54 protein-coding genes (2 of these 54 only partly in view) are annotated in these 57120 nt (G+C 59.0%); 11 read left to right on the top strand and 43 right to left on the bottom strand.

The genetic code is table 11. The features are described 5' to 3' along the window. The 21 genes from I6L49_RS00825 to fliE form a co-directional block, all read right to left on the bottom strand. On the bottom strand, positions 1–510 hold the 5' portion of the coding sequence (locus I6L49_RS00825) for a protein phosphatase CheZ (protein WP_005353668.1). It extends 231 nt beyond the left edge of the window; the window shows 510 of its 741 coding nt (coding positions 1–510); the start codon lies at positions 508–510; its stop codon lies beyond the left edge, outside the window. A 12-nt stretch (positions 511–522) separates the two neighbouring features. Continuing rightward, positions 523–906 (bottom strand): chemotaxis response regulator CheY, encoded by a 384-nt coding sequence (cheY, locus tag I6L49_RS00820; RefSeq protein WP_013723552.1) that lies wholly within the window; start codon positions 904–906, stop codon positions 523–525. Positions 907–1017: 111 nt separating this feature from the next. Continuing rightward, complete coding sequence (locus I6L49_RS00815) at positions 1018–1737, bottom strand: RNA polymerase sigma factor FliA (protein WP_019444723.1); 720 nt, start codon at positions 1735–1737, stop codon at positions 1018–1020. Then, on the bottom strand, positions 1730–2605 hold the full coding sequence (locus I6L49_RS00810) for a MinD/ParA family protein (RefSeq protein ID WP_013723550.1): 876 nt from the start codon (positions 2603–2605) through the stop codon (positions 1730–1732). The genes I6L49_RS00815 and I6L49_RS00810 overlap by 8 nt, the downstream gene beginning before the upstream one ends. Before the next feature lies 1 nt (position 2606). Then, complete coding sequence (flhF, locus tag I6L49_RS00805) at positions 2607–4031, bottom strand: flagellar biosynthesis protein FlhF (protein WP_216950369.1); 1425 nt, start codon at positions 4029–4031, stop codon at positions 2607–2609. A 16-nt stretch (positions 4032–4047) separates the two neighbouring features. Further along, positions 4048–6150 (bottom strand): flagellar biosynthesis protein FlhA, encoded by a 2103-nt coding sequence (gene flhA, locus I6L49_RS00800; protein ID WP_005353675.1) that lies wholly within the window; start codon positions 6148–6150, stop codon positions 4048–4050. Between the two features lie 107 nt (positions 6151–6257). Continuing rightward, positions 6258–7388, bottom strand: a complete 1131-nt coding sequence (gene flhB, locus I6L49_RS00795) for a flagellar biosynthesis protein FlhB (protein ID WP_100653280.1) — start codon at positions 7386–7388, stop codon at positions 6258–6260. After that, positions 7381–8178 carry a flagellar biosynthetic protein FliR gene (gene fliR / locus I6L49_RS00790; RefSeq protein WP_124928839.1) on the bottom strand — a complete coding sequence of 266 codons (798 nt, stop codon included), beginning with the start codon at positions 8176–8178 and terminating at the stop codon, positions 7381–7383. Before fliR ends, flhB begins: the two co-directional genes overlap by 8 nt. Beyond that, a complete protein-coding gene (gene fliQ / locus I6L49_RS00785) occupies positions 8175–8444 on the bottom strand; it encodes a flagellar biosynthesis protein FliQ (RefSeq protein WP_005334727.1) in 270 nt (89 codons plus the stop codon). Before fliQ ends, fliR begins: the two co-directional genes overlap by 4 nt. 25 nt (positions 8445–8469) lie before the next feature. After that, positions 8470–9243, bottom strand: coding sequence for a flagellar type III secretion system pore protein FliP (gene fliP, locus I6L49_RS00780; RefSeq protein ID WP_005334729.1), 774 nt, complete (start codon positions 9241–9243; stop codon positions 8470–8472). Then, entirely contained in the window at positions 9230–9610 is a 381-nt protein-coding gene (gene fliO / locus I6L49_RS00775; RefSeq protein ID WP_005362049.1) for a flagellar biosynthetic protein FliO, read from the bottom strand. Before fliO ends, fliP begins: the two co-directional genes overlap by 14 nt. After that, complete coding sequence (gene fliN, locus I6L49_RS00770) at positions 9607–9999, bottom strand: flagellar motor switch protein FliN (RefSeq protein ID WP_005298791.1); 393 nt, start codon at positions 9997–9999, stop codon at positions 9607–9609. The genes fliO and fliN overlap by 4 nt, the downstream gene beginning before the upstream one ends. A 49-nt stretch (positions 10000–10048) precedes the next feature. Continuing rightward, entirely contained in the window at positions 10049–11119 is a 1071-nt protein-coding gene (fliM, locus tag I6L49_RS00765; protein WP_005334736.1) for a flagellar motor switch protein FliM, read from the bottom strand. Positions 11120–11126: 7 nt separating this feature from the next. After that, positions 11127–11642 (bottom strand): flagellar basal body-associated protein FliL, encoded by a 516-nt coding sequence (gene fliL / locus I6L49_RS00760; RefSeq protein ID WP_069529534.1) that lies wholly within the window; start codon positions 11640–11642, stop codon positions 11127–11129. A gap of 57 nt (positions 11643–11699) precedes the next feature. After that, on the bottom strand, positions 11700–13634 hold the full coding sequence (locus tag I6L49_RS00755) for a flagellar hook-length control protein FliK (RefSeq protein WP_216950368.1): 1935 nt from the start codon (positions 13632–13634) through the stop codon (positions 11700–11702). Between the two features lie 67 nt (positions 13635–13701). Continuing rightward, entirely contained in the window at positions 13702–14142 is a 441-nt protein-coding gene (fliJ, locus tag I6L49_RS00750; RefSeq protein WP_033114462.1) for a flagellar export protein FliJ, read from the bottom strand. 27 nt (positions 14143–14169) lie between these two features. Further along, positions 14170–15501, bottom strand: coding sequence for a flagellar protein export ATPase FliI (gene fliI, locus I6L49_RS00745; RefSeq protein WP_216950367.1), 1332 nt, complete (start codon positions 15499–15501; stop codon positions 14170–14172). A gap of 52 nt (positions 15502–15553) precedes the next feature. Continuing rightward, positions 15554–16378 carry a flagellar assembly protein FliH gene (gene fliH, locus I6L49_RS00740; RefSeq protein ID WP_216950366.1) on the bottom strand — a complete coding sequence of 275 codons (825 nt, stop codon included), beginning with the start codon at positions 16376–16378 and terminating at the stop codon, positions 15554–15556. Positions 16379–16446: 68 nt separating this feature from the next. Then, positions 16447–17508 carry a flagellar motor switch protein FliG gene (fliG, locus tag I6L49_RS00735; protein ID WP_005334749.1) on the bottom strand — a complete coding sequence of 354 codons (1062 nt, stop codon included), beginning with the start codon at positions 17506–17508 and terminating at the stop codon, positions 16447–16449. Continuing rightward, positions 17501–19210 (bottom strand): flagellar basal-body MS-ring/collar protein FliF, encoded by a 1710-nt coding sequence (fliF, locus tag I6L49_RS00730; protein WP_042054467.1) that lies wholly within the window; start codon positions 19208–19210, stop codon positions 17501–17503. Before fliF ends, fliG begins: the two co-directional genes overlap by 8 nt. A 62-nt stretch (positions 19211–19272) precedes the next feature. Continuing rightward, positions 19273–19590: a flagellar hook-basal body complex protein FliE gene (gene fliE / locus I6L49_RS00725; RefSeq protein ID WP_005353687.1), complete on the bottom strand. Its 318-nt coding sequence runs from the start codon at positions 19588–19590 to the stop codon at positions 19273–19275. A gap of 153 nt (positions 19591–19743) precedes the next feature. Here fliE and I6L49_RS00720 point away from each other — a divergent pair, with 153 nt between their 5' ends. Together I6L49_RS00720 and I6L49_RS00715 are read left to right on the top strand one after the other, a co-directional pair. Then, on the top strand, positions 19744–20655 hold the full coding sequence (locus I6L49_RS00720; protein WP_216950365.1) for a GyrI-like domain-containing protein: 912 nt from the start codon (positions 19744–19746) through the stop codon (positions 20653–20655). Between the two features lie 66 nt (positions 20656–20721). After that, positions 20722–22473 (top strand): amidohydrolase, encoded by a 1752-nt coding sequence (locus I6L49_RS00715; RefSeq protein WP_216950364.1) that lies wholly within the window; start codon positions 20722–20724, stop codon positions 22471–22473. A 91-nt stretch (positions 22474–22564) separates the two neighbouring features. Here I6L49_RS00715 and I6L49_RS00710 read toward each other — a convergent pair whose 3' ends face one another. The 3 genes from I6L49_RS00710 to I6L49_RS00700 all read right to left on the bottom strand — a co-directional run bounded on the left by I6L49_RS00710 (position 22565) and on the right by I6L49_RS00700 (position 26021). Next, complete coding sequence (locus I6L49_RS00710; protein WP_216950363.1) at positions 22565–23350, bottom strand: hypothetical protein; 786 nt, start codon at positions 23348–23350, stop codon at positions 22565–22567. Between the two features lie 213 nt (positions 23351–23563). Next, positions 23564–25003 carry a pyruvate kinase gene (pyk, locus tag I6L49_RS00705; protein ID WP_021229874.1) on the bottom strand — a complete coding sequence of 480 codons (1440 nt, stop codon included), beginning with the start codon at positions 25001–25003 and terminating at the stop codon, positions 23564–23566. Between the two features lie 163 nt (positions 25004–25166). Then, positions 25167–26021 (bottom strand): MurR/RpiR family transcriptional regulator, encoded by an 855-nt coding sequence (locus I6L49_RS00700; RefSeq protein ID WP_005334759.1) that lies wholly within the window; start codon positions 26019–26021, stop codon positions 25167–25169. Positions 26022–26371: 350 nt separating this feature from the next. Between I6L49_RS00700 and glk the strand changes: the two genes are divergently transcribed. Continuing rightward, the gene (glk, locus tag I6L49_RS00695) at positions 26372–27340 is read left to right on the top strand and encodes a glucokinase (protein ID WP_005334764.1); all 969 of its coding nucleotides are present in this window, start codon (positions 26372–26374) and stop codon (positions 27338–27340) included. A gap of 205 nt (positions 27341–27545) precedes the next feature. Here the strand turns inward: glk and I6L49_RS00690 are convergent, their stop codons facing one another. After that, positions 27546–28046 carry an SRPBCC domain-containing protein gene (locus tag I6L49_RS00690; RefSeq protein WP_005334766.1) on the bottom strand — a complete coding sequence of 167 codons (501 nt, stop codon included), beginning with the start codon at positions 28044–28046 and terminating at the stop codon, positions 27546–27548. A gap of 160 nt (positions 28047–28206) precedes the next feature. On the opposite strand from I6L49_RS00690, the gene I6L49_RS00685 reads away from it, so the two are divergent. After that, positions 28207–28626, top strand: a complete 420-nt coding sequence (locus tag I6L49_RS00685; protein WP_040065353.1) for a GNAT family N-acetyltransferase — start codon at positions 28207–28209, stop codon at positions 28624–28626. On the opposite strand, the gene I6L49_RS00680 is transcribed toward I6L49_RS00685, so the two are convergent. The 5 genes from I6L49_RS00680 to I6L49_RS00660 all read right to left on the bottom strand — a co-directional run bounded on the left by I6L49_RS00680 (position 28616) and on the right by I6L49_RS00660 (position 34419). Then, the gene (locus I6L49_RS00680) at positions 28616–29134 is read right to left on the bottom strand and encodes a hypothetical protein (protein ID WP_201903920.1); all 519 of its coding nucleotides are present in this window, start codon (positions 29132–29134) and stop codon (positions 28616–28618) included. The genes I6L49_RS00685 and I6L49_RS00680 overlap by 11 nt on opposite strands. Positions 29135–29144: 10 nt before the next feature. Next, on the bottom strand, positions 29145–29936 hold the full coding sequence (locus I6L49_RS00675; protein WP_216950362.1) for a winged helix-turn-helix domain-containing protein: 792 nt from the start codon (positions 29934–29936) through the stop codon (positions 29145–29147). Between the two features lie 370 nt (positions 29937–30306). Next, positions 30307–31833: a methyl-accepting chemotaxis protein gene (locus tag I6L49_RS00670; RefSeq protein WP_216950361.1), complete on the bottom strand. Its 1527-nt coding sequence runs from the start codon at positions 31831–31833 to the stop codon at positions 30307–30309. Positions 31834–31897: 64 nt separating this feature from the next. Continuing rightward, positions 31898–32629 carry an ABC transporter substrate-binding protein gene (locus tag I6L49_RS00665; protein WP_005334783.1) on the bottom strand — a complete coding sequence of 244 codons (732 nt, stop codon included), beginning with the start codon at positions 32627–32629 and terminating at the stop codon, positions 31898–31900. A gap of 551 nt (positions 32630–33180) precedes the next feature. Further along, positions 33181–34419: a uracil-xanthine permease family protein gene (locus I6L49_RS00660; RefSeq protein ID WP_005334784.1), complete on the bottom strand. Its 1239-nt coding sequence runs from the start codon at positions 34417–34419 to the stop codon at positions 33181–33183. Between the two features lie 306 nt (positions 34420–34725). Here I6L49_RS00660 and I6L49_RS00655 point away from each other — a divergent pair, with 306 nt between their 5' ends. Both I6L49_RS00655 and I6L49_RS00650 read left to right on the top strand, forming a co-directional pair. Next, complete coding sequence (locus tag I6L49_RS00655) at positions 34726–36090, top strand: Hint domain-containing protein (RefSeq protein ID WP_216950360.1); 1365 nt, start codon at positions 34726–34728, stop codon at positions 36088–36090. Continuing rightward, positions 36087–36428, top strand: coding sequence for an RT0821/Lpp0805 family surface protein (locus I6L49_RS00650; RefSeq protein ID WP_041235099.1), 342 nt, complete (start codon positions 36087–36089; stop codon positions 36426–36428). Before I6L49_RS00655 ends, I6L49_RS00650 begins: the two co-directional genes overlap by 4 nt. 87 nt (positions 36429–36515) lie before the next feature. Here I6L49_RS00650 and I6L49_RS00645 read toward each other — a convergent pair whose 3' ends face one another. After that, complete coding sequence (locus I6L49_RS00645; protein WP_216950359.1) at positions 36516–38231, bottom strand: NAD-dependent malic enzyme; 1716 nt, start codon at positions 38229–38231, stop codon at positions 36516–36518. Between the two features lie 274 nt (positions 38232–38505). Between I6L49_RS00645 and I6L49_RS00640 the strand changes: the two genes are divergently transcribed. Beyond that, the gene (locus I6L49_RS00640) at positions 38506–39270 is read left to right on the top strand and encodes an ABC transporter substrate-binding protein (protein ID WP_216950358.1); all 765 of its coding nucleotides are present in this window, start codon (positions 38506–38508) and stop codon (positions 39268–39270) included. Positions 39271–39357: 87 nt separating this feature from the next. Here the strand turns inward: I6L49_RS00640 and I6L49_RS00635 are convergent, their stop codons facing one another. From I6L49_RS00635 to I6L49_RS00590, 10 genes are all read right to left on the bottom strand, one after another. Continuing rightward, positions 39358–39768, bottom strand: a complete 411-nt coding sequence (locus tag I6L49_RS00635) for a DNA breaking-rejoining protein (RefSeq protein WP_234920528.1) — start codon at positions 39766–39768, stop codon at positions 39358–39360. Positions 39769–39927: 159 nt separating this feature from the next. Next, a complete protein-coding gene (locus I6L49_RS00630; protein ID WP_139741069.1) occupies positions 39928–40899 on the bottom strand; it encodes a formate dehydrogenase subunit gamma in 972 nt (323 codons plus the stop codon). Further along, a complete protein-coding gene (gene fdh3B, locus I6L49_RS00625) occupies positions 40896–41555 on the bottom strand; it encodes a formate dehydrogenase FDH3 subunit beta (RefSeq protein ID WP_005353752.1) in 660 nt (219 codons plus the stop codon). Before fdh3B ends, I6L49_RS00630 begins: the two co-directional genes overlap by 4 nt. A gap of 4 nt (positions 41556–41559) precedes the next feature. Beyond that, on the bottom strand, positions 41560–44436 hold the full coding sequence (locus tag I6L49_RS00620; protein ID WP_216950357.1) for a formate dehydrogenase subunit alpha: 2877 nt from the start codon (positions 44434–44436) through the stop codon (positions 41560–41562). 23 nt (positions 44437–44459) lie between these two features. Then, a complete protein-coding gene (locus I6L49_RS00615; RefSeq protein WP_005303194.1) occupies positions 44460–44663 on the bottom strand; it encodes a transcriptional initiation protein Tat in 204 nt (67 codons plus the stop codon). Between the two features lie 132 nt (positions 44664–44795). Continuing rightward, the gene (locus tag I6L49_RS00610) at positions 44796–45413 is read right to left on the bottom strand and encodes a molecular chaperone (protein ID WP_216950356.1); all 618 of its coding nucleotides are present in this window, start codon (positions 45411–45413) and stop codon (positions 44796–44798) included. A 9-nt stretch (positions 45414–45422) separates the two neighbouring features. After that, positions 45423–47168 carry a 4Fe-4S binding protein gene (locus I6L49_RS00605; protein WP_254127515.1) on the bottom strand — a complete coding sequence of 582 codons (1746 nt, stop codon included), beginning with the start codon at positions 47166–47168 and terminating at the stop codon, positions 45423–45425. A 103-nt stretch (positions 47169–47271) separates the two neighbouring features. Continuing rightward, positions 47272–47865 (bottom strand): DUF3306 domain-containing protein, encoded by a 594-nt coding sequence (locus tag I6L49_RS00600; RefSeq protein ID WP_216950355.1) that lies wholly within the window; start codon positions 47863–47865, stop codon positions 47272–47274. Continuing rightward, positions 47858–48424, bottom strand: coding sequence for a DUF3305 domain-containing protein (locus tag I6L49_RS00595; RefSeq protein WP_216950354.1), 567 nt, complete (start codon positions 48422–48424; stop codon positions 47858–47860). The genes I6L49_RS00600 and I6L49_RS00595 overlap by 8 nt, the downstream gene beginning before the upstream one ends. 359 nt (positions 48425–48783) lie before the next feature. Then, complete coding sequence (locus tag I6L49_RS00590; RefSeq protein ID WP_124928821.1) at positions 48784–50037, bottom strand: DUF3644 domain-containing protein; 1254 nt, start codon at positions 50035–50037, stop codon at positions 48784–48786. Between the two features lie 260 nt (positions 50038–50297). Here I6L49_RS00590 and I6L49_RS00585 point away from each other — a divergent pair, with 260 nt between their 5' ends. Both I6L49_RS00585 and I6L49_RS00580 read left to right on the top strand, forming a co-directional pair. Beyond that, the gene (locus tag I6L49_RS00585; protein ID WP_216950353.1) at positions 50298–51155 is read left to right on the top strand and encodes a formate dehydrogenase accessory sulfurtransferase FdhD; all 858 of its coding nucleotides are present in this window, start codon (positions 50298–50300) and stop codon (positions 51153–51155) included. A 15-nt stretch (positions 51156–51170) separates the two neighbouring features. Beyond that, complete coding sequence (locus I6L49_RS00580) at positions 51171–52037, top strand: helix-turn-helix transcriptional regulator (protein WP_013723539.1); 867 nt, start codon at positions 51171–51173, stop codon at positions 52035–52037. Between the two features lie 80 nt (positions 52038–52117). Here the strand turns inward: I6L49_RS00580 and I6L49_RS00575 are convergent, their stop codons facing one another. Together I6L49_RS00575 and I6L49_RS00570 are read right to left on the bottom strand one after the other, a co-directional pair. Further along, positions 52118–54220, bottom strand: a complete 2103-nt coding sequence (locus I6L49_RS00575; protein ID WP_216950352.1) for a HAMP domain-containing sensor histidine kinase — start codon at positions 54218–54220, stop codon at positions 52118–52120. 25 nt (positions 54221–54245) lie between these two features. After that, complete coding sequence (locus tag I6L49_RS00570; protein WP_058055711.1) at positions 54246–55601, bottom strand: sigma-54 dependent transcriptional regulator; 1356 nt, start codon at positions 55599–55601, stop codon at positions 54246–54248. A 254-nt stretch (positions 55602–55855) separates the two neighbouring features. Here I6L49_RS00570 and I6L49_RS00565 point away from each other — a divergent pair, with 254 nt between their 5' ends. Further along, positions 55856–56698 carry a substrate-binding domain-containing protein gene (locus tag I6L49_RS00565; protein ID WP_216950351.1) on the top strand — a complete coding sequence of 281 codons (843 nt, stop codon included), beginning with the start codon at positions 55856–55858 and terminating at the stop codon, positions 56696–56698. 129 nt (positions 56699–56827) lie between these two features. Beyond that, positions 56828–57120 carry the 5' portion of an ABC transporter permease gene (locus I6L49_RS00560; RefSeq protein WP_019446238.1) on the top strand. 409 nt of this gene lie beyond the right edge of the window, so only the first 293 of its 702 coding nucleotides appear in the window; its start codon is at positions 56828–56830; its stop codon lies beyond the right edge, outside the window.

Below are 57120 nucleotides of genomic sequence, written 5' to 3'. Positions count from 1 at the left end.
CTGAAAATCTTGTGCCATCAGGATTTCTGTCAGCAGTTGCCGTAATTTATCGGCATCAGACTCTGAAGCCTTAATAAAATCATCAAGTTGGTGACATAAGGATTTGAACTGCCCCACGCTCATGTCACGAGACATCAGGGCATTCCAGTTCGGCATCACCAGCTGGATATTGTCATTCAGGCGATCCGCTATCGGCAAACTGGCTTCCACCGCATCCATTGTGCGATTGGCCGCTTTGTCGGTCATATCGATAACGTAGCTCAAGCGTTCCCGAGCATCGGGAATATCATGAGTAGCCAAATCGGGAATACGGGGATCGAGGCGAAATTCTTGAAGTGAATCATGCAGTTGTCGGGTCAGCTGACCTACTTTTTCAAACAGATCGGCTGCGTTGGGGGCACATACTTCGGCAAGCAGTTCATCGGCCAGCTCAAATTCGCCTTGCTCCAGATGAGCAACAAGCATCCTTGCCTGGTCGAGCGAAATCATTGCTCTCGTTTTGGCCATCATCCCTGCAGCTCCTTAGCCAATTCGTTCGAAAATTTTGTCGAGTTTTTCTTTGAGCGTTGCTGCGGTGAAGGGCTTGACGATGTAACCGTTGACGCCAGCTTGGGCGGCTTCAATGATCTGCTCACGTTTGGCTTCAGCGGTTACCATCAGAACCGGCAGATGCTTGAGCTTCTCATCGACACGGATGGCTTTAAGCAGGTCAATACCTTGCATGCCAGGCATGTTCCAGTCGGTAACTACAAACTGAAAATCACCATTTTTCAGCATCGGCAGCGCTGTATTGCCGTCATCCGCCTCATGGGTATTGTTGAATCCCAAGTCGCGCAGCAAGTTCTTGATAATCCGGCGCATCGTTGAAAAATCGTCAACAATGAGGATTTTCATGTTCTTGTCCAAAATTCCCTCCTAAATAGCCACCAGAGTGGCTCACTTACATGATGCTAAAAACGGGTTGTGTCGTGCGGATTATGCCTTAGAGTTTCATCTCAGTGTAGCCAGTACAAACACTTATAGATGCCAATCTCTCAAACGAGCACGCAATCTGTGCATTGCCTGACTGTGGATCTGGCTCACACGCGACTCGCTGACATTCAAAACCTCGCCAATTTCACGCAAATTCAGCTCTTCATCGTAGTAAAGAGAGAGAACCAAAGCTTCTCTCTCTGGTAGACGACCAATTTGCTCGGATAATTGAATCTGAAATCGCTCGGCAGCCAATTCATCGAATCCCGAGCCTGAAGGGGCATCATCGGGGTTGCCGATCACATCCTCGCTGACCCCCAAATCTTCGATGCCGATAATTTTGCCGCAGGAGACGTCTTGCAGCATCGCATGGTAATCAGCGATGGAGACCCCCATCTCGGCAGCAACTTCGGTATCTCGCGCGTCACGCCCGTGAGTCTGCTCGACATTCTCGATCGCCTCTGCAATAGCGCGACTGTTGCGATGCACAGAGCGGGGTACCCAGTCACCACGCCGGATCTCATCCAGCATGGCGCCTCGGATGCGGATCCCGGCATACGTCTCGAAGCTGGCCCCCTTGCTACCGTCAAAGTTGCGGGAGGCTTCAAGCAGCCCAATCATACCTGCCTGGATCAGGTCATCCAGCAAGACACTGCTGGGCAGGCGAGCCAACAAATGCTGGGCAATTCGCTTGACCAGGGGAGCATGACGCTCCACCAGCACGTAGGAATCCTGATGACGCAAGTACGCTTGGGCTTTATTCACGGGAACCTTCCTGTGTTGTGGCCGGTTTCTGCAACAAATTTTCCAGGAAAAACTCCAGATGGCCGCCCGGCTGGTTGGGAACCGGCCAGCTCGCCGCCTTGTTGGCAAGGGCCCGGAAGGCCAGTGCGGCCGGCGACTTGGGAAACGCCTCGACAATCAGCTTCTGCTTGCGCACAGCGGCACGCAGATTGGTGTCATAGGGTACACAGGCGACCAGCTCCAGCGAGGTGTCGAGGAAACGATCCGTGACCCGGGTCAGTTTGGCAAAGAGCTCCTGCCCTTCGCGCAGACTGCGCACCATATTGGCTACCACCTTGAAACGAAACACGCCGTGATCCTTGGAGAGGATCTTGATGAGGGCGTAGGCATCGGTGATGGAGGTCGGCTCATCGCAGACCACCACCATGATGTCTTGAGCTGCTCGGGTGAAGCTCAGCACCATGTCGGAGATCCCCGCAGCCGTATCCACCAGCAGGATGTCGACCTGGGTCTTCATCTCGCTGAAGGCGCGGATAAGCTCGGCATGCTGCACCGGAGAAAGCTCGACCATGGACTGGGTGCCCGAGGTCGCAGGCACGATCATCATGCCGTAAGGGCCTTCGACGATGATATCGTCGATGGTGCATTCACCCGCCAGGACATGAGAGAGGTTGCGATGAACCCGCAGCCCAAGCATGACGTCGACGTTGGCCAGACCCAGGTCGGCATCCAGCACCATCACCCGCTTGCCTTGGGCGGCCATGGCTCCGGCCACGTTCAGGGTCACGTTGGTCTTGCCCACGCCACCTTTACCACCGGAAACGGCGATTACTTTTACTCGATTGTTTTGACGCATTTTGCGCAGACCACTCGCCTGATCCATATACATGTTACTCATAAAACTCCGAATCTTCGGCCTCGCCAAAGCCTGCGCCCCAGAAATAGGGCTCCTCTGTTTCTCGCTCCAGCGAGCCCATGGCAGCTCCGACGAGCTGCGCCGCATTGGCAACCTGAATATCCTCCGGAACCCTTTGTCCGTCAGTGATATAGCTGATGGGCAAGGCATTCTGGATACACACATTAATCACTTCGCCCAGATTCAGACTTTCATCCAATTTGGTAAGTATGCAGCCGCTTAATGGAATACGCCGGAAATGGTCAACCGCCTCCTGCATCACCCGACGCTGGGAAGTTGCCGACATCACCAGATAACTGCGGATCCGCACCTTGGCATTCTTGACCAGGGTATCGAGCTGCTCGGTCAACCGGATATCCCGTTGGCCAACCCCGGCCGTATCGATAAGTACCAGCCGACGATGGCGGAACTGATAAAGGGCATTGGCCAACTCTTCGGCATCACGCACCTGCCGTACCGGGCAACCCATGATGCGACCATAGGTCTGCAGCTGTTCATGGGCACCAATCCGGTAGTTGTCGGTGGTGATCAGCGCCACCTGCTCGGCGCCATACTTCATGGCGAAACGGGCCGCCAGCTTGGCGATGGTGGTGGTTTTGCCCACCCCGGTCGGGCCAAGCAGCGCCACCGCGCCACCCTGACGCATGATCTCGTCCTCACTGATCTTGAGCTGGGCCGTCAGCACCTCGGCCAACTGGGCCATCGCCTGATGGATGGACATATCTTCGGGGATCAGTCCCGCCAGTTGATCGGCAAACGCATCATCAAAGCCGAGTTTCTTGAGCTCCTTGATCAGCAGGGCCCGCATCGGTTCGCGGCGCTCCACCTCTTGCCACATCAGCCCGGAAATCTGGTGCTCCAGCAATTTGCGGATGCTGGCCATCTCCTTGCGCATCCCTTCCATCTCCTGATCCCGCTGGGCAGGTTGAGGGGGGCGCTGGCCGGACGCAACCCGGGCTTTGGGCTTGGCAGGTTCCGGAGCGGCGCCCCACTGCCCCTGCTCGGCCAATGTTCTGGGCGCTGGATTGGCAGCGGCCAGCCCGGCCGATTGGGTATTGCCCATTGGCGCCCCATTGCCCGGCTTGAGCTTCTGCTGGCGCGCCAGCAAGGCGGCCAGGGTATCGGCATAATGTTCGTTCTGCTCCTTCGCCGGCGACGGCTCGGGGCGGATCATCTGCCGTGCAGCAGACGAAATATTGACGCTCTCATCGTTCAGCTGACGGCGAACCGGCGCATCTTTGGGCCCCGGGACCTGGGATTGATAATCGACTGCGGCGACTATCTCTACCCCTCCGGTGACCTTCTTGTTGGACATGATGACGGCATCCGGCCCGAGAGTCTCCTTGACCTCGGCCAGAGCCGTTCGCATATCCTTGGCAAAAAACCGCTTAATCTTCACCCGTCGTCTCCGCTAACTAGTTCTGCCCTACCGCACTGACGATGCGGATCTGCTTGTCGTCGGGCACTTCCTGATAAGACAGAACGCGCAATCCAGGAATGGCATTCTTGACAAATTTCGCCAGGGTATTGCGCAAGATCCCCGATGTCAGAAGCACGGCCGGTTGGCCTTCCAATTCTTGTCGTTGAGTGGCTTCCACCAGCGAGCGCTGCATCCGCTCTGCCAGACCCGGTTCAATACCGGCACCATCACCGCCACCAGCCTGCAGGGATTGATGCAATATACGTTCCAATTCCGGCGCCAAGGTAATCACCGGCAACTCGGGATCCGGGCCTGCAATCTCCTGCACAATCAGGCGACGCAGGGCAATCCGGCAAGCGGCCGTGAGCACTTCCGGATCCGGACTGCGCGGTGCGTATTCAACCAGGGTCTGCAGGATAGTGCGCATATCGCGGATTGGCACGCCTTCATTGAGCAAATTCTGCAATACCTTCACAAGGTTACCCATGCTGATCACTTCCGGCACCAGCCCTTCGACCAGCTTGCTCTGATGTTTGCCAATCATGTCGAGCAGCTGTTGTACCTCGTCATGACCCAGCAGCAGAGCCGCATGGTTGGTCAAGATCTGGCTCAGATGGGTAGCCACCACGGTCGCGGTATCCACCACCGTATACCCCAGTGTCTGTGCCTGAGAGACCATCTCCTTGGCAACCCAGACTGCTTCCAGTCCGAAGGCGGGATCCCGGGTGGCTATCCCCTGGATCTGGCCGAACACCTGCCCCGGATTGATGGCCATCTCCTTATCATGGTAGACATTGGCCTCGCCAGTACTGACCCCCATCAAGGTGATGCGGTATTGATTTGGCGCCAGATCCAGGTTGTCGCGAATGTGGACGGCCGGGACCAGAAAGCCCAGCTCTTGCGAGAGTTTCTTGCGCACCCCTTTGATCCGGTTGAGCAGTTCGCCACCCTGATTGCGATCTACCAGCGGGATCAGCTGATAACCCACTTCAAGCCCGATGATGTCCACCGGCATCACATCGTCCCAGCTCAACTCTTTCTGCTCATGGGGTTGTTCGGCAGTGGCAGGCAGCAGCTCGCCCTTGGCCGCTTTGGCGGCCGCCAGTTTCTCGCGGCGCAGCAACCACCAGGCGCCAGCAGCGGCAAGAGCCCCCAGACTCAGGAAGGCGAAATGCGGCATCCCCGGCACCAGTCCCATCATCAGCAGAATCCCGGCAGAGATGATCAGCGCCTTGGGATTGTCAAACAGCTGACCCAGCACCGCGGTTCCCATGTCCTGATCGGTATTCTGACGGGTCACTATGATGGCGGCGGCGATGGAGAGCAGCAGGGAGGGGATCTGCGCCACCAGACCGTCACCGATGGCCAACAGGGTATAGATCTCGGCCGATTCGCTGAAGGTCAGCTGGTGCTGCATCATCCCGATGATGAAGCCGCCGATGATGTTGATAAAGAGGATCATGATGCCCGCAATGGCATCCCCTTTGACAAACTTGGAGGCACCATCCATGGAGCCGTAGAAGTCAGCTTCCTGGGTCACATCCTGACGACGCTTCTTCGCCTCTTCCTGATTGATGAGACCGGCGTTCAAATCGGCATCGATGGCCATCTGTTTGCCCGGCATCGCATCAAGGGTAAAACGGGCACTCACTTCCGCGATCCGCCCGGCACCCTTGGTGATCACCACAAAGTTGATGATCATCAGGATGGTAAAAACGATGATGCCGACCGCATAGTTGCCGCCGATCACCACGTTACCGAACGCCTCGATCACATGGCCGGCCGCCGCACTGCCATTATGACCTTCCAGTAACACCACCCGGGTCGAGGCAACGTTCAACGCCAACCGTAGCAAGGTAGCGAGCAGCAGTACGGTCGGGAAGGCAGCAAATTCGAGGGGGCGGCGGGTATAGACGGATACCAGCAGCACCACGATGGAGAGGGCAATGTTAAAGGAGAAGAGCACGTCCAGCATCAGCGGCGGGATGGGTAACACCACCATGCCGAGCGCGGCCAATACCAGCAGAGGGGTACCAAGGCCTTTGCCCAAAACTCCCCGGTACTCTTTGAACTGGCCCAATACTGCCTTGAATTCCATCGCGCTTCTCAATTTCAACCTGCTGGTGCCAGATTAAAGCAAACATCAGGCCAACAATACAAGACATTGAAATGCAATGGATTTATTTTGACTACGTCAGAACTTTGTCATTTGCGATATTCGGTCGGAATGGGGAGATCTTTAGCCAGTGGCTGGGGACGGCGCCCCTGACCACGACGGAATTTCTTGAGCTGGAAGACATAGGCGAGCACCTGGGCAACCGCAGCAAACAGCCCTTCCGGGATCTCGTGGCCCAGCTCGGTTGAGTGGTAAATAGCCCGGGTCAAAGCCGGTGACGGCATGATGGGGATCTCGTACTCTCTGGCGATCTCCCTGATCTTCATTGCAATTTCATCGGTGCCCTTGGCTACGACCTTGGGCGCGGCACCGGGTTTTCCCGCATCATACTTGAGCGCTACCGAGTAGTGGGTCGGGTTGGTGATCACCACATCGGCCTTGGGCACATCCCCCATCATCCGGCGCATAGCCATCTGCATCTGCAGCTGACGGATCTTGCCTTTTACCTCGGGCTTGCCTTCGCTGTCCTTGAACTCGTCCTTGACCTCCTGCTTGGTCATCTTGAGCTGACGCATATGGTTCCACTGCTGGAACGGCACGTCGATGGCGACGATGGGAAGCAGGGCGCAGCAGAGGATGATCAACATCCAGAGAAACAACTCCAGCGCATCAATAATGCCGCCGGGAAATCCCTCCATGGAGAGGTTGAGCAGGTGATTGAACTGGCTGGATAACATCCACCAGGCAAACAGGGTGATGAACACCACCTTGGCGATGGATTTGACCAGCTCAATCAGTGACTGCACCCCGAACATTCGCTTGATGCCGCTGAGTGGACTCAGCTTGCTCATCTTGGGCATCATGGCTTCGGTGGAGAAGTTCATCCCTCCCATCAGGGTGTTGCCAATAAAAGCGGCAATCGCCACCAGCGCAAACAAGAGTCCCAGCGGAAGCACCAGTTCCCCCAGCAGCGCCGGCACCATAGCGATCATGGCATTGGGATCGAACGCCTGCTCCCTGTCCAGGGTAAAGCCCATGGTGACAACCTTGATCATGGCAGTCGCCAGCGAGCCCTTGAGCATCAGCAGGCCAAAAACTGCCGAGAGCAAAACGCTGGCGGTCCCCAGCTCTTTTGAACGTGCAATCTGCCCTTTTTCACGGGCCTGTTGCAGTCGTTTGCCCGTGGGTTGTTCGGTACGTTCCTGGTCGGTATCAGCCATGAGCGCCCCCGAAGCACTGGGTGTTGATCAGCTCGCAGCTGACCTCCTGCACCCGCTCCCACATGATGTCGAAGTGACCGAGGAACCCGCCGATAGTGAGCCAGAGGATCAGCAGACCCGACATCATGCTGACCGCAAAACCGATACTGAAAATGTTGAGTTGCGGCGCCGCCCGGGTCATGACACCAAAGGCGAAGTTGATTAAGAGCAAGGCGACGATGGCTGAGAGCGACATCACCAAAGCAGCCTGATACATCACACCCAGAAACGCACTCAGGGTTTTCATGGATGAAACCGAGAGGCCGTGCTCGGAGACAGGCAGTGTCTCGAAACTAAGAATGACCAGCCGCAGCATCACCAGATGACCATCCAGTGCCAGAAACACCAGGGTCGCCAGCATCAGATAAAACTGCCCCACCACGGGGGCAGACTGGCCATTCATCGGGTCCACCAGGGTGGCAAAACCCAGACTGGTCTGCATAGCGATGACCTGACCGGCCATCACGAAGCTCTCCATCAGAAACTGGGTCATCAGGCCGAGGGCAATACCGATCAGCAACTGCTGGCCCAATACCAGAAAACTGCCGGCAGAGAAGAGCTCGATAGAGGGCATTTTCGGAAGCAGCGGGGCAATCAGAAAGGTGATGGCAAGCGCCAGCCCCATCCGTACCCGCGCAGGAGCGAGGCGGCTGCCGAATACCGCCATCACCATCAGCAGGCTGCTCACCCGCGCCAGCGGCCAGAGGATGGAAGACAACCACTCCATGATCAGAGCGGTTGTGTAGGTCATCCCACCACCTCAGGGATTTGATTGACCATCAGTATGAAGAAGTCCATCAGACTCTGCATTCCCCAGTGAGCACCAATTCCCAGGGCTAGCAGGGTCACGATAAGACGGGGCAGAAAGCTCAGGGTCTGTTCGTTGATGGAGGTGGCCGCCTGAAAAATGGCTACCACCAGCCCGATAGCGAGGCTGGGCAGGATCACGGCGCTGACCATGATATTGACCAGCCAGAGCGCCTCGCGAAAGACGTCGACAAAGGTTTCAGGACTCATATTCGGGCTCCTTGCGCTCGACCGGCTAACCGGCACCCAGTCCGAAACTGTTGGCCAATGACCCCAAAATGAGGTTCCAGCCATCCACCATCACGAACAGCATCAGCTTGAAGGGCAACGAGACGATCATCGGCGAGAGCATCATCATCCCCATCGCCATCAGAATACTGGCGACCACCAGATCGATGACCAGGAACGGCAGGAACAGCATAAAACCAATCTGGAAGGCGGTTTTCAGCTCGCTGGTGACAAACGCAGGGATCAGCACCCGTAGCGGCACATCGGCAGGTTTCTCCACCTGCACGTTGGCGATCTCCATAAAGGTGTTGAGATCCTTGATCCGGGTCTGGGCCAGCATGAACTGGTGGATGGGCAACTCGGCCCGCTCCAGTGCCTCCTTTGCCTGAATGGTCTCGGCCAGATAGGGCTGCAACGCCTCATCATTGATGCGATCCAGCACCGGCGACATGATGAAGAACGACATGAACAGGGCGATGCCGATCAACACCTGGTTGGAGGGACTCTGTTGCAGACCTATCGCCTGACGCAAGATACCCAACACCACAATGATGCGGGTAAACGAAGTCATCATGATCACCATGGCCGGCAAGAAGGAGAGCGCGGTCATCAGCGCCAGCACTTGCAGGGTCAGGCTGTACTCCTGAGAGCCATCCCCCATGGTCTTGACGGTCACCGCCGACATAGCGTCCTGTGCCAGCGCAGGCCAGGAGCAAAACAGTGGTATCAGCAGGCTGACCAGCAGCCCCGTTTTCAGCCATAAGCCGTTAGCTTTTTTCATGCTTGCCCATCAATTTGCCAAGCTGCTGGGAAAACGCCTGCGGCTGGTTTTCGTCCAGCGGCTCCTCCAGCCGGTAGAGAAAGTTGACCTGCTGCGGTGTTACGCCGACCAGCAGTTGCTGTTCGCCCACCTTGACCACCAGCAGCTTCTCTTTGTAACCCACCGGCAACGAGGCGATGACCCGCATCTGGCCGCCCCCCATGGCGGTCGCCAGCTTGCTCTTCTTGAGCAGAAAGCCCAGCACCAGAATGAGACCAATCACCATCAGACTGGAGAGCAACCAGGAGCTCAGACTAGGCACGTTAGCAGATGCCGCTGTCTCGGCAAAGGCCGGAACAGGCAGCAATAACAACAGGAGGCGCATCATTTAAGCTTCTTGATCCGTTCAATCTGGCTGATGACATCGGTCAGGCGGATACCGAACTTGTCGTTCACCACCACCACCTCGCCGTGAGCGATCAGGGTACCGTTGACCAATACATCCAGCGGCTCGCCTGCAACACGATCCAGCTCCACCACCGAGCCCTGGTTCAGCTGCAACAGGTTGCGGATGCTGATCTGGCTGCGGCCCACCTCCATGGCGATAGTGACCGGAATATCGAGAATGGTGTCGAGCTTGCGACGCTCCTCGGCACTGATGGGGGCATCATCTTTCAACTCTTCCAGCGGGGCTGGCTTGGCTTCCGCCGTCACCTGCTCCTCCAGAGCCGCAGCCCAGGCATCAGCCATCAGATCCTCTTCCTCAGTTCCGCTCATCTTGTTTCCTTATGCTACTTCGTGACCGTTTACCGTAATAAACCGTCAATTATCGCTGTTGATCTTCGATACTGCGCTCGAGCTCTTCCAGCTCGGCCTCGCCATCAATTCGTACCCCGCCCCGGGTCACCAGATGCATCTCCGTCTTGACCCCTTCAGGACGTTTGAGCTTGTCGGTGATCTTGAGCGCCACATTATCCTTGGTGCGGCCCATCTTGGCGTGGAAAGTGGGCAAGTCCTCGACAAAAACCAGCAGATTTTCCGGCATATCGACCGGAATGATATCGCCGGGTCGCAGCTCCATCAGTTCACGCAGGGTGAGTTCGGTCTCCAGCAGCTTGGCCCGCAGCTCCACCTTGACGTCCATGATCTCGTCACGCAGCGCCTTGCTCCAGCGTACGTCGGTATCCCCCTTGTCACTCTGCACACCGGCATCCAGCAGCTCGCGGATCGGCTCCAGCATGGAGTAGGGCATCGCCACGTGGAAGTCGCCGCCGCCACCATCGAGCTCGATGTGGAACGAGCTGACCACGATCACCTCGGTCGGGCTGACGATGTTGGCCATTGCCGGGTTCACTTCGGAGTCAAGATACTCGAATCCCACGTCCATCACCGGCGCCCAGGCATCCTTGTAATCCTCGAATACCAGTTTGAGCAGCATCTGGATAATGCGCCGTTCGGTCGGTGTGAACTCGCGCCCTTCAATCTTGGCGTGATAACGGCCATCGCCACCGAAGAAGTTCTCTACCAGAATGAAGACCAGTCGAGCCTCCATGGTGATGAGCGCCGTCCCCTTGAGCGGGCGGAACCGCACCATGTTGAGACTGGTCGGCACAAACAGGGTATGAACATACTCGCCAAACTTGAGCATCTGCACCCCGTTGATGGAGACCTCGGCGGTACGACGCATCATGTTGAACAGGCTGATCCGCATATGGCGGGCGAAACGTTCATTCACCAGCTCCAGCGTCGGCATGCGACCACGGACGATGCGGTCCTGGGAGGAGAAGTCAAACTGGGCTACGCCGGGGTCTCCAGCGCCGCCTATCTCTTCCTCTTCGACATCATCGACACCGTGCAAGAGGGCATCAATTTCGTCCTGACTTAACAGATCGCTCACGCTTCACCTACTGCATTACAAAGCCGGTAAACAGCACTTGTTCGATAACGGGGGAAGAGACCAGGTCCTTGAGCACCCGACGGCACTCTTCCAGTGAATCCTTGCGCAGCTTCTCCTTGCCTTCGAAGGTCATCAGCTGTTCGGCACTGGCTGCGCTGAATACCCGCAGCAAGGTGCCTTCAATCAGGGGGATATTCTGTTTGGCCAGCGTCTCGTCGGCGGTACCGCGCACCATCAGCTGGATCTTGATCTGCACCAGTCGATCTCGCTGGGCACCTGCGACGTTGAAGACAAATGGGCGCGGCATACCGACATAGAGGGAAGGTTTAGGCGCTTCCTCCTTGGGTGTGGCCTCGGCACCTTCCGCCGCTTCAGCGGGCGGTTTATCGGAGCCGGAGAGCATCAGGAAGGCACCAGCACCACCAGCGCCCAGCAAAATTACCGCCAGGGCAATGATAATGATCAGCTTCTTTTTCTTGCCCGCAGCCGGGTCTTTTAGCGTCAACTCGTTATCGTCAGCCATCCCTTGTCCACCCTAGTCTCAAACTTGTTCGATATCATAAACTTACTCGGGATTGCATCAAGCATAGAAATCAATTCCGGAACCGTTTGTCGATTCCACCAGCAAACTGGGGTTGGATGTGGTGAGTTCCCCTTCAACCAGCCCGTTACCGGACCGCGGCTGACCACTACTCTGACCTTGCTGCCCCTGCCCGTTAAAGGTGGGCTGGCCCTGTTGCTGCTGTTGTTGCGACTGCTGCTGTACCTGCGTCTGACCAAGCTGGATCCCCTGCCCTGCCAGCATGTCACGCAGCCGGGGCATCGCCTGCTCCAGCATCTCGCGGGTCTGTCCATGTTGTACCACAAAATGGACGTTGGCCTGGCTGTCAGCTCCCATCTGGATCTGGATCTTCATCTTGCCAAGGCCGAGTGGGTCGAGCTGAATTTCCGCCTGTTGCAGTTTTTCGGCCAGCATCACATTGACCTTCTGGTGCAATTCGGCAGGCGCTTCCTGACTGGCCAGTTTCAAATGGGGTAAATTCTGCGGCTCACGGCGCAGCGTCGTCTCAGCGGCGGGCACCCGGCTATCGGCTACCTGTGGCTGAGTCTGGCTGTTCTGGCCATGCTGAACGGTCTGGCTCGGGCTGATCTCACTGCTAGATGTCGTCGCAACCAGGCTCTTCTCCGCCTCACCGGCCTTCGGCTTTACCTCAAGCGAAACCGCTTTTCGCACCTCGTCGGTGCCCGTCACTTCCATCTGTTTGATGCCGGCTGAAATGGTCGACAACGGCGCTTGCGGCCCCTGAGATTCGGCCTGTGCCAACACCTGCTGCGGCGCCACCATCACTGGGGCGGCAGCACTATCGGTCTGAGCCGTCGCATTTGCCGTCACGCTGCCCTGGGCTGCGGCACTTGCTACGGCACTTTGCGCCGTCGTCACGGGCGCCGAACCTTGATTGGCGGCGGTGGCTGGTTGCTGGCTGCCTTCGGCGGCCCCCTTTTCTGCCCCTTTGCCAACTGCACCACTGCCCTCAGCCGTGGCTGTAGCTGTAGCTGTAGCTGTGCCAGCCTCAGGCGGCTTGAGCCCCTCATTGAAGGCCTTGAGGGCGGCCCCCTGAGTCGCGGCTTGCGTTGCCTGCCCCTTGTTAGTCAAAGCATTGCTGGCGGCGAGATCGGATTTGCTGTCGCCAGCCTCTTTTGCAGCGAGTGACTCCGCGGATTTGGCAGTGCTTGCCGACTCATCGACCGGCAGCACCTTGGCCAGCTGGGCCATTCGCTCGGCCCCCGTGAGGGGCTTGGTGTGCTTGCCATCAGCCCCGAGGGTTTCGCCCTTGGCAGAGGCTTTCTCCCCGGCCTGCCCATCCGCAGTGGTGGCGGCATCTTCACCTTCAGAGGAGAGAACGGCAGCAGAGGCATCGCCCTGCGCCACCACTCGCGCCGCTGAGGAGGATACGGTGGTTTCTGAAGTCGAATTGGCGGTCGTCGCCAGCGGCGACTGCGCCCCGGTCTGACTGGCAAGCTGGCTGGCAATTCTGGCAGCGGCAGGAGTCTGCTCGCTTTCATCAAGCGCAATCCCCTCCAGCTCACCCTCTTGCGGCAACGGATTGCCGTCTACCACAGTGGCGCTCTGTTGGGCTGCTACCGCCAGCTGGGGTGTCACTAGCGAGGTATCGAGCTTGAGGGAGTCTTGCAGGCGCAGCAGAAAGTCGGTGGCAGGGACCTCCTCCACCTTGTTGTCGGCGTCAGGATCCTGCTCCTTGCTGGTCTCCTCTTTGGGAGAGGCGCTTTCGGTCGCCAAAGATTTGGCTGATCGGACATGGTTACCGCCCTGAGTGGCCTCAGCGGCGCCCTGTTCGCCGTTCCGGGCTTTGGCAATCAGGGTGGCGAAATCACCCTTGCTGTCGCTGCCGGTTCCCCCATCGATGCTTTTGCTCTCGACGGAACCGCTCAGAGGCGCTTTGTCCAACCCGTTGGCCGGAGCCGAAGGCGTTTGTGTCAACAGTGTCTGCATCATGATGGGATCCCTGAATTCTGGTGGCCCCCAAAGAGATGGCCGCCGACAATGTCCATATCAAAGCAAGTTACAGGCCAGATTGATGGAAGCGCCGCAAGATAGCGTACTCATCCAGCATCTTCTGCTCCTGGCGCTGGGCCTTCTGCTGTTCGCGACTTGCCTGTTTTTCCAGCAGCAACTCCACCGCCTTGCGCCGCTGCTGGGCTGCCAGCCACTCTTCGCGGCGCTGCTCCAGCGCCTGCCGCACCTGCAACACCCCTTCGTACTGCTGGGTTGCCGCCTGCTCGAGCTTGTTGATAAAGGCGTGATACTGGGCGTTTTGCTGCGGAGAGATCCCCTGCAAGCCGCGATCGGTCCACTGCTGGTGATAGATCTGGCGATACTGGTTGAGGGCATTTTGCTGCTCCATGAACAGCTTGAGATCCTGCTGGGCCTTCGCCAGCGCGAGCGCACACTGCTGCTCCGCCTCCACCAGCCGTTCCGACAACAATATCAACCCTTTACTCATGGATCTGCTCCACCATCCAGCGACTCATCAACGCATCAGTGGCATCGCCACCATCTGCAAGGCCTGCAAGCCATCGTCATAAGGGATAACCTCGCGCATCCCCTGCTGCAAGAACTGGTCCAGATAGGGTTTCTGGATGATGGCACGGTCGATACGGGGATCAGAACCCTGGCTGTAGGCACCTATGGTGATGAGATCCCGGTTTTGCTGATAGAGGGAGTAGAACTGCTTGAGGGTGCGCGCCAGATCCATGTGTTCCGGCGAAGTCACCATGGGCATGACCCGGCTGATGGACTTCTCGATGTCGATGGCGGGATAGTGGCCCGCATCAGCCAGCTCGCGTGACAGCACGATGTGGCCATCGAGGATCGCCCGCGCAGCGTCGGCGATGGGATCCTGCAGATCGTCCCCCTCGGTCAGTACGGTGAAAAAAGCTGTAATGGATCCCTGCCCATCGCTGCCGTTACCGGCCCGCTCAACCAGCGCCGGCAATTTGGCAAACACCGAGGGCGGATAACCCTTGGTAGCCGGCGGCTCGCCCACGGCCAGCGCAATCTCGCGTTGGGCCTGGGCATAACGGGTAAGAGAGTCCATCAAGAGCAGCACGTTGAGCCCCTGATCGCGGAAATACTCGGCGATGGCCAGTGCGGTTTCGCACCCCTTGAGACGCATCAGTGGCGAAGCATCGGCGGGAGCTGCCACCACCACGGAGCGGGCACGCCCCTCCTCACCCAGGATATCCTCGATGAACTCTTTCACCTCGCGGCCCCGTTCGCCGATAAGCCCTACCACGACCACATCGGCTACCGAGCCGCGGGTCATCATGCCGAGCAGCACGGATTTACCAACACCGGAGCCGGCAAACAACCCCATCCGCTGGCCCTGACCCACCGTCAGCACGGCGTTGATGGCACGCACCCCCACGTCCATCGGCTGATGGATCGGGCGGCGAGAGAGCGGGTTGATGCGGTGCTGGGCAAACTGCACCGTCTGGGAGGAGAGAATGGGGCCGAGGCCATCCAGCGGCTGACCGATACCGTCGATCACCCGACCGAGAAGATTCATGCCGACCGGAATACCATGCTCTTCGGTGATGGGTACCACCCGGGCACCGGGAATGACCCCCTTGAGCTGCTCACTCGGCATCAGATAGAGGCGATCGCCAGAGAAGCCGACTACTTCAGCCTCCAGCGTCCCATCAAGGGTATCGATGCGGCAGAGTGCGCCGATGGCGGCACGGCAACCTATGGCTTCGAGGGTCAGCCCCACCACCCGGGTCAATTTGCCGGCAACCGGCGGTTTGGGGGCGCTATCGCGCACCTTGTACCCTTGCAACCGGTTCAGTAGCGAGCCGCTCATCTGGCCTCCTGATCTAGAAAACAGTCAACCGGACTGCAGTGTCCGGCGTTGATTACGGGTGCGGATCCGGCGAGGAGTTATTGGGCGTCGCATTGTCTCGCAAGAAGTTGCGCAGCAGCTGATCAATGCGTCCGGAAAGGGTCAGATCGATGCTGGAGAGCTCGGTCGCCAGTTGCAGATCGCCGGGGGAGAGGGTGGGATCGCTCTGCAATCGCCAATGGCGCTTGGCGCACTCTTCGGCGCCAAATGCCTGCTCGATTCGCGCGATATCGTCGGGGTGCAGCATCAGAGTTACCCCCTGTTCGGCGGCGGGCAGCAAGGCCAGCCCCTCTTTAAGCGCCTCCAGCAGAATGCGGGGGGAAGTCTCCGCTTCGTGACGAATGAGCGCACGAGCCAGTTGCATCACCAGCGAGACCAGCTGCTGCTCCACCGCCTGATCCAACTCGTTAAGCGGATTGGCAAGGCGCGCGGCGAGCCCCTGCCAGTGGGCGATCTCCTGCTCCACCAGCTCGCGGCCCATAGCCAACCCCTCCTCGCGCCCCTGTTCGAGACCGGCAGAATGACCATGTTGCAATCCTTCCAGCTTGCCCTCTTCCATTCCCTTGGCATAACCGGACTCACGCCCTTCTGCCATCCCCTCTTCCCAGGCGGCCTGACGGATCGCTTCAAGCTCTTCGGCGGTGATGCTGGGGGTCGGCTCCTGTTCGGGCTCCGGCTCCACCACCTCCTCTTCCTGCTGATACCAGTCAGGGGCCAAGCCAAGGGCATTGGTAGGCGCTCCCGCCTCTACCTCGACCTCCATCTCGGGCCAGCCCCAAGTCTCGACCCGGGCATCATCGCCCTCGGGGCGCACATACCCACGCAGTTTGTTGTTCATGCTTTGCGCGGCTCCTCACCACTACCTGATGCGGGCTTGGCATCGCGGTTCTGTTTATGGGCCATGGCTTAGAGGAACTCCTCGCCGCCACCGGCACCCAGCATGATTTCGCCGGCATCCGCCAGACGACGGGCGATGGAGAGGATCTCTTTCTGGGCCGCTTCCACTTCGGAGACCCGGATCGGCCCCATGGCCTCCAGATCGTCTGCCAGCATTTCGGCCGCCCGTTTGGACATGTTCTTGAAGATCTTCTCGCGCATCTGATCGTCGGAGCCCTTGAGGGCGCGTTGCAGCAGATCCCCAGGCACTTCCCGCAGCATGGTCTGGATGCCGCGATCGTCCACATCGATGAGGTTCTCGAACACGAACATCAAATCCTGGATCTGCTGGCTCATCTCTTCGTCCGACTCGCGGATGGAGTCCATCAGCTGGCCTTCGATATTGGTATCCAGATAGTTCATGATGTTGGCGGCTGCCTTCAGGCCGCCCATCTTGGCAGCCTGGGCTCCGGCGGCACCGGCAAACTGTTTCTCCATGATATCGTTCAACTCTTGCAGTGCCGCCGGTTGTACCTCTTCGAGGTTGGCGATACGCATCACCAGATCGAGGCGCACCTGCTCCGGGAACTGGCTCAGGATCTCGGCGGATTGCTCCGGCTCCAGATAGGAGAGCACGATAGTCTGGATCTGCGGGTGTTCGTTCTGGATGATGCTGGCCACCTGACGGGCATCCATCCACTTGAGCGAATCGAGGCCGCGGGCGCCGGAACCGAGAATGATCTGGTCCACCAGATTGCTCGCCTTGTCCTCGCCAAGGGCCGCCACCAACGCCTTGCGCACGAAGTCTTCGCTGCCGATACCGATGTTGGTGTACTTCTGGATATCGTCGATGAATTGACGGTGCACCGCCGCCACCCGATCGTGACTGAAGTCAGACATGGAGGCCATCGACATACCGAGCCGCTGCACCTGCTTGGGCTCGAGATGACGGAAGATCTGGGCGGCATCCTCTTCATTGAGGCTGAGCATCAGCACCGCAGCCATCTCCATCCCCGACATCTGGTCGAGGATCTGGCGCTGACTGTCGGTGATGTCATTGCCGGTGACTTGACTCTTCTTTTCTTCAGGCATCTTTGTTCGTTACCCATTCTTTAATGACCTGAGCGGCCAGATCCGGCTCGTTCGCCACCAGCGCACGTACCGCCTTCAGCAAGTCTTCGTCACGGTGCAGATCCGGCAGTTTCAGCTGGCCATCGCGTACACCAAATACCTGATCGTTCTCGACTTGTGCTGACAGCAGACTCAACTCGTCGTCGCCACCCAGTACGGTGTGGTTGTCGAAATCCACTTCCCCTTCCGGTTTGGCATCCGGATAGAGCAGTCGCTTGAGCATGGGGCGAACCACGGTGACGATCAAGACGATGATCACCAGTACCGAGGCGGCAATCCGCACCGCACGCCAGAACCAGGGCTGATCGTAGAGCGGCACTTCAGCCACGGTATCCAGCTCTGGGCGATTGAACGGAATCGCGACCACCTCAAGGGTATCACCACGGGTCACATCAAAGCCAAGGCCACCACTCAGCAAACGACGCAATGTATCGAGTTCTGCCTGGGTGCGCGCCTCACGAGTCACGGCCCCGTCGGCACCGGGTACCGCTTTGTAATCCACGGCAACCGAGACGGTCATGCGGCGAATGCCTCCCATCTGGCGACGGGTATGGCTGACGGTGGTATCCAGTTCGAAGTTGCGAGTCGCCTCTTTGCGGGAACGGCCCGAAGCAGCAGCGCTGGCACCATCACCACCGGTCGCCTCCTCGGGAATATTGGAGGCGGCAGGGGGCTGGTTGGAGAGCGCGCCAGGCACACCACCGTTACTACCGCTAGCGCTGTTCTCTTCCATGGTCATTTCGGAGCGCACAGCAGGCAGGTCCGGGTTGTAAGTCTTGCGGGTCTGCTCCTGCTGGGAGAAGTCGAGGGAGAGATCCACTTCCGCCGTATAGTTGTCGGCCCCCAGCACCGGGATCAGGATGGCGTCAATTTTTTGTTTGTACTCCAGCTCCTGCTTCTGCTGCATGGCAAACTCTTTGCGAGTCTGGGCCGAGATCGGGTCTTGCGAGCCGGAGTTGAGCAGGCGGCCATTCTGGTCGGTGACGGTGACACGGGTCGGCTCAAGGCCGTGCACGGCAGAGGCAACCATATCGACGATGGAGTCCACCTCCCCCTGCCCCAGCGCCGCCCCTTTCAGGTTGAGCACCACAGTGGCACTGGGTTTGCGTTCGTTGCGGGCAAACACGTTGTCTTTCGGGATAGCCAGCAGCACCTGGGCCTTGGCCACATTCTGGAACTGCTCGATGGCGCTCGCCAGCTGGCGCTCGCGGCTCAGCTTCAGACGTTCACTCTCCATCCGCTGGCTGACGCCGAAACTGGAATCTTTGAGCAGGATATCTTCACCACCGATGCTGCTATCGGTGGCATTGGCAAGACCGGCACGGGTCAGGGCCAACTGGATAGTGGGGTAGCTTTCGGCGTTGACCAGCACGCTCTTGCCATCCACCTCGTAGGGGATCTTCTGCTGATCGAGGAAATCAAGAGTCTTCACCAGCTCCTGGGTGGTGTAGGTGCCGAGGGGACGCATGTCCGGCTCCTTGCCCCACAGCAGGATAAACACCGCAATGGCCAGACAGATGGCAAGCCCCAGGATCAGGGTGATTTGCCGCAGCACATCGGTGTTGGACAGGAAGCCCAGCGCCGAACTCTTCTGCTCATTTTCATCGAGGGCGGCGGTGCCCTCATCGTTTATCAGCAGATCGCCGTTTTGGTCAGTAGCCACGATTTATGTCCTTATTGCTGACATGTTCATGATGTTCAGTCGTCATGGTTTATTGGCGTCGCTTATACCGGCATGTTCATGATGGTCTTGTAGGCATCGACCATCTTGTTGCGCACCTGTACCGTGGCTTCAAAGGCGATAGACGATTTTTGGCCCGCGATCATCACCTCGGCCAGATCCACCGACTTGTCGCCCATGTCGAAACGGGTACGCAGATCATTGGCGGCCCCTTGCAGCTCGTTGACGTTGCCAAGCGCCTGTTGCAGCAGCAGACCAAAGTCGGAGGTTACCTGACGACCGGGTTGTGCCAGCGGCGTTGCGCCTGCTTCGATCTTGAGCGCCTGCATCTCTTGCATCAGGCTGCTTGCACTAATTTCCATTTTCCATCCCCAGACAAATCATTGACGCTGGCAAGCAACAAGCAATTTGAGTGCCAATGCGTTAAAGCACGACACGGATGAGTGGCCAGACCAGGCCGGACGGGTTCGACAACGGCAGGTGGCTCTGATTAAATCCGACTCTGACGCCCACTTTTGCTGGCTGGCAAGGAGTCCGCTCTGGATTATCGCAAACCCGTGTTCAAGGCGATGGACTACATCAGCCACCATCTGGGTGACAATCCGGGCCTGGATGAGGTCGCAGCGGCGGCAGCCATCTCCACCTTCCACTTCCACCGTATTTTCAAGACGATGGTCGGCGAGACCATTGCCGGATTTACCCGGCGCCTGCGTATGGAGCGCGCTGCCCGTCGCTTGCTCGCCTCCCCCCAGAGTGACATCACCACCCTCGCACTGGCCGCCGGGTTCTCCAGCTCGCAGAATTTCGCCAAGGCCTTTCGCCTGCACTTCGCCATGAGCCCCGCGGAATACCGCCAGCAGCAGGGGGGAAACTGGAAAAGCAAGATTGGAAACGATCCCCTTCCCTTTGACACCTATGATGGCCTGGTCATGCACCCGGTCACCGAACACCCGGGTCTGTTGCAGGGGGCTAGCGTCAGGCAGATGCCCGCCCGGCGCGTGGCGTACATGCGCCGCCTGGGCCCCTATGGCAAAGAGACCTGCGAGCAAGCTCATCGGGATTTGCTCGTGCTGTTCGCCTCAGACGAGGCGATGACACCGGCGGGTACCCTGAGTCTCTATTGGGATATCCCCGATATCACCGATGAGACCCGTTGCCGTACTGACGTCTGCATCGAGCTGGGGCCAGAGATCCCCGCAGGGCGCCAGTTAACCACCCAGACCATCGCCGCGGGCCCCTATGCGGTTTGTCAGTTTATCGCTCGCGGCGATCAACTGGTCGCTTGCTGGGAAACGGCGTTTCGCTGGGTAGTGGGCCAAGGGCTGAACTGCGACGATCGCCCGTGTTACGAGCAATACCAGGCAGGCACGGACCCCGACCGGGAGCATTACGTGTTTGATATCTGTATCCCGCTGCTCAACCGATAAGCCGATACCTCATTTCCATTTACCCACTTCGGTGCCTTCGGGCACCGAAGCGACGGAGTCATGCCCATGAATATCAAAACGCTGTTTCTCGCCAGCTTGCTGGTGACGCTGCCCGCTGCCGCCAATGCCCAGTCACAGAGCCAGACGCTGATCTTTGGCGGCACCATCTACAGTGGTGATCCGGCGAACCCTCACCCGGAAGCGGTCGGCATTGAAGGTAAAAAGATAGTGGCAGTCGGCAGCTATCAGGAGGTCAGTGCCCGCCTCGGCAGCCATGCCAAGCGTCTTGATCTGAAAGGAAAGTACCTGATGCCAGGGCTCATCGACAGTCATGTTCATGCGGCATTTGCCGGTTTTCAGGGGATGACGGTTAACTTTCCCGATGCCATGAGTGAGGTTGAGCAGGTGCAGCAATTTCTGACCCGCAGCAAGGATGATCCCCGCCTGACACTGGGCGATGCAGAGCTATACAGCAATGTCTCCCTCGACTACTGGCATCAGCTTCCCCTGCTCGATCAGGTGTTCAATGGCCCGCAATACCAGCAAATACCCGTAGTACTGGCCGGTTCGGATGCCCACACCGGTTGGGCAAATCAGGCCATGCTGCGCAAGGCTGGCATTGATGCCGACACCCTTGCCGGTCGTTATGCTCCGCTGAAAGGCAATTTTGGCCTCACCCCATCCGGCATGCTCAATGGCTTTGCCTCGGAAGGCGGCTGGGATGCCATCCTCAAGGCGCTGCCCCCCGTCAGCGACGAGAAAATTGCCAGAGCCATCATGACCGCCGCCAAACAACTCAATCAGGTGGGCATTACCGCCTGGATGGACCCTATCAGCAACATTCGCCCCCTTGCGCCCATCTTCAACGCCGAGCCGGATCGCCGCGATACCGGCCTGCTGCCGGCGTACAGCATGCTCTCCCGGGAAGGCAAGCTGACCGGACATGTGTCCGCACTGGCACTGGTGGGGATACATGCATCACCCGCCATCATTGATGACGTATTGGCGCTGCAACAGCAGTTTCAAGATGCCCCAGACGTGAAACTGGTGGGGATCAAGATCCTGCAAGATGGTGTCATCGAGTATCCATCCCAGACCGCCAAGTTGAGCGAGCCCTACCTCAACCGTCCCGGTTACAGCGGCAAGGACGATCTGGACAAGCAGCGTTTCAACGAGCTGATCCGCACAGCGGATGCCCATCAACTTATCGCTCACTTTCATGCCATCGGCGATCGGGCCGTCCGAGAATCCCTCGATGCCATCGCCTATGCCCGGGCCCACAATCAGGATCACCGCTTGCTGCACAGCATCACCCATCTGGAGGTGGTGAGCCCGGCCAGCATTGCCCGTTTCAAACCGCTCAATGTGGCCGCATCGATGCAACTCTTGTGGGCCGGTAAAAACGTGGCGACCACCCTGCTGCTTGAAGGAAAAGTGCCCCCGGCACTGCTAGCCCGCCTCTATCCGGCAGGCAGCTTGCTGCAAAGCGGCGCCATTATCGCCGGTGCCAGTGACTGGCCGGTCTCCAGCCCCAACCCTTTCCTCGCCATGTATACCGCGATCACTCGTCAAGGGGAGCTTGGCTTGCTGCCCCCCGCCAGCGAGCAGATCAGCCGTCAGGCCATCTTGCAGGCCTATACCCTCAACGCCGCCAAGGTAATTGGACGGGAGAAAGAGATTGGCTCCATCAGCGCGGGCAAGAGTGCTGACCTGATCTTGCTGGATCGCAATCTGGAACAAGTAGCAAGCGAAGAGTTCAAGGAGACCAAGGTGCTCTGGACCATGTTCAAGGGCAAGCAGGTCTATTCAGCCCACTGACACCGAGAGAACAAACAGGCCCGCACTGCGGGCCTGTTGGCAAGATCACGACAAGCGCATGGCGTGCAGTGAGCAACCGATAACGGCGGGATTAGCGGCTCGTTTCAGTCAAGTCCTTGTCAATCCAGTACTTGGAGCCGGAGATATTGGCATCGAGCAGCAGGCCCTTCTCACCAATCTGGTAGATGGCCATGCCGCCATTGTATTTGGCGGTAAGCTCGGCGCTCTCCTTGCCTGCCACCACGCCCACTTCGGAGGTAGCCTCCCACCCCTGGGTCACGAAGGCATCGAATCTGGCCTTGTCTTCAAACAGGATCACCTGCTGATAGAACTTGCCGCCAATCCCGGCCGCCAGACCCGCACCAAACATCTTCATATAGGTGGGCTTGCCGGTTTTGCGATTGACTGCCACCCCGGCCCCCTGATTGGTATGCAGCATCAGGGAGAACTTGCGCGAATCGAACACCGCATAGCCATAAGCCTTGTCAAACAACAACTTGGCTGATGGCTGCTCGTTGAACAACCGGATCAGCGCAGTGTCGGCCATGGTATTGAGCGCGATCCTCGCCTCTTTCGCCGTCTTGGGGTTGAGCATCTCGTTGAGCTCCTTGTCAGCCGCCTTCAGCCACTCCTTACCGGTCGCGATGCTCTTGTCGGTCCAGACCCCGGCGGTATTGAAGGCATCCTCCCCCCAGGCCGAGATGGAAGCCCAGCTCTTTTTGGAAAAATCGCTGACATCCTGCCACACCTCCTTGCTGGTCTCGCTCACTGCCGCTCCGAGATCGGACGCTGCGGCCTTGAGCTTGGCCCAGTCGGCATAACAGGGTGAGAAGGCCAGACTCAGTGACAGGGCCAGCAACCAGTTACGCTTGTTCATTTTTTCACTCCCGTATTGTCGAGTGTCTGGGTTACCTGGGGCGATCACCTACAACAGGCTACCCGCTGAAAATCACTCCCGCATTATCGGAAGGGGAATCCGGTTAAGCAACCATTGAGTCCTGTTTATCCCGCCACAGCCCGACAGCGGTTAACAAAAAGGCTGCTCATCAAAGAGGAGCAGCCTTGTTAAGCACAGTAAAACCGGACGGGCTTATTCGACCATCATCACCTTGCAGGTGTTGGTACTACCCACGGTTTCCATCTTGTCACCGTGAGTCAGCAGCACCATGTCGCCGCTCTGCAGCAGCCCCTTCTCCTTGAGCACGGCCAGCGCGTCGCGGCACACTTCGTAGACCGGTTTGGTCTCGTCACCGTCAAACATCACCGGGGTAACTCCACGGTAAAGGTTGGTCCAGGACAGGGTCTTGTTGTGGGGAGACATGGCGAAGATCGGCAGACCAGAACTGATACGGGACATCAGCAGCGGGGTGGTGCCGGACTCGGTCAGTGCCACGATCGCCTTCACCCCTTCCAGGTGGTTGGCCGCATACATGGTGGACATGGCTACAGCTTCTTCAACGGAAGTGAAGGTGTAGCTCATGCGGTGGTTGGAGACGTTCAGGCTCGGGTGCTTCTCGGCACCGACACAGACGCTCGCCATGGAGGTCACGGTCTCGATGGGGAACTGACCGGCAGCAGTCTCGGCGGAGAGCATCACCGCATCTGTACCATCCAGCACGGCGTTGGCCACGTCCATAACTTCTGCACGAGTCGGCAGCGGCGCATTGATCATCGACTCCATCATCTGGGTAGCGGTGATCACGACGCGATTCAAACGACGGGAGTGGCGGATCAACTTCTTCTGTACGCCAACCAGCTCGGGGTCACCGATCTCGACACCCAGATCGCCACGAGCGACCATCACAGCATCGGAACCAAGGATGATGTCTTCCATCGCCTCATCGGTGGCGACGGTTTCGGCGCGCTCAACCTTGGCCACGATCTTGGCATTGGAACCGGCTTCGCGGGCCAGCTCGCGGGCGTAGCGCAGATCGTCGCCACAGCGCGGGAAGGAGACAGCCAGATAGTCCACATTCATACGGGCGGCAGTCTTGATATCTTCCTTGTCCTTCTCGGTCAGCGCCGGCGCGGAGAGACCCCCCCCTTTTTTGTTTATGCCCTTGTTGTTGGAGAGCGGCCCGGCCACGGTCACCGTGGTGTGAATGCGGGTGCCTTCAACCTGCTCGACCTTCAGCTGCACACGGCCATCGTCCAGCAGCAGGATGTCGCCCTGCACCACATCGTCTGGCAGGCTCTTGTAGTCGATACCGACCTGCTCCTGACAACCTTCACCCTTGCCGAGCGCCGCGTCGAGAATGAACTTGTCACCGATGGCCAGATAGATTTTGCCATCCTTGAAAGTGGAAACACGGATTTTCGGGCCTTGCAGATCACCCATGATGGCGACGTGACGACCGAGCTTGGCAGCAATGTCACGCACCTGATTGGCGCGCAGGATATGGTCTTCAGCAGTGCCGTGAGAGAAGTTCATCCGCACCATGTCGGCCCCGGCGCGGATGATCCCTTCGAGGATCCCTTCGCGGTCGGTAGCCGGACCGAGTGTGGTTACAATCTTTGTACGTCTAGGCATGAAAGACTCCAATATGAAGTTGATATGACTTGAGATTCTGCCCCATCAAGCCCATGGCTCGATGCACCCGTTTGCAAACCATCTGGGTGGTTTTTGTTATTAAATTACAATACTACACCAAGGCGGGTGGCATAGACAGTCGGGGGCCGGAGCCCCCGACGGTTCAGGAAGAGTGCGGGGTTTCGAAGCGGGATTCGCGCAATCCCTCTTTTACTTTCTTCAGATTTTCGCGAAATTTCATCCCCCGGCGCAGGGTAAAACCGGTCGCCAGCACATCCACCAGCGCCAGCTGGGCGATGCGGGATGCCATCGGCATATAGACATCGGTATCTTCCGGCACATCCATGGAGAGCACCAGATTGCACTCGCGGGCCAGCGGGGAGTCCTTGGCTGTCATACCGATCACGGTGGCGTCGTTCTCGCGAGCCAGCGCGGCGATTTCGACCAGAGCCTTGGTGCGACCGGTGTGGGAGATCAGCACCACTACATCCCCTTCGCTGCTGTTGATGCAGCTCATGCGCATCATGACGATATCGTCAAAGCTCACTACCGGAATGTTGAAGCGAAAGAATTTGTTCTGGGCATCGCGAGCAACGGCGGAGGAGGCGCCAAGGCCGAAGAAGCTGATCTTCTTGGACTGGGTCAGGATATCGACGCAGCGGTTGATGGCAGAGATATCCAGGCTGTTTTTGGCGGCATCCAGACAGGCCATGGTGGATTCGAAGATCTTGGCGGTATAGGTATCCGGCCCATCTTCCGCTTCCACATGACGATTTACGTAAGGGGTGCCATTGGCCAGGCTCTGGGCCAGATGGAGTTTGAAATCAGGAAAGCCCTTGGTATCGAGACGGCGGCAAAAGCGGTTGACGGTCGGTTCACTGACGTCGGCCATCTTGGCCAGAGCGGCGATGCTGGAGTGGATGGCGGTCTGGGGAGACGCCAGGATCACCTCGGCAACCTTGCGTTCTGATTTACTGAAACTTTCCAAGTTGTTCGTAATTTTATCAAGGGTATTCATCATCACCACCAGGCGTTTTTGTAATTTAGCTTCAGTGTCTTTGCACTCAATCTACGGCTAAGCAAGTTTCCATTCAAGCTAAGGACTATACAAGACAAGCGGTTATGGCAACTAACGCCTGCCATACAAAGTATGACTCATCTCTAATTATTTCGTACTTTTCGTTACAAAACGTCACCTAGCCATGAAAGCGCTTACAAATGTTGCAAAGCAACAACACTGTGAGCAGGCGCACGTTTGTATCGATCCGGCGGGTGAGCAAGCCTGAGCTCGGATAGAATGGGCCGTCATAATCCAACAATAATCTCGGGACACCAGAGTCGTCCCCATCCTGTAACGAAGGAGTTGTTATGCAGCATACCCATGCGCTGGTCGGCGATGTCGGCGGCACCAATGCGCGTCTGGCCCTGTGTGAGCTGGCCACCGGTACTATCTCTCAGGCAAAGACCTACTCAGGTCTGGCCCATCCCAGCCTTGAAGCCGTGGTACGCCTCTATCTGGAGGAACACAAGGTTCAGGTGGCTGAAGCCTGCATTGCCATCGCCTGCCCTATCAACGGTGACTGGGTTGCCATGACCAACCACAGCTGGGAGTTCTCCATCAGCGAGATGCAGAGCAATCTCGGGCTGGCACGCCTGCAAGTGATCAACGACTTTACCGCCGTCTCGATGGCGGTGCCGGTATTGGCTGAATCGGATCGCATCCAGCTTGGCGGCGCCGCGCCGGTAGCGGGCAAGCCCATCGCCATCTATGGTGCGGGCACCGGCCTTGGGGTCGCCCATCTGGTCAAGGCGGGTGAGCAGTGGCTGAGCCTGCCGGGTGAAGGTGGTCATGTGGATTTTGCTGCCAACACCGAAGAGGAAGATGCGGTGCTGCAAGTAATGCGAGGCGAATTGGGCCATGTCTCGGCAGAGCGTTTCCTCTCCGGCCCGGGTCTGGTCAATCTCTATCGCGGGCTGGTGAAATCCGATGGCCGTGAGCCCGAGCCGTTTGCCCCCAAAGACATTACCGAGCGCGCACTGGCGGGTGAGTGCCTCGATTGCCGTCGCACCCTGAGCCTGTTCTGCGTGCTGATGGGCCGCTTTGCCGGCAATCTGGCCCTCAATATGGGTACCTTTGGCGGCGTCTATATCGCAGGTGGCATAGTGCCGCGCTTCCAGGAGTTCTTTACCGGTTCCGGTTTCCGGGTCGCCTTTGAAGACAAGGGGCGCTTCAAATCCTACCTCAAGGAGATCCCGGTGTTTCTGATCACCCATGAAGGGCCGGGGCTACTCGGTGCGGGCGCTTACTTGCGCCAGTCGATGGGGATTACCATCTGATTGGAAGGTAGAGTGAAGCTGAAACATCCGTGGTTCAGCCTCGATTCAGTGTGGATGGCATATAGTAATGGCACGTAACCAAGAGGGTTGTGCTTCACAAGGAGTGGAAAGCGACTCTCATCCGCTGGATACGTTTGTCACCTGACAAGCCTGAACTGTTTCAACCGGCCTTTTGGCCGGTTTTTTTTATGTCTGACATCCGGGATTACTGGGCCAGCGCCTTCAACTGCGCCTTGTCTGGCGGATTGTTCCAGTCGATGGGGCCATGGGTAAAACGGTACTGCAACCGTGGCAGGCTGGTCTCCAGCCACTCTTCCCGAAAATAGGCATAACCCTGATCCCAATCCGGATCATTGGCCCAACCGCTCTGCAGGAAGTAGAGGCGAGTGCCCTGCCCTTCCGGCACAAATCGCAGGCAAACCTGGGTCTTTTGCTGGCGGATATGGGGTAGGCTGGGCGGGAAATTCCAGCTGAAACTGAGCAGGTCATAGGGCATGACGGCCATGACCCGGCACCCTTCACTGCCACGTTCACCCAGCGGGGCATCAGGCCTGAAGTAGATCTCGAAAGGACCATTCGGTTCGGCCACCATCAAACATTCGGGAGCCAGAAAACTGCGCAGACCGCTTTCGGTAGTCCAGGCGTGCCAGACATCGTCTATGTGCGCCGGAACAAAAATGTTGCCTTCAATCAGTTTATTGTCCATAAATCAGCGATCCTCAAGCCATCCATACAAGGGACTCCGGCAGTATAGCCCCATGGCAAATACAATGGACAGTGCTTAATCACACCCTTGTCATTTGCATCGATTAACCTGCCGCTGTGCAGCAGCCTCAATGAACATTGGCTTGATCCGGGAGGGCATCATGATCCGGCTCATGGAAGAACACGACATTCCCCAACTGGCCCGGCTGTTTTTAAAGAGCCGCCGCCACACCTTTCACTGGGTCGATCCCGCCCGTTTCCAACTCGAGGATTTCGAGGAACAGACCAAAGGTGAACAGGTGTGGGTAGCCGAACAGGGGGGCAATATCTGCGGCTTTATCGCCATCTGGCAGCCCGATCACTTCGTCCATCACCTCTATGTGTCAAGCGACTGGCACGGTCAGGGGATAGGACGCGCCCTGCTGGAGCGGGGCCTCGCTGATTCGCCGCACGGCTCGCTCAAGGTTGCGACCCGCAACACGGCGGCAGTAGCCTTCTACCATCGGCTGGGCTGGCAAAACAGTGATGAGACAGGCCACTGCGAGGTCACCGGCCCCTGGTGCAAATTGCTTAGAAACTAGCGGGACGCCCGGCACCTGCGCTTTGTGGTTGAACAGGCACCAGCGGTGCCGGGGGGAAGAACCAGCGGTAGAGATCGAACCAGCCATCTCGCTGGGCAATCACGACCTCGTGCACCGGATCGCGCTGAAAAATTGCCACCTTGTTTTCGGTCAGCGGCACCCAGGCATAGTTGACCAGCGCATATTGCGACTGGATCAGGTTGTACTCATTGAGATAGGAGTCATCGTTACCCGACTCATGCAGTTGGGTACGACTGTCGATGAGGTAAACAAGCTGGTTGAAGAAGGTCAGTTGAAAACCGGTCACCCGCCACTTCTCCCTGGTCGCCTCCTCCTCTTCGATTACGGTGATTTTGCCCCAGCGGCACACCCCGTGATAGTTGACTCCATTGGCCGACATTTTCAGGTCGTAATGGCAGCCCAGACTGTTGATAAACATTCCGACGACAAACAACAGCACGACAAACAGTGGCAACAGCAGCAAGGTATTTTTCAGCGTTCGTTTCATCAGAGATCCCTTACAGCGTTTTTTCGAGCTCTTTATAGGAGAGCACACGAACCTGGTGGCCGGAGACCAGCACCAGCGATGCCGGTTTGACTGGTGGCACATCGCTCCGTGCCTCCATCTGGCAAACAACGCCGGTCGGCGAGTCGGTACAGTGCACATGGAGCCACTCGAAATGGAGATAGCTGGCGACAAACGCCACCAGCACAACCAGTAGCAGATTGACGTATATCAGGCCCCTTGCCAGCATTGGCCGCCCGATACCGCTGAGAAAGGCAAGTTTGGCGCGCTCACCAAAAGAACGGGGAGCAGCAGGCTCTTTGATGACCTCGTGGTCGGAGCTTGGTGATGTCGACGGTGGCTGAGCAGCCGCTGCAGGCGTGGTCTCGCTCATCGGCTCGGGCAAGAGCTCACTCTCCGTTGGCAGTGCCTTGCCGTAATAGCTCTTCATCTTGCAGTTCAGATGCAGGGAGTACCCTTTTTTCGGGGTACTTCTGATATCCAGCGTCTGGGGGGATGAGGCGAAGTGGCGACGAATATTGGCGATGGCCACGTTCAGTGAGTTGGGGCTGATGGGGCGACCCAACCAGCCGATATCGAGCAACAGATCCTTGTCGCACACCTCGTCATGGTGATCGAGCAGATAGCTGAAAATGAGGCTCTCTGCCGATGACAAACGCACCACCCGGGCGCTTTGCAAGTTGTCCTTGTCGGCACAGAAGATCAGCTCTCGCCTTTTGACATCAAAGACATAATCACCGAAGTGATAGGCTGATATGTTATTGCCTGGCGCAACCCCCGTCATACCAACCACCTGTTATTTGCGTTCATCATGAAGAAGATGGGATTCCACACCTGAATAAAGCCAGATGACGGCTCAGGACTCGCTGTAATTAAACGAAATTCTAAAGGGTCGAGATCAGCGGCACAATAGATGCAGGCAGGCATGAGCGGGGAAAATGAAAATATGCGTCCAGCGCTGTCGGACTGCGTATCGGGCAGAGCATGATGCTGCGAGTTTCGCGGTCACGCCAATCTCAACTGAACAGTGACATGGGCATGACGAAAAGCGCCGCAGGACAAGGCCCCTTGCCCCTCACGACATCTCGCCGCGCCTCAAAATAATGGGGACCGACCTGTCCCGCAGGATGATCCAACGGGGCGAAGTTAGCTGACTAGACCCGAAACTGCTTGAGCAGGGTGTCGAGCTGGGCCGACAGCTGCCGCAGATCGCTGCTGGCTTCGGCAACCTGTGCCACTCTGGCCGCACTCTCGCTGTTGAGCGTCGCAATCCGGTTGACGCTGTGGCTGACCGCCTCCGCCACCGAGTGTTGTTCTTCCGATGCCTGGGCGATATACATGTTCATCTCGCGGATCAGGCTGACCTGATTTTTAATCTTCTCCACCGATATCTGCACATCTGCCGCCTCGATGCCGGCGCGGGATGCCTTCTCCTGACTCTGTTGCATGCCGGCACCAACATTCTGGGTTGCTTGCTGCAACCGCTTGATACTGGCACTGATCTCCTCCGTCGACTGGCGAGTACGGCCCGACAAGGTGCGCACCTCATCCGCCACCACCGCAAAACCGCGCCCCTGATCACCCGCCCGCGCCGCCTCGATGGCCGCATTGAGGGCAAGCAAATTGGTCTGCTCGGCAATGCCGTTGATCACCTCGATGATGGTGCCAATGCTGCTGCTCTCGGTCGAAAGGGTGCGCATCAGAGTGGCGACCCGCTCCACCTCCCCCACCAGTTGATGGATGGCCTCATTGGCATGGCCCGCCAGATTGTAACCCTGCTCCACATAGAGGTTGGCCTCATCGGTGGCGCCAGATGTTTTCACCGCGTTACCAGCCACTTCCTGCACAGCCTGACTCATTTCGGTAATGGCGGTGGCGACCTGATCCAGCTCGGATTGCTGGGCGTCACTGCCTACCCGGGTATCTGCCGAGAGGGAGTCACAGAGTTCGGCGGTTTGCAACACACCGGCAGAGAGCTCGTTGATCTCCGCCACCATCTCCTGCAACTTGGCAATAAAATGGTTGATGTTGGTGGCCAGCGCGCCTATCTCATCCTGGCGACTGATCTTCAGACGCCGGGTCAGATCCCCCTCTCCTTTGGCCAGATCGAACACCGCCTGATTCATCTGGTGAAGCGGCCTGAGCACGTTGCGATGAATCAGCACCATCAACAGGGCGATGATGCAGAGATCGAGCACCAGGATCTGCCAGACGGTGGTGATCAACTGCTGGCGCAGTTGGGCCTGAATGGCGGCATCACTGGTTTGCACCAGCAATCGGGCCACGGTGTTTTTCTGGCCGCTGTCGTCATAGACCAGATCATATCCCCCATAGGCAGTGGTATCGGCAGGCATGGCTGTCACGGGGGCAATGCTCCCCGCCGTGTCACGGGCAAACCCGGCTACCAGCTTGTCCTTGTTGACCACCAGCAAAGCACTCAGGATATCGGCCGCCAGCTCGGACTTGAGCGATGCCTCGATGAAAGCCGATTCATAATTCCACAGCGGGCCGGGCAGGGAGAGCTGCAGCCGGCCGATGGCCTGTTCGACCAGCGCACTCTGTTTGCTGTAGCTCTCCGCCCTGACCGCGTTGTAGTTGTAAGCGCCAAACAACACCAGTAGCAGACTCACCGACAGGGAGGTCAACACGGCAATCCTGAACGTCAGACTTTTCCAATCCATGGTTTCCTCCCGGTTTTACGGCAGCCGGCGCAGTGCCATTAAGCGGCACTTGCTATTGGTACTGTTACTGGTACTTGGCATTGATCTTGTCGATGGTGCCATCCGCCTTCATGGCAGCGAGGATCTCGTTGAGCTTGGTGATGAGCTCATCGGGCGTGTCCTTGTTAAACGCCAAGCTCATCTGGGTTTCCTTGAACACGAAGACCGGCTTGGGTGAGGCCACCTTCTCCTTGCTGGCCAGATAGGGCGCCAGATACTGGCCGGTAGCCCAGAGATCGATGCGACCTGCCTCCAGTTTCTTCACGTTGGCGGTGTCGTTGGCGGCCAGCTGCAACTTGGCAAATCCCTGGGCTTTGAGATATTCGGCGGCCGCATCGCCGTTATAGCCACCCACCGAATACTGCTTGGCATCTTCCAGTGACTTGACCGTGATATTGGCGGTCGAGCTGGAGAAAAACACCCAGTTGTTATTGACCAGCGGCCCTACCCACTTGAACAGCGCTTCCCGCTCCGGCGTGCGGGTCGTGGAGTAGAGGGCGGTATTGGGGGTGCCGAGGGTATCTTCGTACGCCCGCTTCCAGGGCATCAGGGTCAGCTTGTATTCGACCCCGGCACGCTTGAACAGCTCTTCGACCACCTCGGTCGACAGCCCGACAATCTTGCCCCCCTCTCCCTGCATGTTGAATGGCGGGTAATCCTCGGTCATCACATTCAGTGGCGCAGCCTGAACAGCGCTTATCGCCATCATGGAAGAGACTGAAAAAATTGCACTTTTCCACAGCAGTTGATAGTTCATTGCAACCTCGCTTTGCTTGCCATTCATCCCTGAACATCCGCCGTTACCGATGGCGGTGCACGTCTGACCCGCTGGGGTCATGCCGGCTTTCACGGCTCGCCGCCCACCCATGTGCAGCAGCAAACAGATCCGGATTTTGCCTGTGCGCAACGAAACGCAACCGGCGAGGGAGGCTCACAACAAATCGAGGAGGAAACATGCCAGGGCAGCATAAGGGGAGTGCGGAGTGGGGCGGATAAGCCTCTGCCATACAACAGCGCCGTGGCAAAGAAAAAGCGCATCGTTTTATGACAGGGGTCTGGGAGAGAAATGATAGAAAACGCCAACATCCATTTTCCCATACTGCTCGAGGAGACCTCAGAGCCAAACCTGTCCTTTAGCTAAGGTCACGAAAAGAGATACGTCAAATGAGAATGCTAACCCCCTCATCTGCTTCCAGATTAGATTCCAGATGAGCTCCGCCGAGCCGAAAAGTGGCGCGAGATACCCGAAAAACAGAAGACCACCGCGAGGTGGCCTTCTCCAAATCAACGATGAACATCTGGTGGAACTCAGTCCTTGGCCGCGTCCATCACACCCTCTTCGGAGTGCGCAGGCAGGATCAGGTTGAGCAGGATGGCGGCAACAGAGGCCAGACCAACGCCGGCCAGCGCGAAGTCGCCAATCTTCATCTCCAGCGCACCGACACCGACGGTCAGAGTCACAGCGACGATGGCGATATTGCGTGACAGTCCCAGATCCACCTTGGATTCCACCAGCGTCTTGAGACCGATGGCAGCGATGGATCCGAACAGCAGCAGCATGATACCGCCCATCACCGGCATCGGGATGGAGGTGAGCAGCGCATTGAACTTGCCGAAGAAGGCCAGAATGATGGCAAACACCGCAGCCCAGGTCATGGTGACCGGATTGAAGTTGCGAGTGATCATCACGGCACCGGTCACTTCGGCGTAGGTGGTCACGGGTGGGCCACCGATGAAACCGGCGAAGCAGACGCCGATGCCGTCACCGGCCAGCGTACGGTGCAAACCCGGATCCTTGGTGTAATCCTTGCCAGTCACGCCACCAATCGCCAACACGCCACCGATATGCTCGATACAGGGGGCGATGGCTACCGGCAACATGAACAACGCAGCAGCCCAGTTGATCTCCGGGGTTTCGAAGTGGGGCAGCGCCAGCCAGGGGGCGTTCACCATACCATCGAAACTCACCTGGCCCATGAATACCGCCGAGACATAACCGGCAATCACGCCGCACAGGATGGGGATCAGCTTGATCCACCCCTTGCAGAACACAGCTGCAATCAGGGTGACCGCCAGCGAGATACCGGCCAGCGTCAGCGCAGTCCCCGCAGGAACCACCTGCTCACTACCAGCACGGCCCATCGCCATGTTGCAGGCAACCTGCGCCACAGAAAGACCGATCACCATGATCACCGGGCCAATCACCACCGGGGGTAGCAATTTGTGCACAAACCCCATCCCTTTTGCCCGGATCAGCGCAGCCAGAATGAAATACATGAAACCGGCGGCAAACAGGCCAAACATGGTGGATGGCAATCCCCAGGTCTGGGTGGCGTAGATGATGGGAGCGATGAAGGCAAAGCTGGAACCGAGGAAAATCGGGACCTGGCGGCGGGTGCAGAGCTGGAACAACAGGGTGCCCACACCGGCGCCAAGCAGGGCCATGGAGGGGTTCAGTCCGGTGAGCAGGGGCACCAGAACCATGGCACCGAAGGCGACAAACAGGATTTGCAGCCCGGCGACACTTTGCTTGACTAAGGAAAACATGGATGTCCTTAATTTTTTGATAACTGATGGGGATATTTATCACTTTTCAGTCATCACAAGACTTTTCCAAGGCACAAAATGAACACAAATACGTCACTTGTTGCCTTTTACTGCTTGGGAAGGGCATGAAACTGGCTTTTTAGGCGGGATTCGTTGCTACAAGCATCGAGTATGTGATTTTACGCATTATTGTGACGAACGCCAATCGTTTTTCCATCATGTTTATTGTGTTCATGGTCAAAAATGCCGCCGCCAGGGGCGCGCTCTATAATGGATCCTGTGAATCAAGATGGACAAGGAGTCCCCATGTCACAGCCCCCATTCAAGGCCAGCCAGCGCAGATTGCTTATTGGCTCGGCCATCGCACTCGCCCTGTTTGCGAACCCGTTCAGTTATGATTTCGCCCAAAATGAGTGGCAAATGAATCAGGCCTATGCCAAGTCCTGCTTTATCGCCGGCACTCGCATCACGATGGCCGATGGTTCCACCCGCCCCATAGAGACGCTCCGGGTCGGTGAACAGGTGCTGGATCAGCACGGCGGCAGTAACCGGATCCTGGCGATCGAACGGGTCATACTGGGCAAGCGCAGACTCTACGGGATCAATGATCTGCCCCCGTTCTTTACCGCAGAGCACCCTCTGCTGACCACTCGGGGCTGGGCGGCCATCTCACCGGCCATGACCCGAACCGAAAACCCGCAACTGGCGGTGCTGCCGCTATTTACCGGCATGCAGATAATGTGTCGCCCGGCACCTGCCATGGTGACGGGCAATCTGGCCCTGCAACCCCAGCCGGAATTACTGCTGGTTGAGTCACTCTGCTGGATCGAGGCATCTCCCACTACCGCACTCTTCAATCTGCTGCTCGATGGCAGCCACAGCTACATCGCCAATGAGCTGATCGTTCACAACAAAGATGGCGATGGTGGCAGTGGGGGCAACAGTGGTGGAGGCAGCGACAGCGGCGGTGGCAGCAACAGCGGTGGTGGCAGCAACAGCGGCGGTGGCAGCAACAGCGGTGGTGGCAGCAACAGCGGTGGTGGCAGCAACAGCGGCGGTGGCAGCGACAGCGGCGGTGGCAGCGACAGCGGCGGCGGCAGCAACAGCGGCGGTGGCAGCGACAGCGGCGGAGGCAACAACAGCGGCGGAGGCAACAACAGCGGCGGTGGCAGCAACAGTAGCGGTGGCAACGACAGCGATGGGGGCAGCGATGACAGTGGCGGCCAAGGCGAGCATGCCGGCGGAGAGCAGCATGGTGGAGGTGAACGGCATGCTGGTGGAGAAAAACATGCAGGGGGAGAACGCCATGGGGGTGGCCGCGGGTTTGGCAATGGCGTTGATGACAACGGTGTGGATGCCGTCGATGCCAATGGCAACAAGCTCAGAGGTGATGGCACCATCGATGACAACGGCGTGGATGCCGTCGATGCCAACGGCAACAAGCTCAGGGGGGATGGAACCATCGATGACAACGGCGTGGATGCCGTCGATGCCAATGGCAACAAACTCAGGGGCGATGGCACGGTCGATGACAACGGTGTGGATGCTGTCGATGCCAACGGCAATAAACTAAGAGGTGATGGCACGGTCGATGATCGCCAGCAAGTGCTTACCGATGAGCAGGAGCGGGCGCTGCTCAACAACGGCTTTCGCCAACAGGGGCAACCATAATGCGATATCTGTTACCACTCCTCCTGCTCGGCCTCACTGGCTGCGCCACGGTCGACACTCCGCCGCTTTACCATCAAATGGATAAGGCAGATGTTCAACTGGCCAATCAGGCTCTCGCCAAGGCGCTGGAAACCCGTACCAAAGGCCAAAGCCTCACCTGGTTCAATCCAGCTAACCGTCACTCGGGTAGCGTCACCCCGCTGCGCACCTTCCGCCATACCAGCGGGGAGTGGTGTCGCGACTATCGCGAGCAACTCTATATCGGCAAGGCGAGCCAGCAGTGGCAGGATACCGCCTGTCGCAATCAGCAAGGGCGCTGGCGGCCATTGCGAACTTAGTGAATGCCACGGGATAAACGAAAGGGGGTAGCAGCGCTACCCCCTTGTCATCTTTTCCGACCCGTTATCCGGGTGGTGAATACGCGGTTATACCCGACGATAGGGCAGGTAAACCGGCTCCCACATATGGTTGAGGATATGCTGCTGCAGATCCTGACCGATCAGCGGGTGGGAGGGATCCCGGCGCACGATATCCTTGAGCACGGCGGTCGCCACATGCACCGAGATGCTGCGCAGCTCGCGAATGCGGGGATAAACAGCACCTTTAGCCAAGTCCACCTCACTCACGCACTCGGCCAGCGCAAAGGCGGCAGTAGTGAAGACATCGGGTGTGATCTCGCGGAGCTGGCTGACGATGGCCGCCAGACCTACCCCGGGGAAGATAAAGACGTTGTTGCCCTGCCCGACCCGGAACTCCTGCCCCTCGTAGCTCACATCCTTGAACGGACTACCGGTTGCTACGATGGCTTTGCCCTTGCTCCAGCGGTAGATATCCTCCGGCAGCGCTTCACAGTTGGCGGTCGGGTTGGAGAGCGGGAACACCATGGGGCGCTCGCAATGCTGCAGCATCAGCTGGATATGCTCTTCCTGGAAGGCACCGCCCGAGCCGCTGGTACCCAGCAACACGGTAATGGGCACATGACGCAGCACATCGGCCAGATTGGCCTTGCCGGGCACCTCGGTGTCCCAACCGGCCAGCAGCAGCCCCGGTTTGGCGTAGCGACGCTTGTACTCATCAAGCCCATCCCGGTTATCACACACCAGCCCCTGGGTATCCAGAATGTAGATGCGATCGCGGGCCGCCTGCGGATCCATTCCCTCGCGGATCATCCCAGCGCAGATTTGATCCGCCACGCCGACCCCGCCTGCACCCGCGCCATAGACCAGATAGTTCTGCTGGCCCAGGGTCTCCCCCTTGACCTTGACCGCGCCGATAATACCGGCCAGCACCACGGCACCGGTGCCCTGAATGTCATCGTTGAATGACGGCAGTGCCTGCAGGTAGCGGGCCAGATTGTTGAAGGCGTTGGATTTGCTGAAGTCTTCCCACTGCAGCACGGCATTGGGGAAGTGGCGCTTGACCCCCTGCACAAACTTGTCGATGAACTCCTCATACTCCTTGCCGCGAATGCGCTTGTGGGGGCGGCCAAGGTACATGGGGTCATCGAGCAGTTTCTGGTTATCGGTGCCCACATCCAGCGCGATGGGCATGCAGCAGGCGGGGTGAATACCGGCCCCCAGGGTATAGAGCGCCAGCTTGCCGATGGGGATCCCCATGCCGCCAACACCCTGGTCGCCGATCCCCAGAATGCCCTGGCTGTCGGTGACGACTATGATGCGGATCGATTTGGCATCGAAGTGACGGGCCTGACTGCCCATGTCATCCACGTTGTCCGGGGTAATGTAGAGGCCGCGGGGCTTCTGGAAGCGGTGGCTGAACTCCTGACACGCCTTGCCCACGGTCGGGGTATAGATGTAGGGAGTCATCTCCTCCACATGGCGTGACAACAGGGCATAGAAGAGAGTCTCGTTGCGATCCTGCAGGGCACGCAGGTTCTGGTACTTCTCGATATCGCTGCAAGCGCTCTTGAACCCCTCATACACTCGCTCGAGCTGGGCTTCAAAAGTTTGCACCTGAGGCGGCAGCAAACCATCGAGATCAAAATCGGCCCGCTCCTGTTCGGTGAAGGCCGTGCCCTTGTTGAGGTATCGATTGTTAAGCAGATCAGTGCCGGTCAGTGCAACGGGGCGAAAATCCTGTCCCTGTGCATCTTTCCACAGCAGATATTGTCCGGTAGCCATAGTCATTCTCTTTGATTTACGTGAAATTGCCGTTCGGCAGGAGAGCAAGACTCATAATGAAATCAATCATATGACGTTTACTCGATCGGTTTTGTGAGCTTGGGCATACCCTGCGGCCAAAATAGGCGCCCGGCGACCCCGGCGAGACAAATATCCACGGCAAGGAATGAGACTCATGTTAGCATTGCAGGCAACCCAGCCCCTTTCACCGCATCACAGCCGGGAGTGATCTGATGCCCTCGCCTCTGCCAGCCTCCGCCCCCTTCTTCCTGCCATGCGCCTGATCCCGCTGCTTGCTCTGTGGTTGTTTCTGACCTGCCAGTCGGCTCTCGCCGCACCGGGCCGGGTACTCAACATCATCGTGGGTGAATGGCCCCCTTTCGTCTCCGAGCAGTCAAAACAGCACGGGCCAGTGGCCCACCTCATCAGCGATCTGTTCAAGGAGGCGGGCTATGAGGTGAAGTTCCACTTCGCTCCCTGGGGTCGGGTCTATTCGCTGGCGGCCAACAGCCAGCTCTACGACGCCACCGCCGTCTGGATGCACAAAACGGAGCGGGAGCAGGATTTTCTGTTCAGCGAAGCGGTGCTGCAGGAGCAGTTTGTCTTCTTCTCCCTCAAATCACGGCAGCTGCAAGCCGAGCGCCTTGAGCAGATCATCGGCATGCGGTTGGGGGGCGATATCGCCTACAGCTACGGGCCCGAGCTGGACAAGATGGTGGCCGATGGCAGGGTAACCCAACAGAAAGTCACCGACGTGAAGCAGAATTTCGGCAAGCTGCTGCGCGGGCGGATCGACCTCTATCCACAAGAGCTGCGAGTCGGTCTGGCCGAGTTGCAGAGCCAGCTCGACCCCGCCAGCGCGGCACTCATCACCCACAGTCAGACCCCTTTTCTGCGCAACGACAGCTTCGTGATGTTCCCACGCAAGATGCCGGATTCAGCCAAACTGCGGGATCAGTTCAATCAGCAGTTGCAGCAGGCCATCGCCAGCGGACGTTATAAGCGCTACTTCGAACGGCTTTCTCGGGGGGACTATTAACCTTGGCGAGGCAAAAAAAGAGAGGATAAAACAACGGTGGCGGCCCTTTGTGGCCGCCACCTCTGTGATGCTTGTCAGCTGCTGGCATTAGCCGCTGATGCCCACCTCCAGCTTGAACGGCGTCTTGGCCTTGCTGCTCTCGGCCGCCCCCATCTGGTAGACCCGAATGGTATAAGTGCCCTTGGCGGGCAGGGTCGCCTCAAAGTTGTTCCCTTCCGTAGAGCCGATAAACATCGCCTCCCCCTTGCTGCCCGGCGGCAGAATATTGAAGTAGGGCTTGCCGGTCAGGATCACCACCATGCTCTGGCCCTTGTTGGCCGTCAGCTTGTAATCGAGGGTCTGGCTACCTTGAATGGTGCCGTTGATAGTCGCCCCTGACTCCCCTTTCTTGAACTGCACCTGCTGGGTCTTGATCCCGTCAGCCGCCTGCGCCACGCCCGCAATACCACCGAAGAGCGCAGATGCACATACCGCTGCCAGCCATGTTTTTCTCATCATTTGTCATCCCTTGTGTGAATGGAACCCCTGTTACTGTTGCTCAAGGTGGCCCAAAAAACCATCGCCGTTTGTGGCATCGCTCAATCAATTTGCCATCACGATCGACCCGCCATCAAAAGGGGCGCCGCAGCGCCCCTTATCTTTACTCTTTGTCGACCATCAGCTTGATTTGCCCACCTTGGGCTCATCAAGGGTGTGCTTTACCTCTTCATACCAGAGGTCGTGGTGCTCCTTGGCCCAGGTCTCGTCCACCTCGCCGGTCACCATCCCCTCCAGCGCCCCTTCCAGCTGGAACAGGCCCATGTAGATATGGAAGATAAAGCCGCAGATAAGGATCAGCGCTCCGACGATATGGATGAAACTGGCCCACTCCATCTGGCGGCGCAGCTGGCCGAAGATGGGGAAATCGAGGAACAGCCCAGTCGCCACGACTATGCCGCCAAACCAGATCAGCAGCCAGAAGATCGCCTTCTCGCCGCCGTTGGAGAAGCCCGCCGAGGGGTGGCTTCCCTTGTGCTTGCCGAGCATGCCGCCAAACTTCATGAACCACTGCACATCCACCATGTTGACGATGTTGTGGCGGAACCACTTGATGAGCACCCCCATCAGGCAGAGGAAGAAGAGCGGCCCCACGTAGTTGTGGAACACCTTGGCAAACCAGATCCAGTTCTCCCACACCCCGAGGCTCACCACCGGCTTGATGAAGTACTTGCCGTAGATGATGGCCAGCCCCGACCCGGACAGGGTCAGGAACATGGCCGCCGTGGTCCAGTGCAGCGCCCGATCCAGCCTGCTCCAGCGCTTGAGCTTGCGCCCGGTGCGCGGTTTGGAGAGCTTGGTCTGCCCCACCACCAGATACATCAGGCCACACATGGCGAGCGACCCGAAAATGGCGATGGCGCCGAGCGGCGACACCCACTTGGTCTTCACCTCGAACCAGAGCTGGCCCGGCACCGAGATAAGCACCCCGTGCTCCGGCGAGCGGGAGGTGGTCACCCCCTCCTGCCCATCCTTCACCGCCCGCCAGTAATCGGCGCCGGCAAAACCGACCGCCTCTTTCTGCGCATCAGCGAAGCCGGGCGCGCTGAACAGCAGCAAGGCCGTCAGCAGCGCTGTCAGCCAGTGTCTCATTGGCCATCCTCCTGCTTGCCAAGCTTGAGCCCCTTGCCTCTGCCATCGTGAGGTTTGCTGGCGTCGCGATAGAGCGCCTGTTCATCAGCCCCCCAAGCTGCGTGAGGAGCACCGCGATAGGCAACCCGCTCGCGGAAGATATCGGAGATCACCTGCGCATCCCCCGCCAGCAGTGCCTTGGTGGAGCAGAGCTCGGCACACATGGGCAGCTTGCCCTCGGCGATGCGGTTGGCACCGTACTTCTGGCGCTCCGCCTCGCTGTGATCCTCTTCCGGGCCGCCGGCGCAAAAGGTGCACTTGTCCATCTTGCCCCGATCGCCAAAGGCGGCGGTCTTCGGGAACTGGGGCGCCCCGAACGGGCAGGCAAACAGGCAGTAACCGCAACCGATACAGAGATCCTTGTTGTGCAGCACTATGCCATCGTCGGTGTGATAGAAGCAGTCGGCCGGACAGACCGCCATGCAGGGGGCGTCGGTGCAGTGCATGCAGGCGACCGAGATGGAGGTCTCCCCCGGCAGGCCATCGTTGAGGGTCACCACCCGGCGGCGCTGGATGCCCCACTCGAGGGCATCGTCGTTCTCGTTCTTGCACGCCGTCACACAGCCGTTGCACTCGATGCAGCGCTTGGTGTCACACATGAATTTCATTCTGGCCATGGGATCAGGCTCCTACTTTGCGAAAACGGCACAGGGTGACCTTGGTCTCCTGCATCTGGGTGACCGGGTCATAACCATAGGTGGTGACTATGTTGACCGACTCCCCCAGCACATAGGGGTCAGACCCTTCCGGATATTTGGATCGCAGATCCTTGCCCTCGAAGTGGCCACCAAAGTGGAACGGCATAAAGGCAAGCCCCGGTTTGACCCGCGGGGTTACCAGTGCCTTCACCTTGACCCGGCCCCCTTCCGGCCCCTCGACCCACACATCCTGACCATCGCGCACCCCGACATCGTTGGCATCCGCCGGGTTCATCTCGACAAACATCTCCTGCTGCAATTCAGCCAACCAGGGGTTGGAACGGGTCTCGTCGCCGCCCCCCTCGTATTCGACCAGACGGCCGGAGGTGAGGATGATGGGGAACTCCTTGCTGACATCCTTCTCCTGCACCGAGGCGTACTGGGTCGGCAGGCGCCACAGGCTCTTGGAGTCTGGCCAGGTGGCGTAGTCGGCCAGCAAGTCGCGGCGCGGGGTGTAGAGCGGCTCGCGGTGCTTGGGCACCTGATCCGGGAAGGTCCACACCACGCAGCGCGCCTTGGCGTTGCCATACGGCACAAAGCCGTGCTTGATGGCGACCCGCTGGATACCGCCGGAGAGATCGGTCTTCCAGTTCTTGCCCTCGGCCTCTTTCTTCTCGGCCTCGGTCAGCTCATCCCACCAGCCGAGCTGTTTCATCAGGTCGGCAGTGATCTCGGGATAACCGTCTTCCACCTCGCTCCCTTTCGGCCAGGAGTCTTCGGCGAGCAGCGAGACGCCCTGATACTCGATGCCGAAACGTGCGCGGAAACCGCCGCCCCCTTCCGATACCGGAATGCTGGTGTCGTAGAGGATGTGGCTGCCGGGATGTTTCATCTCCGGGGTGCCCCAGCAGGGCCAAGGCAGACCATACACTTCGCCGCTGACCGGGCCGCCTTCGGCCTTGAGGTTGGTCTTGTGGAAGGTGTGCCAGTTCTGCTGGTGCGCCTTGAGCCGCTCCGGGCTCTGGCCGGTGTAGCCCACGCTCCACATGCCGCGGTTATATTCGCGGGTGATGTCTTCCAAGAGCGGCTGGTTGTTCTCGACCTTGATGTGCTTGAACAGCTGGTCGGCAAAGCCAAGCTTCTTGCTCAGCAGATACATGATCTCGTGATCGACCTTGGATTCGAACAGGGGCTCGATCACCTTGTCGCGCCACTGCATGGAGCGGTTGGTGGCGGTAACGGAACCATAGGTCTCGAACTGGGTGGTGGCCGGCAGCAGGTAGACGCCGTCGGTGCGATCGTTCATCACCGAGGCGACGGTGGGGTACGGGTCGACAATCACCATCATGTCGAGCTTTTGCATCGCCTTCTTCATCTCGGGGCCGCGAGTCTGGGAGTTGACCGCATGGCCCCAGTAGAACATGGCGCGGATGTTGGAGCCCTGCTCGATGAGATCGGCATTCTCCAGCACCCCGTCCACCCAGCGGGAGACCGGAATGCCGTTGTTGTTCATCGGCAACTTGCCGTTGTAGGCCTTGTTGTCAAAGCGCGCCTTGATCCACTCGTAATCGACGTCCCACACCCGGGCCCAGTGCTTCCAGGAGCCCTCTTCCAGCCCGTAGTAACCGGGCAGGGAGTCGGAGGTGACGCCAAAGTCGGTGGCGCCCTGCACGTTATCGTGACCGCGGAAGATGTTGGTGCCCGCCCCGCTCTTGCCCACGTTGCCGAGGGCCAGTTCGAGGATGCAGTAGGCACGGGTATTGTTATTGCCTGTGGTGTGCTGGGTGCCGCCCATGCACCAGACCACGCAGCCGGGGCGGTTGTCGGCCAGCAGTTTGGCGGCGCCATGAACTTGCTGTTCGTTGAGGCCGGTTACCCGCTCCACTTCCGCCGGGGTCCAGCGCGCCACCTCTTTTTGCACCTCGTCCATGCCGTAGACGCGGGTGCGGATGAACTCTTTGTCTTCCCAGCCGTTCTTGAAGATGTGCCAGAGCATGCCCCAGATAAAGGCGACGTCGGTGCCCGGACGCAGGGAGAGGTACATGTCCGCCTTGGCGGCGGTGCGGGTACGACGCGGGTCAACCACCAGGATCTTGCAGCCGTTGCGCTCTTTCGCCAGCAGGATGTGCTGCATGGCGACCGGGTGGGCCTCCGCCGGGTTGGAGCCGATAAACATGATCGACTTGCTGTTGTGCATGTCGTTCAGGCTGTTGGTCATGGCGCCGTAGCCCCAGGTGTTGGCGACCCCGGCGACCGTGGTGGAGTGGCAGATCCGCGCCTGGTGATCCACGTTGTTGGTGCCCCACAGGGAGGCCATCTTGCGAAACAGGTAAGCCTGCTCGTTGGAGTGCTTGGCAGAGCCGAGCCAGTAGACGCTGTCAGGGCCGGACTCCTTGCGCAGGCGCAGCACCTCGTTGCCCACCTCTTCGATGGCCTGCTCCCAGCTGATGCGCTGCCACTTGCCGCCCACCAGCTTCATCGGGTACTTGAGGCGACGCTCACCGTGGCCGTGCTCGCGCAGGGCCGCCCCCTTGGCGCAGTGACCGCCAAGGTTGAAGGGGTGATCGAAAGCTGGCTCCTGACCGGTCCAGACGCCATTCTGCACCTCGGCATAGACGCCGCAGCCCACCGAGCAGTGGGAACAGATGGTGCGCTTCACCTCGACCGGCACGTCGGCCGCCACGGTTTTGGCTTCGGCCCGCTGCATCATGGCTGGCGCCAGCCAACCGGCGGCCACGGCGCCACCGGCCACCAGACCCGAGTTGACCATAAAGGCGCGACGGGTCAGCCCCTGACCGCGAATGGCCTCATTGCCCTGCTCGCCCACCTGGGGCTGCTCGGCACGTTTTGTCAGTTTCATGAGTTCTCCTTCACTGATCCGGCTCAGTCGGTGCCGCGCAGGGTGCGATAAAAGTCGTGAACATGGGGGGTCTCCCGATAGCCCTTGTCAGGCTCGGTGTCGTGGGTCAACACCTCTTTGCCCACCACCCGACCGGTGGCACCGGCCAATACGCCTATGGTGGCGACCACGCCAACTCCCTTGATCAGATTGCGGCGGGACGGGTCTTTCAGCTGTTCATCGCTCATTCTTGTGACCTCTGTTGTTGTTCTTGCTGGCGCCTGCGCGCCAGCTTCGCGTCCAATGGGATATCTCGTCTGCTCATTTTGTTATGCGCAGCTCTATGTTATGCGCAGCGTGTTATGCACAGATAGGGGCGTTCAGCCCGGCACCACGCAGGCGCCAAACGGCAGGCGCAATTCGTTTTCCAGCTTGAAGAAATCTTCGGCAAGGGCGCCGACCGCCCGGTAGAAGCTGCCCCCTTTCGCCTGTTGCTGATCGCGGCAGCAGGCGAGTACCCAGGGGGCAAGGTGGCGCTCATAGAAGCGGTTGCGCTCCGGGTGTTGCTCGCCAATCAGTACCGCCATCACCTCACAGAGGGCGGCGAGATGATCTTCCGGCTCGCACACTCCGCTCTGGCGCTCAAAACCGAGGGACTGCAGATCTGCGCGCAGCACTGCCAGCGGCAGCTCCATCAAAGAGCCGGTGAGATACCAGGAGGCAAACGGCACGATCTCCCCGCGCCCCAGCCCGATAAAGAGCTCCTGATACTCCTCGGCAAGCTCGTTTTCGTGGTGGCTGCTGGCCGCCAGCTGCACCAGTCCCAGCCCTCTGGCAAAGGGGCCAGGCATCGGCTGCAACCCTTGCAGCCAAGCGAGCTGTTCGCCACGGGGGGCGGCGCGCCAGAGGCTTGCCAGCAGGGCGTAGAGATCGGCGCTGCTCTGTTCCAGTTCGGTCATGGTCAGTTCGCCAGCCTTTTCGTTATGTTGTTCACTCATCACTGGCCCTCATACCTTGAGCTGGGAGACGGGATCCGCCGCCAGCGCCGCAAACACATCCTTGACCCGGCAGTCCTCGCACATCAGCAGCCGCTGGGCGGCCTCGTTCTGGAAGTGGGAGTGACCGGCCAGTTTTTGCTGGATGCGGCGGATCATCGAGGCGGGTGCGAACGGCTTGGCGCAGTGAATGCAGCAGGCAGCCTCTTCAGCTTTCAGGCTCTGCACGGCGCGGCGCGCCTCGGGCACCGGCTGCAGGCGGGGCGTGAGCACGATGGCCTGCTCGGGGCACGCCTTTTCGCACATGCCGCACTGGATGCAGTCCTGCTCGATAAAGTTGAGGCCGGGCGCATGACCCACCGCATGCAGGGCGCGGCTCGGGCAAACCGCCACGCAGCCCATGCAGAGGGTGCAGTCAGACTCTTTCAGTTCCACACTGCCGTATGGGGCACCGTGGGGCACCGCCAGCGGCTCTCTGCTCCCTTCGTTGGCTTGCCAGAGGGCATCGAAGGCGGCAAACAGGTTTTCCCGTTTGTCCCCTTTGAGCGGCTTCTCCAACAAGGCAACGGTTGGCTCACCGGAGATCGGCTTATCTTGTTCTGCATCCGGGTTAAACAGGGCGATGCGATCGGCAGCAAGCCCAGCGCCCGCCAAGAGCACGGCGGCGCTCGCCAGCTCCCGCTCAACCAATGCCCGCACACTTGCGGGAGCATCATCACCGAGCGCAATGCACACCGCACTGGCGCCATAGGCGAGGGCGGCGAACCAGCTCTCGATACCCAAACTCGCGCTCTCCTCCACCCAGACTGGCAGCCAGTTGGCAGGCAAACGGGTGAGTTCGGCTTCCACCCATTCGCGCTCGTTTTCGCCGGCGATCAGCAGCTGGGGCGCGTCGCCCCCCGCCTCGCGGTAGTGCTTGAGCAGGCGCAGCAGATAGTCGCCGCTGGTGTTGGCGTCGGGCTGGTGATAGGCAATCGCCCCGGTCGGACAGGCCGAGGCGCAGCTACCAAAGCCCTGACAGAGATGGGGATCGATCTGGATGCGACCATTGATGGGCTTGAGCGCATCAGTCGGACAGACATCAAGGCAGCGGCTGCAACCGGGCACGCCACGGGCGGTAAAGGCGCAGGCCTCGGGGTCGAGACGAAAATAGCGAGGTTTGTCGAAGATACCGGTCAGCGCACAGAGCTCAGCGAGTCGTTCGACCAAGCCAACATCATCGGCCAGATGCAGATAGCCGACCGGCGGGCGTTCCAGCGCAAAGAGCGGGGCACGGCCCAGATCGGCCACCAGATCAAAGCGTGGTTCGCCATTTTCCGCAGCCTGCTGAGTAAAACAGAGCGCCGCCAGATTAACCCGCTCACCCTGACCATTGAGGCCGGTAAGCTGGAACTGCCCCAGATACCCTGTCAGGCTCGGTTCGCGCAGGGTCAGGGCCGCGAGGGATGCGGTGGCATCGAAAATGGTTTCGAGATCGGCCGCCTCGGCATCGTGGACCGCTTCGCTCACCAGCAGGGTGGGCTTCATCCCGGCGGGCAGCAGGCTGGCGGCGCGGCGAATGCGATCTTCCGGGCCGACCAGCAGCAGGCGCCCCTGACTCTGGTAAGAGACAGTGGCCGAGATCAGGTTATCGGTCTTGACCGTATGCTGCAGGGCATAGGCGCGAGCGCGCGCGTTATGCGCGGCCGCCCCCGCCCCATGGGCAAGATTGGAGGCTAGATTTGGGGTCAGACTTGGCAATGTTTGTTCAGTGCTCACATACGCTCCTGTGCGCACCACCTCATGGGATGGGCGCTTGTTGGTAAGCCGAGAGAGCAAGAGGCGAGCCAACTCCCCCGGGAAAAAAGTGACTGACAGGGAGTCAGGATCCTGAGGGTTCCATTCCCCCACCTTTGGTTGGGACATTTTGTCCACCAGAGGAAACCAAAATGTCCCGATCGTCGGTGTGGGTTTGAGAATGGTTATCAGCCAGCTCGTCGGCGGCAGGTGCGCTGACAACCGCCACCGGTTCAGCGGATCCGCTGGCCGGATTGGCCGATTCGCTCTCCGGGGCGGTTACCTGATCCACCAGCCAGTTGCGCAGCCCGGCAGTCAAGGCCGCGGGCAGCAATTCGGGCTGGCTGAAATCCTGGGTGTAGTCGTCGAGCCCATCCGGCTTGTGGCTGCGAAACATGGCCCGCAGCGCCTCCCTGTCGGGGAGTTTGGCCTTGCCCGGCTGAGCCGTTTTCAGCGGCGGTTCGCCACTCTCGGCCCCCTCAACGGCAAGGGGGTCACAGCTCCCCTTGTCAGTGCTGACTACGGGGCTATCCAGCGCAGTATCTGAGATTTCACCTTCGCCACTGCCTTCGATGGGGGCGGCAACTGCCTCGGGGATAACCTCTTCCCTTGGCTGCAATGCCTGATGCTTGCGCGCCTCACTCTTGCGAGACGACCAGCGCTTGAGGAACTCACTCATGGGCGCGATTTCCGCTGTCACTGCCACGCTCACGGCCACGCTCACGGCCATCGGGGCCGGTGGCTTTGACGGCGCCGCAGCTGGCTTGATCTACCGTATCGACACCGAGCTGATCCTGCGCCCGTCCCTTGCCCTTCTTGCCCTTGCGACGGGCCTCCAGCAGCTCGCCGTGGCGACCGATAAAGGCCTCCACCCAGGCTTGTAGCGCCTCGGGCAGCGGGCAGGAGAGCACCTGCCGCTCGCCATCCATATAGGCGGCGGCCACGGTCTGGCTCAGGGTGAGGCCATCGGCCACAAAGCCATTGTCCACGCGGCTTCCGGTGACAAAGAGGCGGGGCGAGCCAGAGCTCAGGTTGAAGCGATAATCCCCCCGCTCGTCACGAAACAGGGTAAGGGGCAAGGCACCTGCAGCCTCAGGTTCGGCGGGATGGAGCGCCGCAATCTCGAAACGGCGGCTCTGCCAGCGGCCAACCTGGCTGTCGATGGCCTTTAACTCCAGTTGCAGCCAGCGCTGCGGGGGCAAGGTATTGGTTGTCTCTTGCACTGTCACGGCTCCCATCAGAAGGTCTCAGCCGGGCCGCCCCCCTCCATGCTCCACCCCGTTCGGAGCGGTTCACAGCAGAACATTCAGGGCGGCCACGGCCAACAATGGGATAAGACATAGCAAGAGTGGGGCCAAGGCAGGTTTGGTAGTTGATGGATGCTTTGCTGCGGGTTGGCGCGGGCGTAGGTTGGTGCAGAGCGCAGCGAAGCCCAACATACGGAGTAAGACCAATCCGCCAGAACCTAACCAGCAGGGATGGCAATAATCGAATAACTCCGAATTATCCGATTATTGCCTTAAAAAGGCTGTTCACGGTAAACGTTGGGCTTCACTTCGTTCAGCACCAACCTACGATTTAAAGCCCTACTTACGAGTTAAATATCCTGCTGTTTTACAAGCTCCAATTTTTGAGGATTACTGAGTTCTTCAATTAAAAAGTTGACCCATTGGTTTGAATAAAGATAGCCTTCGAAACCTTCCACAAACCCAGAATACTGGCCTTTAAATGCACGTTGATCATCACGAGGTCTTGCCTCATAGTATTTCCAACACTTAGTGTGTAAGGCCATATTGAAGCATGGTACTTTTTTGGCTACTAGTCCAACAACATTCTTCGGTCTTAATTTAAATGGATTTTCAACACCTTTAATAAAGGCAACAGCTCGCTCATAATTTGCAATCTCTGCATCACTCAATTTATTTACATTAATAAATTCTACAGCCATATCCGCTGATTTTGCATGATTACCCAATTTGGGAACCAGGAAAGCTCTTATACGATATTTTTGACTTTGAACAATATCATCATGAAGATCCTTCTTATATGTTTCCATATACTCTCTTACTATCTTGTAATTTTCTTTTTGAAGTTGTTTCAAGGCTTCAATTTGAGATTGTTCTGAGATACGAGTTAGTTGCATAGCTATAGCAAGGCTAGCGGTTAAAGCATGTTCATCGCCAAACTCTTCTACCAACATTGTTTCAAAGTTACTTAAAGCTGATTGGCATTCACCACACACAGCTAAATCAATAGCTGGAAGACTTCTGTGCTCTATTTTATTTCTCAACCCTATCAGAAACCTGATATTTGCTTTCTCTGGAGACTCAATACCTTTCCAATACTCATCAATACACTCACTTAGCTCCCAAGCTTTCTCTTCTCCATCAATAAATAACAACTCACCGTTCTGGTTCTTATGAAAATAATCGAACCCTCGTTTTTCGAAAATTGCATGCATCAATGCAGTATATGCGATAACAATATTTACTATGAAACCATAGGTCTTAAATTCAGTATAAGGGTTGTTATAAATCGAAACAGCTAATAGTGCAAACTCTTTAGCTTTATGTATCAATATTCCTTTAGTTGAATGATCTGCTGTTTGTTGTAATTTTTGACTATGTACAGATCTGAACTCATCCTTGCTCAAAAAGCATATTCCCGAGCTAGAGTATTGCTCCCCATCTTTTTCTATATACTGATGCCACCTTTTTGATGGATATGTTCTGCATGTATCTACTTTCCAACCTGTTGCCTCGGAGAGTTGAGCTATGGTAAATGATTCCCCTTGTTTTTCTTTATCAACCAAGAAGGAGTATGCCAAATCGACTTGTTTGTATTTACCCATTCTGAACTTCCCTTACAATCCAGTATTTATGCTAGCTAGAGCCATCTAAACCCAAATGAGTCATCATAGTTATGAAATATGCTCCTGTTGTCCAGATAAAATTGCTAAAGATAATTACACATTAAAATCGGAACTTTTGATTTAAATCATTTTAAGTGGAAAATAGTTTTCATGCTTTTCTGCAAATATCGTTAAACAATCTGGAACAAAACTTGCTGTATTCCTCCCCTTAGATCCCGGCAACCGGTCGCGAGGGGCCCATGACACCGACCTTTATCAAAAGCAATGCAGCAGCCCAGCTCACCATGGCCGTCGAGGTGATGGATGAGCAGGGCACGTTGCAAACCCGCCAAATCGCCTGTGAGCGGCCACTGACGGTCTACCTCAACTGGAAGGAGATAGTAACCCTGATGACGCTGGGGGCCCGCCCCGAAGCGCTGGTGCTGGGTTATCTGAAAAATCAGGGCTTTATCGAGGATATTGCGGCCATCGAGTCGGTGATCGTCGACTGGGAGAGCGAGGCCGCCGCCGTGGTGAGCAGCCAGCAGGCCGCCGATCTCGAGAAGTCGCTGGAGAAGAAGACGGTCACCTCCGGCTGTGGTCAGGGCACCATGTATGGCAGCGTGATGAAGAAGCTCGAAGGGGTGGTATTGGCGGCGCCCGAGCTTAAACAGAGCACCCTCTATGCCCTGCTCAAGGCGCTGTCGGCCCATAACGAAACCTACAAAATGGCGGGCGCCGTCCATGGCTGCGCCATCTGTCGCGGTAGCGAAATCCTCTCCTTTGTCGAGGATGTGGGGCGCCACAATGCGGTAGATACCCTGGCGGGCGAGCTATGGATGCGCGGCGAGAGTGGCCACGACAAGATCTTCTACACCACGGGGCGGCTCACCTCGGAGATGGTGATCAAGGTGGCGCAGATGGGCATTCCGGTGCTGCTGTCGCGCTCCGGCGTCACCCAGATGGGACTGGATCTGGCCCGCCAGCTCGGTATCACCATGATTGCCCGCGCCAAGGGGCGCCATTTCGAGGTATTCAGCGGTCACGACCATATGGTGCTGGACGAGAAGCCGCCGGTGCTGGCGCCCAGTCCGGCCGGTCGCGGGATGCGGGACTAAGCCATGAATGAGTTTATGAACGTGAAGCAGGTGGCGGAATACCTCGATCTCAACGAGAAGAAGGTCTACCAGCTCGCCAACGAGGCGCGCATCCCCGCCACCAAGGCGACCGGCAAGTGGCTGTTTCCCCGCTCCCTGCTCGACCGCTGGCTGCTCGGCAGTTGCCACGAGGGGGTGATGAACGACCGGCTGCTGCTGGCGGGCTCGGACGACGTGCTGCTGCACTACGCCAGCAGCCGGCTGGCACAGCAGCTCGGCACCCAGGCACTGGTGGGCTACACCCCGTGCGGCACCCGACAGGGGCTGGCGATGCTGGCGCGCGGCCATGTGGATCTGTGCGCCATCCACTGGGGGCAGGCCGAGGAGGCGCACCTGCGCCACCCGGCGCTGGTGCAGCAGTATCAGGGCCACCGGCAATGGGTGATCGTTCATGGATTTCGGCGGGTGCAGGGGCTGGTGCTGCGGCAAGGGCTGCAACCCAAGGAGGCGAAAGAGGCGCTCGACTGGCGCTGGGCCATGCGCCAGGAGGGGGCCGGCAGCCAGCGCGCCCTGCAGGAGTGGCTGCAAACGCAAGGCGAATCGCTGACCCGGCTGGAGCGCACCCTCGAGGTCAATAGCGAGCGGGAACTGGCCGCCGCCATCAGCCGCGGCGATGCGGATGTCGGGCCCGGCGCCCAGAGCACCGCCACCGAGTTTGGCCTCGGCTTTATGCCCTTGTCGCAGGAGTGCTTCGATCTGGTGATGCCGCAGGGGGTCTTCTTTCGCACCCTGCTGCAGCAGTTGATCGGCTGGCTGCAATCCCCAGAGGGGCGCGAGCTGGCGGCCCGCCTCGGCGGCTATGACCTGACCCAAAGCGGCAAGCTGGTGTGGAGCCCGCAGTAAATAACCACTCACCCACCGACAAAACAGCCCGCCAACCATGTTGACGGGCTGTTTTTATCACGGGCCTTTTTATAACCGCCTCAATCGCTTGTCTCACGCCCCTCGGCATTGAGGGCGATGCGCCACCCTTCCAGTTTCGCGGGCTCGCTGCCGCTGGGTAGCAGGGCGTGGCTGCGCAGCCGCACAGTAAAGCAGCTCCCCTGCCCCGGGGTAGAGTCCACCAAGAGCTCGCCACCCCAGCGGCTGATGATGCGGTGGCTCAGGGCCAGCCCCAGACCGGTGCCGGTAGCGCGGGTGGTGAAGAAGGGGTCGAAGATCTTGTCGATAATGGCCGCCTCGATGCCGCTACCGTTGTCGATCACCCGTACCTCGGCCCCGCGCAGCTGACCCAGTTCATCGACCCAGTCGCGGCTCTCGACCCGGATCTCCCCCTGCTCCCCCAGCGCGTGGCTGGCGTTGACCAGGAGGTTTATCAGCACTTGCAACAGCTGCTGGCGATCCGCCTCAATGGGCTGCTGGGCCCTGAGATCGGCCACCAGCTCCACCTGCTGCTGACGCAGGGCGGAGCGCACCAGGGTCAGGCTCTCCTCGATGATGGGATTGAGGTGCTGCCACACAGGCGCCGTCTCATAGTCGCCGGGGCGAGAGTATTGCAGCAGGCTGCGGGTGATGGCACGAATGCGCTCGATCTGGGCCAGCACCAGTGCCAGCTCCTCGCTGACCGGCTCGGCCGCCTCCCCCAGCTCCAGCTTCATCAGCTCCACATTGCCGAGGATCACCGCCAAGGGGTTGTTGATCTCGTGGGCCACCCCGGCGGAGAGCTCGCCGAGGGCTGCCAGCTTCTCGCTGATCAGCAACTGCTGGCGCGCCTCGGTCAGCATATGGATATGATCTTCCAGCTCGGCGGTCTTCTGCTCGAGACTTTGGGTACGCTCGGCCACCTTCTGCTCCAGCTCGTCGGCACTGCGGGCCATCTGCTGCTGGTGCGCTTCTTGCCTGTCCAGCATGGCGTCAAACTGGCGACCGAGCTGGGCCAGCTCGTGATCGGGATCGAGGGCCAGCGGGCCGATGCGAGCCGACTCCCCGGCCTGCACCTGCCGCACCACCTTGTGCATCCGCTCGATGGGGGAGAAGAGATCCCGCGCGCCGCGATAGACCAGCAGGCCGGAGAGCAGCAACAGCAGCACTACGCCGGACCCCAGCTCCACCAGATTGGTGAGGTAGGTACGGATAATGGGCCACTCGAGAAAACCGACATAGAGCATACCGATCCGCTCGCCCCTGGCTCCCAGCAGCGGCTCGTAGCCCGAGACATACCAGGCGTCGTGGACGAAGGCGCGGTCAACCCACATCTCCCCCCGTCCCAGCACCTGCTCGCGCACCGGCGGCGAGACCCGGGTACCCACCGCCCGGCCCACCTGACGGCTGCTGCTGACCGGCACATTGGTGCTCACCCGCAGATCGTCGAGAAACAGGGTGACGGTGCCAACGCTGCCATCCGGCAGGGTATTTTTGGCAAACACCTGCCCCTTGAGCTCATCCACCAGCCGGGTGCTGCCGTTGACAAGCTCGCCCCCCTCCAGCACGGCCCAAAGGGAGCCGTCGCGGCCCATCACAGGGGTCAGTGACAGGCTGATCAGCCCCCTGTCCTCCACCACCCTGGTGCCATCCCGCTGCCACAGCACGGCCCGTTTGGCCAGTTGCGGGGAGAGGGCGAGCATCTCCTGCTGCGACCAGACCACAAAGTGACTGACGCTGCGCCCAGCCGTGAGGGCGGCGCGCTCCTGCGCCGTCAGCTGATCCAGCTCGGGGCCGCGGCGCAAGCGCAGAAAATCGAGGCCATAGTTGGCCGCCAGCGGCATTACCCAGTCATGCAGCTGATCCGGCGATTCCCGCAGCCGCAGCTGAAAGGCCCAGGCATCGCGCAGATGCTCCAGATGCTCGGTCTGGCGCTGCTGCTGCACCGTGATGGCGTGATGGGCCACCCCGAGATCGCTGCGCACCGTAGTGAGCAGGTTCTGCCAGCTGTAGGTGAGGGTCCAGTAGAGGGTGAGCGCTATCATGCCCACCAGAGTGAGCATGATGGGCACCGAGGTGAGCAGCAGCAGGCGCCAGCGCACCTTGGTGCGGACGCAACGGGGCAACAGGGCGCGCATACAGCGGGAGAGCAGGGTCAGTTTCATCGCCCCCCCATCCAGTTAGCCTTCCTCATTCGATGGCCCACTCCTTGAACTTGCGATCCAGCGTCTTGCGCGCCACCCCGAGCACCCGGGAGGCGGCCGACTTGTTGCCATCATGGCTGGCCACCACTTGCAGGATGTGGGCTTTTTCTACCTCCGCCAGCGGCCACGCCAGCGGATAGCCCTCCTCGCTCGCGCCCTGTTCGGCAGGCTTGCTGCTCTGCCAGTAATCCGCCGGGGGCTTGCCCAGCAGCAGGCAGCGCTCGATAAGGTTGCGCAGCTCCCGCACGTTGCCGGGCCAGGGGTAGGCCTGCATCGCCACCACATCCTCGTGGGTCCAGCTCAAGGAACCCATCCCCATCTCGGCGGTGAGCTGGCGGGTGAAGTGGTGTACCAGCGCGGGGATATCGTCGATCCGCTCCCGCAAGGGGGCGACCGGCAGCGCCACCACGTTAAGGCGATAGAAGAGATCTTCGCGAAAGCGGCCCGCCTCCACCTCGGCCTTGAGGTTGCGGTTGGTGGCGGCAACGATGCGTACATCCACCGCCAATTCGCGCTCGGCCCCCACCGGGCGGATGGCCTTCTGTTCCAACGCCCGCAACAGGGAAGCCTGCATGGCGAGCGGCATCTCGCCGATCTCGTCGAGAAACAGGGTGCCCTGATGGGCGACCCGGAACAGGCCGTCGCGCCCCTTGCGGGCGCCGGTAAAGGCCCCCTGCACGTGACCAAACAGCTCGCTTTCCAGCAGCTCCGGCGCGATGGAGGCGCAGTTGAGGGGCACAAAGGCCCCCATCCGGCCAGAGAGTTGATGCAGGGCGCGGGCCACCAGCTCCTTGCCGGTGCCGGACTCCCCCTCCACCAATACGGCGGCATTGGAGGGGGCTACTCTGGCGATGAGCGTCTTGAGCTCGCGGGTCTTGGCACTGTCGCCAATCAGGGTGGGCGGGAACAGCTTGCTCACCTCCCGGCGCAGCAGCAGGTTCTCCCGCTCCATCTGGCGGCGCTCGATGACTCTGTCCACCGCCTGCACCATCTGATCGAGGTTGAAAGGCTTGAGGATAAAGTCGCTGGCGCCGAGGCGCAGCGCCTTGAGGGCGGTCTCCATATCGCCAAAACCGGTCATGAAGATGATGTCGCTGCGGCGGGTGGCGGGGTCTATGGCCTCATGCCACTCGATGCCGGAGCGCCCCGGCAGCCGGATGTCGGCGATGATAAGGTCAAAGTGAAGGCGGCAGCGCAGGGCTTCCGCCTCCTCCACGCTGGCGGCAGTCTCAATCTGGGCAAAACGCTTGGCCAGCGCCTTGGCCAGAAAGCTGCGCATGCCGGGCTCATCGTCAACGATAAGCAGGGAGAGGGCAGACCAGCGGCTGGGAGGGAGTGTCATGGAAAAAAGTACCTCGGATGCACGTACGGTCGGTGAATGTCCCGATAACCGGAACCTTAGTGGGACATTTTGTCCTTACCGTATCAAAAGCACCAACACCAATTATTAAAAGCGATAACAAGCTCACCTAATTGATTCTAATAAGCTTCTGTTTTTAAACGGCAAACCGTGAATACAGCGGCAAAGGAACAGTTTGGCACCCTGCTTGCTTACTCTTGCCCTCTCCTCAGCCACCCTGAAAAAGTTGCATCACGATGACGATAAAAACCAGCCTCAAACGTTTTGCCCTCTCCCTCGCCACCAGCCTGCTGATCGCCGGTGCGGCCCACGCCGAAGCGGATACTAATGCCACAAAAGCGCCGATCCGCCTCGCCACCACCACCAGCACCGAGCAGTCCGGTCTGCTGGGCTGGCTGCTGCCCCAGTTCACCAAGGAGACTGGTTATCCGGTGCAGGTAATGGCGGCCGGTACCGGCCAGAGCCTGAAGATGGGCGAGAACGGCGACGCGGATCTGGTGATGACCCACGCCCCCTCTGCCGAGAAGAAGTTCGTCGATGCGGGCTTTGGCATCGAGCCGGTGCACCTGATGTACAACGACTTCGTTATCGTCGGCCCGGCGAAAGATCCGGCGGGTCTCGGCAAACTGCATGACGCAGCCAAGGGGCTGCAAGCCATCAAGGAGCAGGGCCAGACCTTTATCTCCCGCGGTGACGAGTCCGGCACCCACATCAAGGAGAAGACCCTGTGGCAGGCGGCTGACGTCAAACCCGAGTTTGCCGGTTACAAGTCCATCGGCCAGGGGATGGGGCCGACCCTGACCATGACCTCGGAGCTGGGTGCCTACACCCTGACCGACCGCGGCACCTGGCTCGCCTACCAGAGCAAGCTGGATCTCGCCGTACTGCTGGAGGGTGACAAGCGCCTCTTCAACCCCTATCAGGTGATCCTGGTCAACCCCAAGCGCTACCCGGATCTCAACACCGAAGGGGCACGCACCCTGAAGAACTGGCTGATCTCCGAGCATGGCCAGAAGCTGATCGGCGACTTCAAGGTAGCCGGTCAGGCGCTGTTTGTAGCGGATGCCAACGGGAAATAATGGCAACGCTGACCGCTGAGCTGACCTTGATGGCCCTCCCCCGGTTCGCTGAGGGAGGCGCCTGATGCCGACCCTGCTCGACACGACCTTATTGACGGCCCTCGCCCTGCACGATGAGAGAGAGGTCTGATGCCGACATTGATCGACACGACATTGGCGGCCCTCGCCCTGCTGTTCAGTGGTGACACCGAACTGTGGCAGGTGGTGGGGGTCTCCTTCTCCGTCTCCTGCATCGCCCTGCTGTTGGTGCTGCTGCCCGCCTTGCTGCTGGGCTTTGCCCTGGCCTATCTGCCGCTGCCCGGCCGCTGGCTCTGGCTCTCCTGCATCAATACCCTGCAATCGGTGCCGACCGTGGTGATTGGCCTCTTGCTTTACATGCTGCTGTCGCGGGCTGGCCCCTTTGGCGACTGGAAGCTGCTCTT

This window comes from Aeromonas sp. FDAARGOS 1419, from assembly GCF_019047045.1.
In the GTDB taxonomy this organism is placed as follows: Bacteria; Pseudomonadota; Gammaproteobacteria; order Enterobacterales; family Aeromonadaceae; genus Aeromonas; species Aeromonas veronii.
The sequence above is the reverse complement of the archived record's forward strand: the minus strand, read 5'-3'. Positions and strand labels throughout refer to the sequence as shown.

Excerpts from the sequence above, each read along its gene's own strand:
- I6L49_RS00655 (WP_216950360.1), top strand. The coding sequence starts at position 34,726 with ATGTCACAGCCCCCATTCAAGGCCAGCCAGCGCAGATTGCTTATTGGC.
- fliN (WP_005298791.1), bottom strand. The coding sequence starts at position 9,999 with ATGAGCGGAACTGAGGAAGAGGATCTGATGGCTGATGCCTGGGCTGCG.
- glk (WP_005334764.1), top strand. The coding sequence starts at position 26,372 with ATGCAGCATACCCATGCGCTGGTCGGCGATGTCGGCGGCACCAATGCG.
- I6L49_RS00700 (WP_005334759.1), bottom strand. The coding sequence starts at position 26,021 with ATGAATACCCTTGATAAAATTACGAACAACTTGGAAAGTTTCAGTAAA.
- I6L49_RS00640 (WP_216950358.1), top strand. The coding sequence starts at position 38,506 with ATGCGCCTGATCCCGCTGCTTGCTCTGTGGTTGTTTCTGACCTGCCAG.
- I6L49_RS00715 (WP_216950364.1), top strand. The coding sequence starts at position 20,722 with ATGAATATCAAAACGCTGTTTCTCGCCAGCTTGCTGGTGACGCTGCCC.
- flhA (WP_005353675.1), bottom strand. The coding sequence starts at position 6,150 with ATGGAATTCAAGGCAGTATTGGGCCAGTTCAAAGAGTACCGGGGAGTT.
- I6L49_RS00635 (WP_234920528.1), bottom strand. The coding sequence starts at position 39,768 with ATGATGAGAAAAACATGGCTGGCAGCGGTATGTGCATCTGCGCTCTTC.
- fliR (WP_124928839.1), bottom strand. The coding sequence starts at position 8,178 with ATGACCTACACAACCGCTCTGATCATGGAGTGGTTGTCTTCCATCCTC.
- I6L49_RS00660 (WP_005334784.1), bottom strand. The coding sequence starts at position 34,419 with ATGTTTTCCTTAGTCAAGCAAAGTGTCGCCGGGCTGCAAATCCTGTTT.
- I6L49_RS00620 (WP_216950357.1), bottom strand. The coding sequence starts at position 44,436 with ATGAAACTGACAAAACGTGCCGAGCAGCCCCAGGTGGGCGAGCAGGGC.
- pyk (WP_021229874.1), bottom strand. The coding sequence starts at position 25,003 with ATGCCTAGACGTACAAAGATTGTAACCACACTCGGTCCGGCTACCGAC.
- I6L49_RS00680 (WP_201903920.1), bottom strand. The coding sequence starts at position 29,134 with ATGAAACGAACGCTGAAAAATACCTTGCTGCTGTTGCCACTGTTTGTC.
- I6L49_RS00575 (WP_216950352.1), bottom strand. The coding sequence starts at position 54,220 with ATGAAACTGACCCTGCTCTCCCGCTGTATGCGCGCCCTGTTGCCCCGT.
- I6L49_RS00580 (WP_013723539.1), top strand. The coding sequence starts at position 51,171 with ATGAACGTGAAGCAGGTGGCGGAATACCTCGATCTCAACGAGAAGAAG.
- I6L49_RS00630 (WP_139741069.1), bottom strand. The coding sequence starts at position 40,899 with ATGAGACACTGGCTGACAGCGCTGCTGACGGCCTTGCTGCTGTTCAGC.
- I6L49_RS00595 (WP_216950354.1), bottom strand. The coding sequence starts at position 48,424 with ATGGGAGCCGTGACAGTGCAAGAGACAACCAATACCTTGCCCCCGCAG.
- I6L49_RS00610 (WP_216950356.1), bottom strand. The coding sequence starts at position 45,413 with ATGAGTGAACAACATAACGAAAAGGCTGGCGAACTGACCATGACCGAA.
- fliP (WP_005334729.1), bottom strand. The coding sequence starts at position 9,243 with ATGAAAAAAGCTAACGGCTTATGGCTGAAAACGGGGCTGCTGGTCAGC.
- I6L49_RS00675 (WP_216950362.1), bottom strand. The coding sequence starts at position 29,936 with ATGACGGGGGTTGCGCCAGGCAATAACATATCAGCCTATCACTTCGGT.
- I6L49_RS00755 (WP_216950368.1), bottom strand. The coding sequence starts at position 13,634 with ATGATGCAGACACTGTTGACACAAACGCCTTCGGCTCCGGCCAACGGG.
- fliE (WP_005353687.1), bottom strand. The coding sequence starts at position 19,590 with ATGGAAATTAGTGCAAGCAGCCTGATGCAAGAGATGCAGGCGCTCAAG.
- fliI (WP_216950367.1), bottom strand. The coding sequence starts at position 15,501 with ATGAGCGGCTCGCTACTGAACCGGTTGCAAGGGTACAAGGTGCGCGAT.
- I6L49_RS00685 (WP_040065353.1), top strand. The coding sequence starts at position 28,207 with ATGATCCGGCTCATGGAAGAACACGACATTCCCCAACTGGCCCGGCTG.
- I6L49_RS00565 (WP_216950351.1), top strand. The coding sequence starts at position 55,856 with ATGACGATAAAAACCAGCCTCAAACGTTTTGCCCTCTCCCTCGCCACC.
- I6L49_RS00645 (WP_216950359.1), bottom strand. The coding sequence starts at position 38,231 with ATGGCTACCGGACAATATCTGCTGTGGAAAGATGCACAGGGACAGGAT.
- I6L49_RS00585 (WP_216950353.1), top strand. The coding sequence starts at position 50,298 with ATGACACCGACCTTTATCAAAAGCAATGCAGCAGCCCAGCTCACCATG.
- fliO (WP_005362049.1), bottom strand. The coding sequence starts at position 9,610 with ATGATGCGCCTCCTGTTGTTATTGCTGCCTGTTCCGGCCTTTGCCGAG.
- I6L49_RS00600 (WP_216950355.1), bottom strand. The coding sequence starts at position 47,865 with ATGAGTGAGTTCCTCAAGCGCTGGTCGTCTCGCAAGAGTGAGGCGCGC.
- fliQ (WP_005334727.1), bottom strand. The coding sequence starts at position 8,444 with ATGAGTCCTGAAACCTTTGTCGACGTCTTTCGCGAGGCGCTCTGGCTG.
- I6L49_RS00810 (WP_013723550.1), bottom strand. The coding sequence starts at position 2,605 with ATGTATATGGATCAGGCGAGTGGTCTGCGCAAAATGCGTCAAAACAAT.
- I6L49_RS00570 (WP_058055711.1), bottom strand. The coding sequence starts at position 55,601 with ATGACACTCCCTCCCAGCCGCTGGTCTGCCCTCTCCCTGCTTATCGTT.
- fliJ (WP_033114462.1), bottom strand. The coding sequence starts at position 14,142 with ATGAGTAAAGGGTTGATATTGTTGTCGGAACGGCTGGTGGAGGCGGAG.
- fliL (WP_069529534.1), bottom strand. The coding sequence starts at position 11,642 with ATGGCTGACGATAACGAGTTGACGCTAAAAGACCCGGCTGCGGGCAAG.
- flhB (WP_100653280.1), bottom strand. The coding sequence starts at position 7,388 with ATGGCTGATACCGACCAGGAACGTACCGAACAACCCACGGGCAAACGA.
- I6L49_RS00670 (WP_216950361.1), bottom strand. The coding sequence starts at position 31,833 with ATGGATTGGAAAAGTCTGACGTTCAGGATTGCCGTGTTGACCTCCCTG.
- fliG (WP_005334749.1), bottom strand. The coding sequence starts at position 17,508 with ATGCCTGAAGAAAAGAAGAGTCAAGTCACCGGCAATGACATCACCGAC.
- I6L49_RS00690 (WP_005334766.1), bottom strand. The coding sequence starts at position 28,046 with ATGGACAATAAACTGATTGAAGGCAACATTTTTGTTCCGGCGCACATA.
- I6L49_RS00665 (WP_005334783.1), bottom strand. The coding sequence starts at position 32,629 with ATGAACTATCAACTGCTGTGGAAAAGTGCAATTTTTTCAGTCTCTTCC.
- I6L49_RS00590 (WP_124928821.1), bottom strand. The coding sequence starts at position 50,037 with ATGGGTAAATACAAACAAGTCGATTTGGCATACTCCTTCTTGGTTGAT.
- I6L49_RS00615 (WP_005303194.1), bottom strand. The coding sequence starts at position 44,663 with ATGAGCGATGAACAGCTGAAAGACCCGTCCCGCCGCAATCTGATCAAG.
- I6L49_RS00710 (WP_216950363.1), bottom strand. The coding sequence starts at position 23,350 with ATGAACAAGCGTAACTGGTTGCTGGCCCTGTCACTGAGTCTGGCCTTC.
- fliH (WP_216950366.1), bottom strand. The coding sequence starts at position 16,378 with ATGAACAACAAACTGCGTGGGTATGTGCGCCCCGAGGGCGATGATGCC.
- fdh3B (WP_005353752.1), bottom strand. The coding sequence starts at position 41,555 with ATGGCCAGAATGAAATTCATGTGTGACACCAAGCGCTGCATCGAGTGC.